The sequence below is a fragment of the Streptomyces lincolnensis genome, assembly GCF_021173675.1.
GTDB classification, from domain to species: Bacteria; Actinomycetota; Actinomycetes; order Streptomycetales; family Streptomycetaceae; genus Streptomyces; species Streptomyces lincolnensis_B.
The window spans coordinates 1-55,665 of record NZ_JAIHON010000014.1 but is presented as its reverse complement, the minus strand read 5'-3'; the positions used below and the strand labels follow the sequence as shown (position 1 = coordinate 55,665).

Annotated in this window: 53 protein-coding genes and 4 pseudogenes (1 of these 57 only partly in view); 27 read left to right on the top strand and 30 right to left on the bottom strand. The window is 71.2% G+C overall.

The annotated features are described in order from the left end of the window. Positions 1 to 139 carry the 5' portion of a CHAT domain-containing tetratricopeptide repeat protein gene (locus K4B79_RS35850; protein ID WP_232031605.1) on the bottom strand. Its footprint begins 3,713 nt before the window's first position, so the window shows 139 of its 3,852 coding nt (coding positions 1-139); its start codon is at positions 137 to 139; the stop codon falls past the left edge of the window. Between the two features lie 43 nt (positions 140 to 182). Here K4B79_RS35850 and K4B79_RS35845 point away from each other — a divergent pair, with 43 nt between their 5' ends. Both K4B79_RS35845 and K4B79_RS35840 read left to right on the top strand, forming a co-directional pair. Further along, the gene (locus tag K4B79_RS35845) at positions 183 to 527 is read left to right on the top strand and encodes a hypothetical protein (protein ID WP_232031604.1); all 345 of its coding nucleotides are present in this window, start codon (positions 183 to 185) and stop codon (positions 525 to 527) included. Positions 528 to 532: 5 nt separating this feature from the next. Next, on the top strand, positions 533 to 1,444 hold the full coding sequence (locus K4B79_RS35840) for a hypothetical protein (protein ID WP_232031603.1): 912 nt from the start codon (positions 533 to 535) through the stop codon (positions 1,442 to 1,444). A 33-nt stretch (positions 1,445 to 1,477) separates the two neighbouring features. Here the strand turns inward: K4B79_RS35840 and K4B79_RS35835 are convergent, their stop codons facing one another. Next, positions 1,478 to 1,966, bottom strand: coding sequence for a GbsR/MarR family transcriptional regulator (locus K4B79_RS35835; RefSeq protein ID WP_232031602.1), 489 nt, complete (start codon positions 1,964 to 1,966; stop codon positions 1,478 to 1,480). A 74-nt stretch (positions 1,967 to 2,040) separates the two neighbouring features. Between K4B79_RS35835 and K4B79_RS35830 the strand changes: the two genes are divergently transcribed. The 3 genes from K4B79_RS35830 to K4B79_RS35820 all read left to right on the top strand — a co-directional run bounded on the left by K4B79_RS35830 (position 2,041) and on the right by K4B79_RS35820 (position 4,871). Further along, entirely contained in the window at positions 2,041 to 2,946 is a 906-nt protein-coding gene (locus K4B79_RS35830; RefSeq protein WP_232031601.1) for an ABC transporter ATP-binding protein, read from the top strand. Next, entirely contained in the window at positions 2,943 to 4,526 is a 1,584-nt protein-coding gene (locus K4B79_RS35825) for an ABC transporter permease (protein ID WP_232031600.1), read from the top strand. The genes K4B79_RS35830 and K4B79_RS35825 overlap by 4 nt, the downstream gene beginning before the upstream one ends. Before the next feature lie 81 nt (positions 4,527 to 4,607). Then, positions 4,608 to 4,871, top strand: coding sequence for a hypothetical protein (locus K4B79_RS35820; protein WP_232031599.1), 264 nt, complete (start codon positions 4,608 to 4,610; stop codon positions 4,869 to 4,871). Here K4B79_RS35820 and K4B79_RS35815 read toward each other — a convergent pair. The 8 genes from K4B79_RS35815 to K4B79_RS35780 form a co-directional block, all read right to left on the bottom strand. Next, positions 4,854 to 6,071, bottom strand: coding sequence for a cytochrome P450 (locus K4B79_RS35815; protein WP_232031598.1), 1,218 nt, complete (start codon positions 6,069 to 6,071; stop codon positions 4,854 to 4,856). The genes K4B79_RS35820 and K4B79_RS35815 overlap by 18 nt on opposite strands. Positions 6,072 to 6,134: 63 nt before the next feature. Further along, positions 6,135 to 6,800, bottom strand: a complete 666-nt coding sequence (locus K4B79_RS35810) for a response regulator (protein WP_067437093.1) — start codon at positions 6,798 to 6,800, stop codon at positions 6,135 to 6,137. Beyond that, positions 6,797 to 8,131 (bottom strand): sensor histidine kinase, encoded by a 1,335-nt coding sequence (locus K4B79_RS35805; RefSeq protein WP_232031597.1) that lies wholly within the window; start codon positions 8,129 to 8,131, stop codon positions 6,797 to 6,799. The genes K4B79_RS35810 and K4B79_RS35805 overlap by 4 nt, the downstream gene beginning before the upstream one ends. A 122-nt stretch (positions 8,132 to 8,253) precedes the next feature. Continuing rightward, positions 8,254 to 8,964: a response regulator gene (locus K4B79_RS35800; protein ID WP_232031596.1), complete on the bottom strand. Its 711-nt coding sequence runs from the start codon at positions 8,962 to 8,964 to the stop codon at positions 8,254 to 8,256. Further along, entirely contained in the window at positions 8,961 to 10,376 is a 1,416-nt protein-coding gene (locus K4B79_RS35795; RefSeq protein ID WP_232031595.1) for a sensor histidine kinase, read from the bottom strand. The genes K4B79_RS35800 and K4B79_RS35795 overlap by 4 nt, the downstream gene beginning before the upstream one ends. A 10-nt stretch (positions 10,377 to 10,386) precedes the next feature. After that, entirely contained in the window at positions 10,387 to 11,694 is a 1,308-nt protein-coding gene (locus K4B79_RS35790) for an acyltransferase family protein (RefSeq protein WP_269464366.1), read from the bottom strand. Between the two features lie 28 nt (positions 11,695 to 11,722). Continuing rightward, the gene (locus tag K4B79_RS35785; RefSeq protein WP_232031594.1) at positions 11,723 to 12,748 is read right to left on the bottom strand and encodes an alpha/beta hydrolase; all 1,026 of its coding nucleotides are present in this window, start codon (positions 12,746 to 12,748) and stop codon (positions 11,723 to 11,725) included. 208 nt (positions 12,749 to 12,956) lie between these two features. Next, the gene (locus K4B79_RS35780) at positions 12,957 to 13,892 is read right to left on the bottom strand and encodes an alpha/beta hydrolase (protein WP_232031593.1); all 936 of its coding nucleotides are present in this window, start codon (positions 13,890 to 13,892) and stop codon (positions 12,957 to 12,959) included. Between the two features lie 202 nt (positions 13,893 to 14,094). On the opposite strand from K4B79_RS35780, the gene K4B79_RS35775 reads away from it, so the two are divergent. After that, positions 14,095 to 14,703 carry a TetR/AcrR family transcriptional regulator gene (locus K4B79_RS35775; RefSeq protein ID WP_232031592.1) on the top strand — a complete coding sequence of 203 codons (609 nt, stop codon included), beginning with the start codon at positions 14,095 to 14,097 and terminating at the stop codon, positions 14,701 to 14,703. Positions 14,704 to 14,729: 26 nt separating this feature from the next. On the opposite strand, the gene kynU is transcribed toward K4B79_RS35775, so the two are convergent. The 4 genes and pseudogenes from kynU to K4B79_RS35755 form a co-directional block, all read right to left on the bottom strand. Further along, entirely contained in the window at positions 14,730 to 15,944 is a 1,215-nt protein-coding gene (gene kynU / locus K4B79_RS35770; protein ID WP_232031591.1) for a kynureninase, read from the bottom strand. Continuing rightward, the gene (locus K4B79_RS35765) at positions 15,937 to 16,779 is read right to left on the bottom strand and encodes a tryptophan 2,3-dioxygenase family protein (protein ID WP_232031590.1); all 843 of its coding nucleotides are present in this window, start codon (positions 16,777 to 16,779) and stop codon (positions 15,937 to 15,939) included. Before K4B79_RS35765 ends, kynU begins: the two co-directional genes overlap by 8 nt. Positions 16,780 to 16,938: 159 nt before the next feature. Next, positions 16,939 to 17,352: a DUF3151 domain-containing protein gene (locus K4B79_RS35760; protein WP_232031589.1), complete on the bottom strand. Its 414-nt coding sequence runs from the start codon at positions 17,350 to 17,352 to the stop codon at positions 16,939 to 16,941. 434 nt (positions 17,353 to 17,786) lie between these two features. Next, a pseudogene (locus K4B79_RS35755) lies at positions 17,787 to 18,173 on the bottom strand (alpha/beta fold hydrolase); the annotation flags it as partial. 292 nt (positions 18,174 to 18,465) lie between these two features. Here K4B79_RS35755 and K4B79_RS35750 point away from each other — a divergent pair. Continuing rightward, positions 18,466 to 19,908 carry an aldehyde dehydrogenase gene (locus K4B79_RS35750; RefSeq protein WP_232031588.1) on the top strand — a complete coding sequence of 481 codons (1,443 nt, stop codon included), beginning with the start codon at positions 18,466 to 18,468 and terminating at the stop codon, positions 19,906 to 19,908. 441 nt (positions 19,909 to 20,349) lie between these two features. Here K4B79_RS35750 and K4B79_RS48725 read toward each other — a convergent pair. Beyond that, a pseudogene (locus tag K4B79_RS48725) lies at positions 20,350 to 20,424 on the bottom strand (SDR family NAD(P)-dependent oxidoreductase); the annotation flags it as partial. Between the two features lie 259 nt (positions 20,425 to 20,683). On the opposite strand from K4B79_RS48725, the gene K4B79_RS35740 reads away from it, so the two are divergent. The 3 genes from K4B79_RS35740 to K4B79_RS35730 are packed head-to-tail and all read left to right on the top strand — an operon-like array spanning position 20,684 to position 22,393. Further along, the gene (locus tag K4B79_RS35740) at positions 20,684 to 21,712 is read left to right on the top strand and encodes an alpha/beta fold hydrolase (RefSeq protein WP_232031587.1); all 1,029 of its coding nucleotides are present in this window, start codon (positions 20,684 to 20,686) and stop codon (positions 21,710 to 21,712) included. A gap of 55 nt (positions 21,713 to 21,767) precedes the next feature. Beyond that, positions 21,768 to 22,016, top strand: coding sequence for a hypothetical protein (locus K4B79_RS35735; protein ID WP_232031586.1), 249 nt, complete (start codon positions 21,768 to 21,770; stop codon positions 22,014 to 22,016). Beyond that, positions 22,016 to 22,393, top strand: coding sequence for a fic family toxin-antitoxin system, toxin component (locus K4B79_RS35730; RefSeq protein ID WP_232031585.1), 378 nt, complete (start codon positions 22,016 to 22,018; stop codon positions 22,391 to 22,393). Before K4B79_RS35735 ends, K4B79_RS35730 begins: the two co-directional genes overlap by 1 nt. A gap of 135 nt (positions 22,394 to 22,528) precedes the next feature. Here the strand turns inward: K4B79_RS35730 and K4B79_RS35725 are convergent, their stop codons facing one another. Then, positions 22,529 to 23,131: a TIGR03086 family metal-binding protein gene (locus K4B79_RS35725; protein WP_232031584.1), complete on the bottom strand. Its 603-nt coding sequence runs from the start codon at positions 23,129 to 23,131 to the stop codon at positions 22,529 to 22,531. Positions 23,132 to 23,415: 284 nt separating this feature from the next. Here K4B79_RS35725 and K4B79_RS35720 point away from each other — a divergent pair, with 284 nt between their 5' ends. Beyond that, complete coding sequence (locus K4B79_RS35720) at positions 23,416 to 24,285, top strand: alpha/beta fold hydrolase (protein WP_232031583.1); 870 nt, start codon at positions 23,416 to 23,418, stop codon at positions 24,283 to 24,285. Here the strand turns inward: K4B79_RS35720 and K4B79_RS35715 are convergent. Next, complete coding sequence (locus tag K4B79_RS35715; RefSeq protein WP_232031582.1) at positions 24,192 to 25,376, bottom strand: sensor histidine kinase; 1,185 nt, start codon at positions 25,374 to 25,376, stop codon at positions 24,192 to 24,194. The two genes, K4B79_RS35720 and K4B79_RS35715, sit on opposite strands and share 94 nt — an antisense overlap. A 255-nt stretch (positions 25,377 to 25,631) precedes the next feature. Between K4B79_RS35715 and K4B79_RS35710 the strand changes: the two genes are divergently transcribed. Further along, positions 25,632 to 26,795, top strand: a complete 1,164-nt coding sequence (locus K4B79_RS35710) for a lipid II:glycine glycyltransferase FemX (RefSeq protein ID WP_232031581.1) — start codon at positions 25,632 to 25,634, stop codon at positions 26,793 to 26,795. Between the two features lie 72 nt (positions 26,796 to 26,867). Here the strand turns inward: K4B79_RS35710 and K4B79_RS35705 are convergent, their stop codons facing one another. Further along, entirely contained in the window at positions 26,868 to 27,221 is a 354-nt protein-coding gene (locus K4B79_RS35705) for an ArsR/SmtB family transcription factor (protein ID WP_374208546.1), read from the bottom strand. A gap of 54 nt (positions 27,222 to 27,275) precedes the next feature. Here K4B79_RS35705 and K4B79_RS35700 point away from each other — a divergent pair, with 54 nt between their 5' ends. Continuing rightward, on the top strand, positions 27,276 to 28,040 hold the full coding sequence (locus K4B79_RS35700) for an SDR family NAD(P)-dependent oxidoreductase (protein WP_232031579.1): 765 nt from the start codon (positions 27,276 to 27,278) through the stop codon (positions 28,038 to 28,040). Between the two features lie 196 nt (positions 28,041 to 28,236). Here the strand turns inward: K4B79_RS35700 and K4B79_RS35695 are convergent, their stop codons facing one another. Beyond that, on the bottom strand, positions 28,237 to 29,580 hold the full coding sequence (locus tag K4B79_RS35695; protein ID WP_232031578.1) for a UDP-N-acetylmuramoyl-tripeptide--D-alanyl-D-alanine ligase: 1,344 nt from the start codon (positions 29,578 to 29,580) through the stop codon (positions 28,237 to 28,239). A gap of 168 nt (positions 29,581 to 29,748) precedes the next feature. Here K4B79_RS35695 and vanH point away from each other — a divergent pair, with 168 nt between their 5' ends. Genes vanH through vanX form a run of 3 tightly spaced genes read left to right on the top strand, consistent with a single transcriptional unit; the run spans position 29,749 to position 32,427 of the window. Continuing rightward, positions 29,749 to 30,789 (top strand): D-lactate dehydrogenase VanH, encoded by a 1,041-nt coding sequence (gene vanH, locus K4B79_RS35690; RefSeq protein ID WP_232031577.1) that lies wholly within the window; start codon positions 29,749 to 29,751, stop codon positions 30,787 to 30,789. After that, positions 30,782 to 31,822 carry a D-alanine--(R)-lactate ligase VanA-Sc gene (gene vanA-Sc / locus K4B79_RS35685; protein ID WP_232031576.1) on the top strand — a complete coding sequence of 347 codons (1,041 nt, stop codon included), beginning with the start codon at positions 30,782 to 30,784 and terminating at the stop codon, positions 31,820 to 31,822. The genes vanH and vanA-Sc overlap by 8 nt, the downstream gene beginning before the upstream one ends. Beyond that, positions 31,819 to 32,427 carry a D-Ala-D-Ala dipeptidase VanX gene (gene vanX / locus K4B79_RS35680; RefSeq protein ID WP_232031574.1) on the top strand — a complete coding sequence of 203 codons (609 nt, stop codon included), beginning with the start codon at positions 31,819 to 31,821 and terminating at the stop codon, positions 32,425 to 32,427. The genes vanA-Sc and vanX overlap by 4 nt, the downstream gene beginning before the upstream one ends. Before the next feature lie 298 nt (positions 32,428 to 32,725). Here vanX and K4B79_RS35675 read toward each other — a convergent pair whose 3' ends face one another. The 4 genes and pseudogenes from K4B79_RS35675 to K4B79_RS35660 all read right to left on the bottom strand — a co-directional run bounded on the left by K4B79_RS35675 (position 32,726) and on the right by K4B79_RS35660 (position 35,127). Beyond that, positions 32,726 to 33,892, bottom strand: a complete 1,167-nt coding sequence (locus K4B79_RS35675) for an NAD(P)/FAD-dependent oxidoreductase (RefSeq protein ID WP_232031572.1) — start codon at positions 33,890 to 33,892, stop codon at positions 32,726 to 32,728. A 37-nt stretch (positions 33,893 to 33,929) separates the two neighbouring features. Continuing rightward, complete coding sequence (locus tag K4B79_RS35670; protein WP_232031570.1) at positions 33,930 to 34,643, bottom strand: GntR family transcriptional regulator; 714 nt, start codon at positions 34,641 to 34,643, stop codon at positions 33,930 to 33,932. Between the two features lie 58 nt (positions 34,644 to 34,701). Continuing rightward, positions 34,702 to 34,917, bottom strand: a pseudogene (locus K4B79_RS35665) (hypothetical protein); the annotation flags it as partial. 9 nt (positions 34,918 to 34,926) lie between these two features. After that, positions 34,927 to 35,127: a type II toxin-antitoxin system VapB family antitoxin gene (locus K4B79_RS35660; RefSeq protein WP_232031568.1), complete on the bottom strand. Its 201-nt coding sequence runs from the start codon at positions 35,125 to 35,127 to the stop codon at positions 34,927 to 34,929. Positions 35,128 to 35,446: 319 nt separating this feature from the next. On the opposite strand from K4B79_RS35660, the gene K4B79_RS35655 reads away from it, so the two are divergent. After that, on the top strand, positions 35,447 to 36,454 hold the full coding sequence (locus tag K4B79_RS35655; protein ID WP_232031567.1) for a TolB family protein: 1,008 nt from the start codon (positions 35,447 to 35,449) through the stop codon (positions 36,452 to 36,454). A gap of 179 nt (positions 36,455 to 36,633) precedes the next feature. On the opposite strand, the pseudogene K4B79_RS35650 reads toward K4B79_RS35655, so the two are convergent. Next, positions 36,634 to 37,163: pseudogene (locus K4B79_RS35650) on the bottom strand (TetR/AcrR family transcriptional regulator). Here K4B79_RS35650 and K4B79_RS35645 point away from each other — a divergent pair. The 3 genes from K4B79_RS35645 to K4B79_RS35635 all read left to right on the top strand — a co-directional run bounded on the left by K4B79_RS35645 (position 37,081) and on the right by K4B79_RS35635 (position 41,090). Then, entirely contained in the window at positions 37,081 to 38,286 is a 1,206-nt protein-coding gene (locus K4B79_RS35645) for an FAD-dependent monooxygenase (protein WP_232031566.1), read from the top strand. The pseudogene K4B79_RS35650 and the gene K4B79_RS35645 sit on opposite strands and share 83 nt — an antisense overlap. Before the next feature lie 285 nt (positions 38,287 to 38,571). Continuing rightward, the gene (locus K4B79_RS35640) at positions 38,572 to 40,008 is read left to right on the top strand and encodes a carboxylesterase family protein (protein WP_232031565.1); all 1,437 of its coding nucleotides are present in this window, start codon (positions 38,572 to 38,574) and stop codon (positions 40,006 to 40,008) included. A 59-nt stretch (positions 40,009 to 40,067) separates the two neighbouring features. Further along, positions 40,068 to 41,090, top strand: a complete 1,023-nt coding sequence (locus K4B79_RS35635; protein WP_232031564.1) for an alcohol dehydrogenase catalytic domain-containing protein — start codon at positions 40,068 to 40,070, stop codon at positions 41,088 to 41,090. Here K4B79_RS35635 and K4B79_RS48720 read toward each other — a convergent pair. Beyond that, a complete protein-coding gene (locus K4B79_RS48720) occupies positions 40,978 to 41,346 on the bottom strand; it encodes a hypothetical protein (RefSeq protein ID WP_374208545.1) in 369 nt (122 codons plus the stop codon). The two genes, K4B79_RS35635 and K4B79_RS48720, sit on opposite strands and share 113 nt — an antisense overlap. On the opposite strand from K4B79_RS48720, the gene K4B79_RS48020 reads away from it, so the two are divergent. Then, complete coding sequence (locus K4B79_RS48020) at positions 41,329 to 41,457, top strand: hypothetical protein (RefSeq protein ID WP_269464364.1); 129 nt, start codon at positions 41,329 to 41,331, stop codon at positions 41,455 to 41,457. The genes K4B79_RS48720 and K4B79_RS48020 overlap by 18 nt on opposite strands. 267 nt (positions 41,458 to 41,724) lie before the next feature. On the opposite strand, the gene gntD is transcribed toward K4B79_RS48020, so the two are convergent. The 5 genes from gntD to K4B79_RS35610 are packed head-to-tail and all read right to left on the bottom strand — an operon-like array spanning position 41,725 to position 47,740. After that, complete coding sequence (gene gntD, locus K4B79_RS35630) at positions 41,725 to 42,753, bottom strand: guanitoxin biosynthesis L-enduracididine beta-hydroxylase GntD (RefSeq protein ID WP_232031563.1); 1,029 nt, start codon at positions 42,751 to 42,753, stop codon at positions 41,725 to 41,727. Further along, on the bottom strand, positions 42,683 to 43,504 hold the full coding sequence (locus K4B79_RS35625) for an HAD family hydrolase (RefSeq protein ID WP_232031562.1): 822 nt from the start codon (positions 43,502 to 43,504) through the stop codon (positions 42,683 to 42,685). The genes gntD and K4B79_RS35625 overlap by 71 nt, the downstream gene beginning before the upstream one ends. Positions 43,505 to 43,521: 17 nt before the next feature. Next, positions 43,522 to 44,163 carry a DUF402 domain-containing protein gene (locus K4B79_RS35620; RefSeq protein WP_232031561.1) on the bottom strand — a complete coding sequence of 214 codons (642 nt, stop codon included), beginning with the start codon at positions 44,161 to 44,163 and terminating at the stop codon, positions 43,522 to 43,524. Then, positions 44,160 to 45,356, bottom strand: coding sequence for an MFS transporter (locus K4B79_RS35615; protein WP_232031560.1), 1,197 nt, complete (start codon positions 45,354 to 45,356; stop codon positions 44,160 to 44,162). The genes K4B79_RS35620 and K4B79_RS35615 overlap by 4 nt, the downstream gene beginning before the upstream one ends. Beyond that, the gene (locus K4B79_RS35610) at positions 45,353 to 47,740 is read right to left on the bottom strand and encodes a TIM-barrel domain-containing protein (RefSeq protein WP_232031559.1); all 2,388 of its coding nucleotides are present in this window, start codon (positions 47,738 to 47,740) and stop codon (positions 45,353 to 45,355) included. The genes K4B79_RS35615 and K4B79_RS35610 overlap by 4 nt, the downstream gene beginning before the upstream one ends. 222 nt (positions 47,741 to 47,962) lie before the next feature. On the opposite strand from K4B79_RS35610, the gene K4B79_RS35605 reads away from it, so the two are divergent. The 6 genes from K4B79_RS35605 to K4B79_RS35580 form a co-directional block, all read left to right on the top strand. Continuing rightward, on the top strand, positions 47,963 to 49,078 hold the full coding sequence (locus K4B79_RS35605; protein WP_269464379.1) for an alcohol dehydrogenase catalytic domain-containing protein: 1,116 nt from the start codon (positions 47,963 to 47,965) through the stop codon (positions 49,076 to 49,078). Continuing rightward, positions 49,075 to 50,943, top strand: coding sequence for a 3-dehydroquinate synthase family protein (locus K4B79_RS35600; protein ID WP_232031557.1), 1,869 nt, complete (start codon positions 49,075 to 49,077; stop codon positions 50,941 to 50,943). Before K4B79_RS35605 ends, K4B79_RS35600 begins: the two co-directional genes overlap by 4 nt. Then, entirely contained in the window at positions 50,940 to 53,180 is a 2,241-nt protein-coding gene (locus tag K4B79_RS35595) for an ROK family protein (RefSeq protein ID WP_232031556.1), read from the top strand. The genes K4B79_RS35600 and K4B79_RS35595 overlap by 4 nt, the downstream gene beginning before the upstream one ends. Beyond that, positions 53,168 to 54,562 (top strand): hypothetical protein, encoded by a 1,395-nt coding sequence (locus K4B79_RS35590; RefSeq protein ID WP_232031555.1) that lies wholly within the window; start codon positions 53,168 to 53,170, stop codon positions 54,560 to 54,562. The genes K4B79_RS35595 and K4B79_RS35590 overlap by 13 nt, the downstream gene beginning before the upstream one ends. Next, positions 54,559 to 55,089, top strand: coding sequence for an adenylyltransferase/cytidyltransferase family protein (locus K4B79_RS35585; RefSeq protein WP_232031554.1), 531 nt, complete (start codon positions 54,559 to 54,561; stop codon positions 55,087 to 55,089). Before K4B79_RS35590 ends, K4B79_RS35585 begins: the two co-directional genes overlap by 4 nt. Beyond that, a partial coding sequence (locus tag K4B79_RS35580; RefSeq protein WP_232031552.1) for an NAD-dependent epimerase/dehydratase family protein occupies positions 55,089 to 55,665 on the top strand: 577 nt, incomplete at its 3' end. The genes K4B79_RS35585 and K4B79_RS35580, both read left to right, overlap by 1 nt.

Genomic DNA, 55,665 nt, shown 5'->3' with positions numbered 1-55,665 from the left:
GAGTCAGGGCGAGGACGCCCTGGAACAAGGAGACACAGGTGCGCAGTTGGGCCGTGTCGCCGGACCGGGTGGCCCGGTCGAGAAGGTCGACCGCCTGCTGGTTCAGCAGCTCGGGATCGGGCCGGTGGTCGTAGGACATCGCCCGTGAGACTATCGGCCAACTGACGGAAAAGGGAGGCCTGGTGGACGCCGAACGATCGGCCCTGACCACGTTGTGCCAGGAGTTCGAGGCGCTGATCGGCGAGACCAGGCTCCACTCCGCGGCACGTCAGGAACTGCTGGAGCGGATCGCGGCCGAGGCGCGGGCCCGGCGCCCGGTGCTCGCCCTGCTGGGCCAGTTGCTGAACGCCGACCGTGACACCACCCTGCGCACGCTCGCGACGGCACTGCCGGGGGCCGGGCCGGGTACCGCCCGCCGGGAGACCTTCCGCTGCCCGGACGGTGCCTGTGACCGGACGGCGGTTCCGCCCCCGGCGGGCGCGCTCCCGCACTGCGCCGTCCTGGGCCGGCTCATGGAACGGGGGTAGCGCGGGTGGGTGGTTTCTTCCAGCAGTTGGCCAAGGCGCTGGCCGACCGGTGGATCAGCCTGCTCGTGCTGCCCGGCGCGTTCTTCCTCGGCGCGGTGTGGCTGTCCGTCACCCTCGGCCATGCCGACGCGTGGAACCTCGCGCTGCTGACCCGGCGGGCCGACACCACCGCCACCTCGATCGCCGGCCTGTCGAGCGGGGCGCAGGCGCTCCTCGCCGTGGCCGTCCTGGCGGGCGCCTCCGGCGTCGGCTTCGTCGTGCAGACGCTGGCCGGGGCCACCCGGCGCGTCTGGCTGGGGCCGTGGCCCCGCCCCTTCGCCCCGCTCGCGGCGGCGCGTACGGCCCGCCGGCGTGCGCGGTGGCACCGGCTCGTGGAGGAACGCCGGGCGCTGGAGGATGCGAGCCCGGCCCGCCGCACCCGCGAGCAGCAGGACCGGATCGACACCGCGGCCCACCGCGTCACCCGGCTGGCCATGGCCGAACCGGGCAGGCCGACCTGGATGGGCGACCGGGTCCACGCCGTGGAGTCGATCGCGCACCACCGCTACGGACTCGACCTGGCCTACGGCTGGTCCCGGCTGTGGCTGGTCCTGCCCGACGCCGCGCGGGCCGAACTCACCGCCGCGCACACGGCGTTCGCCGCCGCGGTCGCCACCGGGACCTGGGCCGTGCCCTACCTCCTGCTCACCGCGGTGTGGTGGCCCGCGCTGCTGGTCGCCGCGGGCATCGGCCTGACCGGCTGGGCCCGCGCCCGCGCCGCCGTCGCCGACCTCACCACCCTGACCGAGGCCACCCTCGACCTGCACGGCCGCACGCTGGCCGCCGCACTGGGAATCGGCGACCCCACGGAGGCGACCGGCCCGCTCACGATCGGCGAGGGCGAACGCGTCACCGACCTCGTCCGCAAGGGCCGTTAGCCGCCACGGCCTCCGCCTCCGTCCCTGGTGGCCCTAGTCGCCGAAGAGCTTCTGCCGGTGTGTTCGCCAGCGTTCCATCATCTCCGCGACCTCGCCCTGGATGAACTCGAAGAAGGCCAGCGTCTCGGCCATGCGGCGCCCCGCCGGGGTGTCGGCCCCGAGGCTGCTGACGCCTTCGCGCAGGGCGACCTCCCACCGTTTGATGATCGCCTCACGGTTGGTGAGCGCCTCGTACCACTGATCGCCGTGCACCCGGTACCGCTCACGCCGTGAGCCGGGTTCCCGCTCGCGCGAGACCATGTGCACCTGGGACAGATAGCGCACCGCGCCGGAGACGGCGGCGGGGCTGATCTTCAGCTGCTCGCCCAGCTCGGCGGAGGTCATCACGCCCTCGTCGGAGGAGAGCAGGGCGGCGAAGACCCGTGCGGACATGCGCTGCATCCCGGCCTCGACGAGCTGTGCGGCGAAGCTCTCCACGAACTTCGCGACCGCCTCCTGATCACGCCCCATCGCATCCGCCATGGTCACCACCCTAACCGGGCTTTTAGCACTTCCTTAACTTCACAAATTTCTGAAAGAAGCGTACGTTCTGAAACATGACGAAGGCAATCACCGTCTCCGGACTCCACAAGACGTTCGGCAGCACCCACGCCCTGGACGGCCTCGACCTGGAGGTGGAGACCGGCGAGGTGCACGGCTTCCTCGGCCCGAACGGCGCCGGCAAGTCCACCGCCATCCGCGTCCTGCTCGGCCTGCTGCGCGCGGACTCGGGCGCGGCCCAGGTGCTCGGCCGCGACCCGTGGACGGACGCGGTGGAGGTGCACCGCCGGATCGCGTACGTCCCCGGCGACGTCACGCTGTGGCGCAACCTCTCCGGCGGCGAGGTCATCGACCTCTACGGCCGGCTGCGCGGCGGGCTCGACACCGGGCGCCGCGCCGAACTGATCGAGCGGTTCGAACTGGACCCGACGAAGAAGGGCCGCACGTACTCGAAGGGCAACCGGCAGAAGGTCGCCCTGGTCGCCGCGTTCGCCTCCGACGTCGACCTGCTGATCCTGGACGAGCCGACCTCCGGCCTGGACCCGTTGATGGAGGAGGTCTTCCAGCGCTGCGTGGAGGAGGAGCGCGACCGCGGCCGGACGGTCCTGCTCTCGTCCCACATCCTCAGCGAGGTCGAGGAGCTCTGCGACCGCGTCAGCATCATCCGCAAGGGGCACACCGTCGAGACCGGCTCGCTCGCCGACCTGCGCCACCTCACCCGCACCAGCGTCACCGCCGAACTCGCGGGCCCGCCCAACGGGTTGACGCACCTGCCCGGCGTGCACGACCTCGACGTCCAGGGCCACCGGGTGCGGCTCCAGGTCGACACCGACAAACTCGACGCCGTACTGCGGTCGTTGACCGACTCGGGCGTGCGGTCGCTGACCTCGACGCCCCCCACGCTGGAGGAGCTCTTCCTGCGGCACTACCAGGAGGACGTGACGCCGGAGGCGGCCCGATGACCACCCTCGCCGCACCCCAGCTCACCGGCACCGGAACCCTGTTGAGGTTCGCCCTGCGCCGCGACCGGCTGATGGTCCCGGTGTGGGTCGCGGTCAACGCGCTCATGGTGCTCTCCATGCCGAACAGCCTGAAGAGCCTGTACGACACCCCGGCCGACCGCGCCGACCTGCTGCGCCAGATGGAGACCAACTCCTCCCTGCGCGCCCTGATCGGCCCGGTCTTCGACGACTCCCTCGGCGCCCTGACCGCCTGGCGCGTCGGCGTGTACGCGGGCGCGCTGGCGGCCGTGATGAGCCTGATCGTCGTCGTACGGCACACCCGCGACGAGGAGGAGAGCGGCCGGCAGGAGCTGGTGGCCTCGGGGATGGTGGGCCGCCGGGCGTCCCTGACGGCGGCACTGCTGACGGCGCTGGTCGCGAACGCGGCCCTGGCCCTGCTGGTGACGGCCGGCCTGGCCGGACAGGGCGCCACGGGCGCGCTGGCGCTCGGACTGGGCATCGGCGGCGTCGGGCTCGTCTTCGCCACGATGGCCGCGATCGTCGCCCAGCTCACCGAGAGCGCCCGCCTCGCCCGCGGTCTGACGGCCGCCGTGCTGGGCGCAGCCTTCGTGCTGCGCGCGGCCGGCGACTCGGCGACCGACGACGGCTCCTCGGTGCTGACCTGGCTCTCGCCGCTCGGCTGGCTGGAGAACCTGCGGTCGTTCGCGGACGAACGCTGGTGGGTCCTGCTGCTGTTCCTCACGGCGGCGGCCCTCCAGGGCACGGCGGCCTACGTGCTCGCCGGGCGCCGGGACGTGGGCATGAGCTTCCTGCCGACCCGGCCGGGCCCCGCCGCCGGCCGCCTGGCGTCGGCGAGCGCACTGGCCTGGCGGCTCCAGCGCGGCAGCGTGCTGGGCTGGTCCATCGGCTTCCTCCTCGCCGGACTCGTGTACGGCGGGATGACCGACGGCGTGGCCGACTTCGTCGGTGACAACGACAACGCCCGCGAGATCTTCGAGCGGATGGGCGGCCAGTCCGGCATCACCGACGCCTTCCTCGCCTCGATGGTCGGCATGCTCGGCCTGATCGCCGCCCTCTACATCGTCTCCTCGGTGCTCCGCCTGCACGGCGAGGAGACCTCGGGCCGGGCCGAACCGGTGCTGGCCAACGCCGTGGGACGGCTGCGCTGGGCCGCGGGCCATCTGGTGATCGCCTTCGGCGGCGCCGCGCTGATCATGCTGCTCGCCGGTCTGGGCTTCGCCGTCGGCCACGGCAAGCAGGCCGGGCCGATCCTGGGCGCCTGTCTCGTGCAGGTGGCCGCGGTCTGGGTGGTCGGCGGTCTGACGGTCCTGCTGCACGGCCTCGCCCCACGCGCGGCCGTGGCGGCCTGGGGAGTCGCCGGGGCGATCCTGCTGATCGGCTGGGTCGGCCCCGCGCTGGACGCCCCGCAGGTGCTCCTCGACCTCTCCCCCTTCGGCCACCTCCCGAAGCTGCCCGGCGGCCAGATGGAGTGGGGGCCGGTCCTGACCCTGCTCCTGCTGGCGGCCGCGATGACCGCGGCTGGGCTGGCGGGACTGCGGCGGCGGGACCTGTCGACCTGACCGGTGCCTTGCCCCTCCCGGGCGGCCGGGTGGCGGACTCCTGTGCGAACCGGGGAGGGGCGGGGCGCGTCCCTTGAGGGCATGAGACGGAACGCGGTGACATTCGGGGGCTGCGCCCTGTCGCTCGTCGGGGCGCTGACCGCCCCGCTCCTGTGGCTCGACACCGACCGCACCCGGATCCACCTCGGCCGCGGCTTCGAGGGCGAGGGCACCGACTACATCGTCCTGCTCACCGAGCTGCCCCTCGTCGTGCTCACCGGGGCCGCCCTGCCGCTCCTGGCCTGCGCGCTGCTCAACCGGCTGCTGGACGGCCGCCGCGACCGCGCCTCAGACCGTCACCGGTAGCCCCTCCAGCCCTCGGATCACGAAGTTCGGCTTGCGCACCGGCTCCGCCGCCGGGCTCAGCGTCGGGGCCTTCTCCAGCAACGCCGTCATGGAGGCCACGAGTTCGAGACGGGCCAGCGGGGCGCCGATGCAGTAGTGGATGCCCGCGCTGAAGGAAATGTGGGGGTTGTCCGCACGGGTCAGATCGAGACGGCCGGGGTTCCGGAAGACCTCGGGGTCGTGGTTGGCGGAGCCGAAGAGCAGGGCGATCTCCGCGCCCCTCGGGATCGTGGTGCCGGCGACCTCGATGTCGTCCAGGACCCAGCGCTCGAAGAGCTGGAGCGGGGTGTCGTAGCGCATCAGCTCCTCCACGGCGGAGGGGACGAGCGTGTGGTCCGCGCGCAGGGCCGCCAGCTGGTCCGGGTCGCGGAACAGGGCCCACCAGCCGTTGACCGTGGCGTTCACGGTGGCCTCGTGGCCCGCGTTCAGCAGCAGCACACAGGTCGAGATCATCTCCTGCTCGGTGAGACGGTCGCCCTCGTCGTGGGCGGCGATCAGGCCCGAGACCAGGTCGTCGCCGGGCTCCTTGCGGCGCTCGGCGATCAACTCACGGAGGTAGTCGGAGAACTCGACCGAGGCACGGACCGCCCTCGCGGCCACCTCCTCGGGCGGGTTCAGCTCGTACATCCCGCAGATGTCCGCCGACCAGGGCCGCAGCGGCGCCCGGTCCGCCTCGGGGATACCGAGCATCTCGGCGATGACGGCCACCGGCAGCGGCTCGGCGACATCCGTCAGCAGATCACCGCCGCCCCGGGCGACCAGCGCCGCCACCAGCTCGTCCGCCAGACCGCGCACATACGGCCGAAGCCCCTCCACCGTGCGCGGCGTGAACGCCTTCGACACCAGCCGCCTGATCCGCGTGTGGTCCGGCGGCTCCAGGTCGAGCATCCCGTGGTCGTTGAGCACATGGAACGGCTCCTGCTCCGGCGGCGGGGCCGTCCGTCCGAAGTCCTCGTGCGTGAAGCGGTGCTGGTACGTCCGCCCCAGCCGCCGGTCGCGCAGCAGCGCCGAGACGTCCGCGTGGTGCGGGACCAGCCACTGGTTCGTCGGCTCGTAGTAGTGCACCCGGCCGCGCGCACGCAGCTCGGCGTAGGCGGGATACGGGTCGGCGACGAACGCCGGGTCCCACGGGTCGAAGGCGAGGTCGGGAGCAGCTGCCATGCAGGGACGTTAACCGGCGGATCCGTCCCTGACCAGGGGTGTCCCGCCGCCGCCCGGCCGGTCTCAGCCCGGTGTGACGAGCCGCGCCTCGTAGGCGAACACCGCCGCCTGCGTACGGTCCCGCAGACCCAGCTTCACCAGGATCCGGCTCACATGGGTCTTGATCGTCGACTCGGCGACCACCAGCCGCTCCGCGATCTCCGAGTTCGACAGCCCCTGCGCGATCAGCACCAGCACCTCCGTCTCGCGGTCCGTCAGATCGCCGTACGCCGCCTGCGCCGAGGGCGCGAGACGCGGGGCCTGGGACAGTTTGGAGAACTCGGTGATCAGCCGCCTGGTGACGGAGGGGGCGAGCAGCGCCTCCCCGGAGGCCACCACCCTGACCCCGTCGGCGAGTTGACGCGCCGAGGCGTCCTTCAGCAGGAACCCGGAGGCCCCCGCCCGCAGCGCCTGGTACACGTACTCGTCGAGGTCGAACGTGGTCAGCACCAGCACCTTGGCCGCGCCGTCCGCGGCGACGATCTCCCGGGTCGCCTCGATGCCGTTCAGCTCGGGCATACGGATGTCCATCAGCACGACGTCCGGGGCGAGTTCACGGACCCGGTCCACCGCCTCCCGGCCGTTGACGGCCTCGCCGACCACCTCGATGTCCGGCATCGCGTTCAGCAGGACCGAGAAGCCCTCGCGCACCATCATCTGGTCGTCCGCGACCAGGACACGGATGGTCATGCCCCGTCCTCGCTCGCCGCGGGCACGGGCAGGAACACCGTCACCTCGTAGCCTCCCTCGTCCGTCGCGCCCGCCGTCATCTCGCCGTTCAGCATGGAGACGCGCTCCCGCATCCCGGTGATGCCGTGCCCGGCACCGGGCGAGGGCTTCACCAGCGACAGCTCGGGCGGCGCGCCGTTGACTATGCGCAGGCCCAGGCCGCCGAGGACGTACCCGATCTCCACGCGGGCGCTCGCCCCGGGCGCGTGCCGCAGGGTGTTGCTCAGCGCCTCCTGCACGATCCGGTACGCCGACAGCTCCACGCCCTGCGGCAGCTCACGCACCGCCCCGGTGACCGTCTTGTCCACGCTCAGTCCCGCGTCCCGCACATTGGCGAGCAGCCCGTCGAGGTCGGCGAGGGTGGGCTGCGGGGCGTCCGGCGCCTCGTAGTCCTCGGCGCGGACCACGCCCAGGACCCGGCGCAGCTCAGTCAGGGCCGCGACCGCGTTCTCCCGGATGGTGACGAAGGCGCGCTCCAGCTCCGGCGGCGGGTTCTCCACCCGGTAGGGGGCGGCCTCCGCCTGGATCGCGACGACCGACATGTGGTGCGCGACCACGTCGTGCAGCTCCCGGGCGATCGTGGTGCGCTCCTCCAGGAGCGTGCGGCGCGAGCGCTCGTACGCCGTCACCGTCTCCTGGGCGGTCACCTTCTGCTCGGCCTCGCGGCGGATGTGCCAGACGGAGACGCCGAGCAGCACCAGCGCGGAGACGACCAGCATGGGACCGGTGTTGGTGCTGTAGTGCTGCGAGCCGAACAAGGTGTCCGCCACGATGCCGAAGGCGGCCGTCACCACCCACATCCACGCGGCCGTGCGCCGCCGGGTGCGCAGGGCGACGACGGTCAGCACCGTCAGATGGCAGGCGAAGCTGCCGGGCAGCCACGGCCACTCGCCCCACTGGTCGCCGAACGGGAGGGCGAACGGGGTGGCCGCCATGGACAGCCAGAACGCTCCGACCGGCCGGACCATGGTCACCAGGATCGGGATCACGGTGAGCGGCCCGAGCACCAGGGCCAGCCCTTGGTCGACGGTGCCTATGGCCAGCGCTATCAGGGCGGCCAGGACGATCATCGCGTGCGGAGTCCAGGCCGCGTACTCCCGCAGCCGGCCGGGCAGCCGTCGGGAGAGGGGGCCGTCGGTGCGCATGTGCGACAGCGGGCGGTAGGCGAAGGCGTCGTGGATCAGGTCCTGCCGCAGCCCGCGCAGGGCGTCCGCGGCCAGCCGGAACTCCGGGCTGCGCTGCTTGGCCCCGTCCCCCGGGGGTGTCAGATGCGTCTGGGTCGTCTCGGTCACATACAGAACGGTAGGCGTAGGCCGGGGTCGCGGTCGTCCCCAGTGAGAGGGGTTCGTCGGCGTCCCTCTCAGGTACTACGGGTCATGCCCGCGGGTCCGCGCCCCGCCGTCAGTACCCCCGTTCAGTACCCCGAGGGCCGCACCAGCCCCGATTCGTAGGCGAACACCGCCGCCTGCGTACGGTCCCGCAGACCCAGCTTGACCAGGATGCGGCCCACATGGGTCTTCACCGTCTGCTCGGCGACCACCAGCCGCTCCGCGATCTCCGCGTTGGACAGGCCCTGGGCGATCAGCGCGAGCACCTCCGTCTCGCGCTCGGTCAGGCCGCCGACGCGCTCCTTGAGCGGGGCGCGGGGCCGGTCGCCGAGCCGGGAGAACTCGGCGATCAGCCGGCGGGTGATACCGGGCGCGAGGAGCGCGTCCCCGGCCGCCACCACCCGCACCGCCTCGGCGAGCTGGTCCGCGGAGGCGTCCTTCAGCAGGAACCCGGACGCCCCGGCCCGCAGCGCCTCGTACACGTACTCGTCCAGGTCGAAGGTGGTCAGTACCAGCACCCTGATGTCCGGGCGTTCACCGGTGATGCGGCGGGTGGCCTCGATGCCGCCCAGCTCGGGCATGCGGATGTCCATGAGGACGACGTCCGGCACGAGTTCGTCGACCTTGGCGATGGCGTCGAGTCCGTCCACCGCCTGCCCGACCACGTCGATGTCGGGCTGGGTGTTGAGCAGCACGGTGAAGCCCTGCCGGACCATCTGCTGGTCGTCGGCGATGAGAACCCGGATGGATCCGCCGGTTCCGCCGGTGTCATGGGTGCCGTGGGTGCCGCTCGTCATGCGGTGTCGTCCTTCGGATCGGTGGGAGGGCGGGTGGTCGGGCCGACGGCCGGTGCGGAGGCCGGATCCGGTGTGCGGAGCGCGCCGTCGCCGTCCGGGAGGTCGGCGGGCGTGGGGACCGGTATGTACGCGACCACCTCGTAACCGCCGCCGGACCGCGGCCCCGCGGCCAGGGAGCCACCGAGCATCATCGCCCGCTCCCGCATGCCGAGCAGCCCGTGCCCCGCACCCGGGGAGGGCGGCACCCGCCGTCTGGGCCGCGAGTTGCTGACCTTCACGTCCAGCCCGAACCGGTGATGGACGAGGACGACGGTGACGGTCGCCCCGGGCGCGTGCCGCAGGACGTTGCTCAGCGCCTCCTGCACGATCCGGTACGCCGACAGCTCCACGCCGGGCGGCAGCGGCCGCCGCTCGCCCTTGACCTGCACGTTCACCGTGAGGCCCGCGGCCCGGGTGTTCTCCACCAGCGTGTCGATCCGGTCGAGGGTGGGCTGCGGGGCGTGCAGGGCGCCACCGTCCGGCGCGTCGGGGTCGTCCGGACCGTCGGGGTGCTCGGCGCGCAGCACACCCAGGACCCGGCGCAGTTCACCCAGTGCCTCCAGGGCGTTCTGCCGGATGCCGGCGAGGTTCTCCTTCAGCTCCTCCGGGGGGTCCTTGACGAGGTGCGGGGCGACCTGGGCCTGGATCGAGATGACCGACATGTGGTGGGCCACCACGTCGTGCAGCTCGCGCGCGATGCGGCTGCGCTCCTCCAGCAGGGTGCGCCGGGCGCGCTCCTCGGCGGTGAGGGTGGTCTGCCGGCCCAGTTCCGCACGGGCCTCGCGGCGGCCGCGCAGGGCCATGCCCAGCACCACGACGATGGCGGAGAGACAGACCGTGAGGACGCTGCTGGACCCGTAGTGGGAGTTTCCCCACACCCCCTCGACGAGCCAGGTGGCCAGCCCGGTCAGCACCAGTGCCTCGGCGGAGACCCGGGTGGGCACCCGGAGCGCGAGCAACAGCAGCACCAACAGGTGGGCGATGATCCCGGCCGCGGTCCAGGGCCAGACGAACCGGCCCGCCACGTCCGGACCCAGCTCGGCGCGCAGCAAGAGGGCCCCGACCACGCTGCCCGCCATCGACAGCCACCACGCCGGGACGGGCCGCCACAGGGCGAGCACCGTCGCGCCGCCCTGGGCGACGGCGATCGTGAAGGCGGCCCCGAAACCCAGGTGGCCGTTGTCCTGGAGCTGGGGCAGACCGCCGAGCATGATTCCCAGCGCGGCCAGACACACCACCCCGTGCGGCAGCCAGCGCAGCCATACCGAGGGCGGCAGCGGGTCCACCCGGAGCGTGCACAGGTCGTCCCGCAGCACCCGCAACCCCGCCCGCACGCGCCGCACGATCACGCGTCGGCTCCCCGTCTCCGTCACGCCGCCAACCCTAGGCACCACGCACCGCTTTCGCTTCCCCGGTGCGCGGGCCGCGGTGGACGCGGACCACCCGGGACGGCCGCTTCCCGCTCCGCCGGGGACCGTGCTCGTAAGACCTGAAGGCCGCCCAGCAGACGGCCAGGGCGAAAGTGAGGACCGGCAGCCAGGCCAGGCGGGCCGCCACCCAGTCCAGCCCGTCGGGCCGCGTGTGCAGCCCCGGCAGGCGGCCGGCGAGGAGACCGGTGGCCGTGGTCGCCATCAGGGCCGTCTGGTGCCACAGGAAGATCGTCATCGCGGAGAGGTTGACCAGCGCCACCGCCGCCCACGCCAGGGGCCGCCGCATCGCACCGCGCAGCCGATCGCGCAGCAGCAGCGCGAGACCGCACTGGGCCAGTCCGAAGGTGACGGCGGCCAGCGTCGGCGGGTTCAGGTTGGAGACCCCCGCCCCGGGGACGCCGACCATCGACGCCGGATATCCGGCGAAGGCGACCAGCACCGCCGTGGCCACCGTCCCGCCGACGAGCAGCACCCGGCCCGCATGCCGGCTCTCCAGCTCGCCCCGGGTCCAGGCGGCACCCAGGGTGTACGGCACCAGCCAGCCGGCCGCCAGGTTCACCCAGCCGAGCCAGGACGGACCGCCCAGACCGAAGCGGAACAGGTCCACGTACAGCACGACGGCCAGCGGCCAGAGCGGGTGGAGGCGGAGCAGGAGCGGGGTCGCCGCGGTCAGGGCGGCGAAGACCAGCAGGAACCACAGCGGGGACAGGGCCAGCTTGACCAGCGTGTGCACCGTCGCCATCTCGGCGCCCGTGAGGAGCAGGGCCCCGGCGGCCACCGTCCACAGGACCAGCAGGGCGGCCACGGGTCTGAACAGCCGGGACAGCCGGGCGGTCAGCCACTGTCCGTACGTCGTGCCGCGAGCACGCGCCGAGGCGTAGCCGCGCGTCGCCACATGGCCGCCGACGAGGAAGAACACCGCCAGCGTCTGGAAGACCCAGGAGATCGGGGCCAGCCAGGGCATGTGCTGGAGCGGGCTCGCGGTGCGCAGCGCGCCGCCGTCGGCGACCAGCGCGGTCACCAGCCAGTGCCCGAGCACCACCCCGAGGATCGCGACGGCCCGCAGCGCGTCGACCGCGCGGTCCCGCTCGGCCGGGGTGGCGGCATCGACCCGGCCGGCACGCCGCCGTATCTCCTGCCACGCACCCCGGCGTATGCCGTGCCGAGCCGAGCGCGGAGCCGCCGTGTCACGCACCGGCGCTGTCGTCCCGCCTGTGGCCACGGGCGATGCTGCCTTGCCCTTGGCTGCGGGCGAGGCCATCTCACCTCTGGCTGCGGGCGCTGTCGTCTCACGCACGGGTGACCTCCGAGGTCTCGCCGAGGACGATCCGGGCCAGGTTGGTCAGGGAGACCGAGCCCGGTGTGAAGTAGTCGCTGTGGCCGCCGTCACCGGCGGCGAAGACATCGGCGCCGAAGGCCGGGGAGACGGGGTCGGTGCCGAAGCCGACGGTCGTGCCGAACAGGTCGGCCTCGACATGCGGCACCTCCCCCACCCAGTCGTCGGAGCCGCGCGCCGCCCAGACGCGGGCCCGGGTGTGCAGGCCGGCGACGGTGTCGGCGCCGGTGCCGGGGCTGCCCACCAGGGCGAGGTCGTCCACGTCCAGGCCGCCGGCGGCACGGGCGCAGACGACCGTGCCGTAGGAGTGGCAGACCAAAGACAGCCGGGCCTCGCCGCCGACCAGGGCGTGCAGTTGCCGGACGAACTCCCGCAGTCGCGGGGCGGCCTGCTCGGCCCGGTCCGGGGTGAGGACGGTCGTGCTGACGGTGCCCGGTGTCTCGTAGCCGAGCCAGGCCACGACCGCCGTACGCGGACCGGAGCCGGTGTCGCCGCTCGCGAGGGTCTGCCGTCTCAGCTCGTCCCGCAGATGGGCCGCCGTGGCGCGGAAGCGGTCGTAGGTGTCGAGGGAGGTGTCCGAACCGGGGACCAGGACGGCGACGCGGTCGGCGTGGGCCAGGTCGCCGAAGACCTCGGCGGCCCGGCCGGAGCCCCGGCCGTCGAAGGTGAGGAAACGACGCGCGGGATCCGCCATGGCCCGGTCCGCCGCGGCACGCCCACGGTCGCCGTGGGCGTCGGCCATCCGGGCCGCCTCGGCCGCGTTGGCCCGGTTGGCCGCGTACGTCTCGTCGAGCGTGGCCACGGTGACGTGACCGGAGACGGCGGGCGCCGGGGCGGGAATCTCAGGCCGCGCGGCGGCGGAGAGAGGCACCACGACGGCGGCGGCGACGACGGCCGCGAGCACGCCCCGACGCCATCTGCGGACACGGCGCGGTCCTGCTCCGCCGTGCTCCTCCCGTACCCGCTCGCCAAGCCCCACGGTCGTCTCCCCTTCCAGTCCGCCCGGCCATCGGGCTTGTCTGGATGGGAAGTTACGGATCCGCGCACGTCGTCCGCGTCCCACCGGGGAGCTCACCTGCGCCGTAGCTCTCAGGTACTACGGGTACGACCGGGACCGTCCCGGCAGAGGCCTCACCCCGCCGATCTCAGGACGCCGATCTCACGACGCCGGTCTCATCCCGCCGGTCTCACCACGCCAGTTGGGCGATCTCCTCCGCCACCACCGCACACGCGTCCGCCGCCGGATCGATCAGCGGGAAGTGGCCGACGTCCTCCAGCAGGGTCAGCCCCACGACCTCGCCCGCCTTGGCCGCCGCGTCCGCGTACGACTCGGCGACCGCCTGCGGGACGACCAGGTCGGAACGGCCCTGGACGAGGGTCGTGGCGATACCGGTGGGGAGCAGCAGGACCGGATCGGCGTACGGCCGACGCTCGGCGAAGTGGTCGTCCCCGCCCAGGAGTTGGCGACTGGCACCCCCGCACACGTCGAGTTTCTCGGCGACCGCGAAGTCGGCGATCGGGGCGAGCGCGACCACGCCGCGCAGCGGGGCCGGACGGTCGAGGTACCAGGGGGCGTCGGCGGGCAGCAGATGCCGGGCGGCGGCCCACAGGGCGAGATGCCCGCCGGCCGAGTGCCCGGTGACGACCATGCGGCGGGGGTCGGCCTGCGGAACGGCCTCACGCACGAGCGCGGGCAGCGCGTCCAGCGCGGCGGCCACGTCGTCGAAGGTCTCCGGCCACCGCCCGGCCACCGGACTCGCACCCGTATCCGCCGAATCACCACCGACGGCACCAGCACCCCCGCCGCCGACCCCGTCCCCACCCCGCCGATACTCCACACTCGCCACCGCGAACCCCCGCCGCGCCAGCCACCCCGCGAACGGCGACACATACCCCCGGTCGTACGGCGCCCGCCACGCACCCCCGTGCAGGACGACGACCAGCGGAGCGAGACCGCCCGGCCCGGCCTCGCCGTGCGGGGCGTAGAAGTCGATCACCTGATCGGGATGATCGCCGTACGCCACGCTGGCGTCGGGGTCGACCGCGGGATGCGAGAAGGCCGACTCCTCTTCGGCGGCGGCACGGGCGGATACGGCCTCGCGCACTACGGCGTCGTCCGGCATGTCCAACCTCTCAACCTCTCAGCGTCGAAACGGATTTGGCAGGCCGGGAAGGGTCCCCCGGAGGATTTCGGCCGCTGGCGGGGACGGTACCAGGCCCATGACGTGCACGGACACGGGGATGTCACGCTCGGTGAGGAGTAAACGGTTCTTCAGTTTCGTTACGCTGGCCGCCGCCCGACCCGACAGCCCCAAGGAGGCCGATATGTCCGCAGAACCCGGCACCGTGCGTCCCGGAGGGCGTACGGCCCGTGTCCGCGCGGCCGTGCTGCGGGCGGCGGGAGACGTCCTCGCGGAGCGGGGCTTCGCGCATCTCGACCTGGCGGACGTGGCCCGCCGGGCGGAGGTCGGCAAGACGACCGTGTACCGGCGCTGGGGGACGGTGACCGCCCTGGTCGCCGACCTGCTCGTGGACATGGCGGAGCAGTCCCCGCCGTACGAGGAGACGGGCTCCGTCCTCGGCGACCTGACGGCCCACGCCCACCTGGTACGACGCACTCTCGCCGACCCCCGCCGGAGCGCGCTGCTCCGCGCGGTCATCGCGGCGGCGGCCTGCGACGAGCGCACCGCCGAGGCCCTGCGGCGCTGCCACGACATCCGGGACGCCGAGTGGGCACCCTGTGTGCAACAAGGCGTAAAACGAGGGGAGTTACCCCTCGGAACGGACCCGCAGGAGGTAGTGCGGGCGGTCTCGGCGCCCCTGTACCACGCCCTGCTCACCACCGGCACGCCCCCGACCCCCGCCGCAGCGGACCGGGCGGCCCGCGCCGCCTTCGCCGCCGCGACAGCGGGGGTCTACGTCCGCGTCCGCTAGCGCTCAGCCGGCCCCTCCCCCAGCACCTACCTCAGCACCTCCCCCAACACCCGCGCCGCCCGCTCCACATCGCCGAACCCGACGTACAACGGCGTGAAGCCGAAGCGCAGGACGTCCGGGTGCCGGAAATCGCCCACCACACCGCGCTCGATCAGCTTCTTCATGACATCCCCGGCGTCGTCGCAGCGCAGCGCGATCTGGCTGCCGCGCTCCCGGTGGGCCACCGGGGTCACCAACTCCACGCGCCCCTCGGGCACATGGGCCGCCACGCACTCCACGAAGAAATCCGTCAGGGCGAGGGACTTGGCCCGTACGGACTCGATCGACACCCCGTCCCACACGTCGAGGGCCGCCTCCAGGGCCAGCATGGAGAGGATGTCGGGCGTACCGACCCGCCCCCGGAGCGCGCCCGCCGCGGGTTCGTAGTCGGGCCGCATGCCGAAGGGCTCGGCATGCGAGTTCCACCCGGGCAACGGGGAGTCGAACCGGTCCTGCAGCTCGCGCCGCACATACAGGTAGGCCGGTGACCCCGGCCCGCCGTTGAGGTACTTGTAGGTGCAGCCGACGGCCAGATCGACGCCGTGCGCGTCGAGCCCGACCGGCAGGGCGCCCGCACTGTGGCACAGGTCCCAGACCACGACCGCGCCCGCCGCGTGCACGGCGTCCGTCAGCGCGGGCAGGTCGTGCAGCCGCCCGGAGCGGTAGTCGACGTGGTTCAGCAGCACGGCGGCGGTCCGCGCGCCCAGCACCTCCGGCACCCGCTCCGGAGTGACCGGCCGCAGCGTGCAGCCGGTCAGCCGGGCGGCGGACTCGGCGATGTAACCGTCCGTGGGAAAGGTAGTGGCATCAACTACAAGCTCGTCCCGCACAGAACCAGAACCAGAACCGGAACCGGAACCCAGCCGGGCCAACCGCACAGCCCCCACAAGCGCCTTGAAGACATTGACACTCGTCGAGTCCCCGACCACGACCTGCCCGACCCCGGCCCCCACCAGCGGAGCGATCCGGTCACCGATCCGCTCGGGCGCGGTCCACCACCCACTCTCCTCCCAGGACCGGATCCTCAGCTCACCCCACTGCCGCCGTACGACATCGTCGACGCGCCCCGGGACGGAAGCCGGCAGCGCGCCCAGCGAGTTCCCGTCCAGGTACACGACGTCATCGAGGACGAACCGCGAACGCACGCCCGCTAGCCCGTCCCCCGCATCCAACTCCCCCGCTTTGAAAGCAAGTTCAGACATGGGACCGCGCCGTCCACAGCTCGGGGAAGACGTTCTTGCCGGCCCGCTTCTCCAGCCAGGCCACCCCGGCGGAGCCGCCCGTGCCGGCCTTGGCGCCCATGGCCCGACGGGTGGCGACCAGGTGGTCGTTGCGCCAGCGCCACACCAGCTCGGCCACGTCGGTCAACGCCTCGCCGAGCCGGGCGAGTTCGTCGCTCTCGTCACCGGAGTAGAGAGCCGTCCAGACGGCCTCCACCTCCTCGGAGGGCTCGTAGCGCCGCGAGACGTCACGCCCCACCACGGCGTCCGGGATCGCGTGTCCGCGCCGGGCCAGCAGCCGCAGCACCTCGTCGTACAGGCTCGGCTCGTGCAGCGCCTTCTCCAGCTCGGCGTGGACGCGGGGCGCGCCCCGGTGCGGGACCAGCATGGACGCGGACTTGTCGCCGAGCAGGAACTCCATGCGGCGGTACATCGCCGACTGAAAACCCGAGCCTTCCCCGAGCGCACTCCGGTACGAGTTGAACTGGGCCGGGGTGAGCTGCCCGAGCGGCTTCCAGGAGGCGTTGAGCGCCTCCAGCTCCCGCACGGACCGCTTCAGGGCGGCGACCGCGACCGGCACGTCGTCCTCCCGCAGCGCCCGCGCCGCGGTCTCCCACTCGTGGACGATGACGGTGAACCACAGCTCCATCACCTGGGTGGTGACCAGGAAGACCATCTCTCCGGGGTCGTCGGAGAGGGTGTGCTGGAGGTGGGTGAGCACGTCCGCCTTGACGTAGTCCTCGTACGGCGTCGTGCCTTGGAAGTCGAGATGCGGGGTCTCCGGCTCGTGCGCTTCGTGAGCCTCATGGGACGACATCGCTGTCTCCTGATGTGTACTCCGGGTAGCGGTCCGCCCCTGCCGTTACCGACACGGGGGCCCCGGTCCCCGCCGGGCATCTTCTTCGATGGTCCGCCGAAAAGGCAAGGCCCGCCTGATCACACAGACGGGCCACACCGAGGAACCGGAGAAACGCGATCAGCCCAGCGTCTGGGCCGCCGTCGGCGACGAATCCTTCAGGAACTGCGAGCAGCGCTCGTACTCCTCCTGCTCCCCGATCGACTGCGCGGCCCGCGCCAGCCCGTGCAGGGCCCGCAGGAAGCCGCGGTTCGGCTCGTGCTCCCAGGGCACCGGGCCGTGCCCCTTCCAGCCGCTCCTACGCAGAGCGTCCAGGCCGCGGTGGTATCCCGTACGGGCATAGGCGTACGACTCCACCACACTGCCCCGCTCGAACGCCTCGTCGGCCAGGCGGGCCCAGGCCAGCGAGGACGTCGGGTACTTCGCCGCCACGTCCGCCGGCGAGGTGCCGTTCGCCAGCAGCTCCCGCGGCTCCGGATCGTCGGGCAGGTGGGTCGGGGGCGGGCCCCCGAGAAGGTTCTCGTGAATGGACATGCCCCAAGTCTCCTCCATCCCGACGGCGGGGGCGCCATGCGTGGGGGCCGGGGGTCGTAGAGCGGCTGCGGGTGGGTGGGGGCTGGTCGCGCCCACGCGGCGGAGCCGCACATCGATACAGCCCCGCGCCCCTGAGCAAGCTGCGGTCGCCCGGCGACATGAGGCACCCCAGCCGTGGGCGTCGTGGCCGCCCACGGCGGTGAGGGGACGGGGCGGGGGGTGTCCGCCCGCAGCGGCCGGCGTCCGACACGCAGCACAGCTAAAAGCCACAGTTCCGCCGGACCGAGGACGGACACCCCCCGACCCGGGGCCCCCCCCCCCCCCCCCCCCCCCCCAGGGGCCCGCAGCCCCCCCCCCCCCCCCCCCCCCCCCCCCCCCCCCCCCCCCCCCCCCCCCCCCCCCCCCCCCCCCCCCCCCCCCCCCCCCCCCCACTGGAAGCGGGTGCTGCCGTGGCCGCGCAGATAGGGGACGAGGACGCGGTAGCCCTGGTCGGCGAGGAGCGGGGCGACGTCGACGTAGCTGTGGATGTCGTACGGCCAGCCATGTAGGCAGATCACGACCGGGCCGTGGGCGGGGCCGAGTTCGGCGTACCCGACATTCAGCAGGCCGGCCCTGACCTGCTTGACCGTGGCGAAGCCGGTGTGGGTGCCGGGGGTGACGGCGGGCACGGTGGGAGCGGACGGGCCGCGCTGTGTGGACGAGGCGCCCGGTGTGGACGAGGCGGTCGCCGCGGTCTCGCCGGCCGGCAGGCCGGCCGGCGAGACCGCGGCCGCACCGGTGCCCAGACCGACGGCCTTGCCGAAAGTACGCCTGTTGAACATGTGAGACCTTCCGTCATGTGTTTCGGTGACCGGTGCGGGAGCGGGGCCGGCGGCACATACTCTCGTCCGCAACGAACCCGGATACAGCAGTCATATGACGGTGAGCCGCGGGCGAGCCATTCGACCGAGGCCGTGCAGATAGGTGTCGACCTCGACTCTGCCACCTGCGTCGGCTCTCATCTCATAAGAGTATCTCGCATGTGCTCTTAAATCATCAAAGTGCTACATTGAAGTGGCGGATAATAGACGAGCTGATCGGAAGCACCGACAGTGCACGGGAAGAGAGAAGCGCATGATCACCTATGACCGGCTTTTCATCGGCGGTTCCTGGGTCGAGCCGAGCAGTACGGAGTTGCTGGACATCGCCTCCCCGCACGACCGGTCGGTGGTCGGCCGCGCCGCGCAGGCGCAGCCGGCGGACATCGACCGTGCGGTCGCCGTGGCGCGGGCGTCCTTCGAGACGGGGGAGTGGCGGCTGACCCCGCCGGCGGAGCGGATCGCGGTCCTGCGCCGCTTCAACGCCCTGCGCGAGGAGCACGCGGAGAAGATCGCGCACCTGATCTCGCTGGAGAACGGCTCCGCGGGCTGGTTCACCCGCGCCGGCCAACCCGGCCTGACCCGCCAGGCCAACGCCTACCTGAAGGCGGCCGAGGAGTTCGCCTGGGAGGAGACCCTGACGCCCTCCGACCCCGCCTCCCCGGTGCGCAGTGTGGTGCGCCGCGAGGCGGTCGGTGTCGTCGCCGCGGTGATCCCGTGGAACTCGCCCTTCTCCTCGGCCACTTCGAAGATCATCCCCTCCCTGCTCGCCGGCAACTCCGTGGTCCTCAAGGTGTCCCCGGAGAACTCGCTGAGCATGGGATTCCTGGCCGAGCTGCTGGAGCAAGTGGGCCTGCCCGAGGGTGTGATCAGCGTCCTGCCCGCGGACCGGGAGACCAGCGAGTACCTGGTGAAGCACGAGGAGATCGACAAGATCGCCTTCACCGGCTCGACCCGGGCCGGCCGTCGTATCGCCGCGCTCGCCGGCGAGCAGCTCAAGCGGGTCAGCCTGGAGCTGGGCGGCAAGTCCGCCGCGATCATCCTGTCCGACGCCGACATCGACAAGGCCGTCGCGGGCGTGAAGTTCGCCTCCCTGCTCAACAACGGCGAGTCCTGCATCGCCCAGACCCGCATCCTGGCCCCGCGCAGCCGCTACGAGGAGGTCGTGAGCGCGCTGAAGGAACTGGTGGAGTCGCTGAAGGTCGGCGACCCGGACGACCCGGACACCTTCATCGGCCCGATGATCCGCCCTGACCAGCAGGAACGGGTGCGCAACTACATCCAGCTCGGCATCGATGAGGGTGCCCGCCTGGTCACCGGCGGCCCGCACATCCCCGAAGGCCTGGAGAAGGGCAACTACGTCACCCCCACCGTCTTCGCCGACGTGGACAACTCCATGCGCATCGCCCAGGAGGAGATCTTCGGCCCGGTCCTGGTGGTCATCGCCTACGACGACGAGGACGAGGCCGTCCGTATCGCCAACGACTCCGAGTACGGCCTCTCCGGCGGCGTCTGGTCCACCGACGAGGCCCACGCCCTGGCGGTCGCCCGCCGCGTCCGCACCGGCACCATCACTGTCAACGGGGCCTCCATCGCCTTCGACGGCCCCTTCGGCGGCTTCAAGGCCAGCGGCATCGGCCGCGAGTACGGCGCGGTCGGCCTCGGCACCTACACCGAGTACAAGACCATCACCGTCTGACCTGGCGGACCGCACGCACACCCCCGGACGACCGCCGACGGTGGCAGGTGCCCAACCTCCTGCCACCGGCGCGGACTTCCGTGGAACTCGGAACATCGTGTTGTCGGCTTCCCCCGGAAAGTCCGCGGCGCCTCTGACCTCGGCCACCGCCCTGGTCTCCACGGCGCGCGCCTCGCCCGCCTCCAAGCCTATGGCCACGGCCTGGGCGCCCCGCAGGATCCGGCGCGGCGGGTCGTCGTGGTGGGCGATGTCGACGAGGACCCTGGCCGCGCGGATTGGGTCACCCGGCTGTGAACCGTTGTTCTCCGCCCGGTACTTGTTCATGAGGTCGACGGTCTCCTCATAGTCGGCATGGTCGGCGCCCACCGCGCGCAGTTCCATCGACGAGCCCTGCCGGTCGGTCCGGAAGGTGCCCGGCTCGGCGATGACGACCCTGATCCCGATGGGATCGACCTCGCCCGCCAGGACCTCGGAGAACCCCTCCACGGCGAACTTCGCGCTCTGGTAGGCACCCATGCCCGGCGTGCCACCCATCCGTCCGCCGAGCGGCGGACGACCGTCGTTTGACTGCCATGGAACCCATGCGTCACCGATTGAGAGAGCCTGCGCTCGACACACACGTATGCACCGAAGCAACCCACAGGACCGCACCGCGCCGCCGATCCTTGACAGACACACCTGACACGACAATTCTAGTCACCTGTTAGAGCGGTGATGGATGCAGGTGTGTGTGCGAGCTGCTCCGAACGCTCCGGATCGAACACGAGGAAGTGACATGATCAGCAGGCGGAGACTGACCCAGGCCATGACGGCGGCCGCGGCGACCGGAGCTGCCGGCGTCACCGGAGTGGGGCGGGCGTCGGCACACACGAACGGGGCGCCGACCGGACGGATCGCTCCTGACCTGGGCCCCGTACGTCATACCCGCACCGACGTCCTCGACATCGCCTACCACGACGTGGGCCCGTCCCACGGCACCCCCGTGATCCTCCTGCACGGCTGGCCCTTCAGCCCTGTCGGCTCCTACGCGGAGGTGGCGCCCGCGCTCGCCCGGCGCGGATACCGCTGCTACATCCCCTACCTGCGCGGCCATGGAGAAACCCGGTTCCTGCGCGCGAACACGTTCCGTTCCGGTCAGCAGGCGGCACTCGGCGCGGACCTGATCGCCTTCATGGACGCACTGCGCATCCCGCGGGCGCTCTTCGCCGGATACGACTGGGGCGGGCGGGCCGGCGACGTGGCCGCCGCGCTGTGGCCGGAGCGCTGCACGGGCGTGGTCTGCGTGAACGGCTACCTCATCCAGAACCTCGCCGTCGCCCAGGAGCCGCTGCGGCCCGCGATCGAGGAGGGCACCTGGTACTTCTTCTACTTCCTCACCGAACGCGGCCGCAAGGGACTCCAGCGCAACCGGGAGAACCTGGCCCGCGTCGTCTGGCACCGCAACTCTCCCGAATGGCGGTTCACGGAAGCCGAGTTCGCCCAGGCGGCGAGGCTGTGGACCAACCCGGACTACGTCGACGTGGTGATCCACAGCTACCGGCACCGCCTGGCCGCAGCCCCCGGCGACCCCCGGTACGCCGGACTGGAACGAAGGCTCCTCGACCAGCCGAAGATCACCGTCCCCGCCGTCACCCTGGACGGCCAGGCCGACGGCGTCATCCCGCCGACCGACGGCAGTGGCTACGCCCCGCACTTCTCCGGCCCCTGGAGCCACCACGTCGTCCCGAACGCCGGCCACAACCTCCCCCAGGAGCAGCCCGAAGCGTTCGCCGCCGCGATCCTGGAAGTCGACGCCATGGGATGACCGTGCACCTCGCCGTCCTGCGGTCCCGGGCGGTAACACCTGTTACCATACGGGCATGGCAAAGACCCAACTCGGCGCCCGCGTCGACGACGAAGTGGCCGAACTCGCCAAGGCCCGGGCCAAGGACCGCGGCCTGAGCGTCGGCGACTACATCGCGCACCTGGTCAGGGAGGACGTGGACGGCCTGCGCGCCCGGGGGCTGGACGCCGCGCGCCGCTTCCTCGACGAACACCAGGCACTCTTCGACGAGGCCGAGAGCGACGACGCGGGCCGGGAGGCCACCCCGGGCGCCCACGCCGCGTAATGGACCTGCACATCGACGTTCCCTGGATCCTGCAGGTGGCCGAGATCGCCGGCGCCCGCGACCCCGCCCCCGACGACTACGGCATCCCGGTCGCCGCCGTCGCCGCCCACACGGCGGAACTCCTCGACCAGCCCGTCTACGACGGCCCCTACGCCCGAGCCGCCGCCCTCGTCCACGTCCTCGGTCGCTGCCGGTGGCTGGAACGCTCCAACATGGCCGTGGCCGCCGCCACCGGCGTCATGTACCTGGAGGCCTCCGGCATCCCTCTCAAACCCACCCGCGACGACGCGATCGCCCTGCGCGACCTGCTCCGCGACCCTGCCTGCACGACCTCGACCATCGCGACCCTGCTGCGCTCGTGGCCGACCACCACCTGACCAGGCACGGGGCGACACACTCAAGGCGAACCTGCTGTTCGCGTCAACCACCAGCACACCCTGCAGCCGGGCGCCGTCCAGCAAGCAGCGGTCAAGTCCGTCGGTGAAGCGGGAACGTGATCGACCGGACGGCTCCTACGAGGCGCTCCAGCGGGGGTCGCGGCCGAGGTAACGCAGGAGAACCGCCACGTCGTCGTCGCCCTGCTCGGGGGCCAGGGCGGCGGAGTACGCGTGGGGGCGCAGCGGCTCGGCGATCTCTCCGGCGATCTTGAGGAGGGGGCGGGCCAGTTCGGACGTGAGCGGCGACGGCCGGCCCGTCGCCACGGCGATGTCCCAGGCGTGGACCGCCGCGTCCAGCCCGCACGCCGCCGAGCCGGACCACGGGGACAACTTGTGCGGCGGCACCGGCACGGGCACCTCGACGGCGCCCCGGTCGACCCCCGCCCAAGCCCTCGCCGCGCGTGCCAGGGCGTCCTCCAGGAAGGCCGCCGGGTCCACCCCCTCCAGATCGCCCGACGGAGCGAACGGGTTGAAGCCGGGGCCGGGTTCGCCGGTCAGCGCGGCGGCGTAACCGATCTGGTCGCCGACAGCGTGCTGGAATACCTGGGTGACGGTCCATGCCGCACAGGGCGTCGGCAGATGCCAGCCGTCGGCGGGGACGGCGCCGACCGCCGCGCGCAGTGCTTCGTGGGAGGCCTCCAGGACGTCCCAACCGCTGGAGATCGCGCCATCGCTCATCGAAGAGTTCCCTTTCGTGGTGCCGTCACAGTGATGAATGGTGATGTCATGCGTCCACTCTCGGCCCGTGACGCCGGCAGAACCAGTGCCCTCTGCGACGGCAGGACTCCCCGTACCAGACGTGACGGCTCTACGGCGACGAGTCCGGCCCCGGCCAAACCCGAGCGTTCGCTTGCTGCGCTGGTCCCGCGGTCAGGACTGGGGCCGTCGGCAGGTACTGGCCCGGCGCGGAGTGACGCCCGCCGCACCGATGAGTTTCAGGGGCGGGGCCGGTCTGCACGGGTATGGAGACTCACACACTCACGACAGCGGACGCCGACCTCGTCTATGACGTTCGCGGGCCGCTGCCGACCACAGATGGACGCCCGCCCCTGTTCATGATCGGGCAGCCCATGGATGCCACTGGCTTCGTCGCGCTCGCGGCGCGCTTCCCCGACCGGACGGTGGTCACCTACGACCCGCGCGGGCTCGGTCGGAGCACTCGAAAGGACGGTTGGGTCGACCACACGCCGCAGACGCAGGCCGACGACGTGCACGCCGTCATCGAGGCGCTCGGGGCCGGGCCGGTGGAGATGTTCGCGAGCAGTGGTGGCGCGGTCACCGCGCTCGCGCTCGTGGCGAAGTATCCGGCGGACGTGACCACCCTGGTCGCGCACGAGCCGCCGCTCATCACCCTCACGCCGGACGGCCCGGCGGCCGTGCGGGCGCGGGCCGGCGTCCGGGAGGCGTACGAGAAGAGGGGGTGGGGGGCCGGGATGGCCGCATTCGTGGTCATGACCTCGTGGGAGGGAGAGTTCACCGACGCGTACTTCGAACAGCCGGAGGCGGATCCGGCGGCTTTCGGGATGCCCGCGGAGGATGACGGCTCGCGCGACGATCCGCTGCTGTCCGACCGGTCATGGGCGGTAAGCAGCTATCGGCCGGATGCCGACGCTCTCGCCGCTGCGCCGACTCGCATCGTGATCGCCGTGGGCGAGGAGTCCGAGAACGTGCAGACCGGACGCACCTCCGACGCGACCGCCGAGCTGCTCGGCCAGCAGGTGACCGTCTTCCCGAGCCATCACGGCGGTTTCCTGGACGGCGAGTTCGGATATCCGGGGAAGCCGGACGAGTTCGCGCATCGACTGCGGGAGGTTCTTGGCGGCGCCTCGTAAGCCAACCGCCGGAGGTGCGGGGACGCTGTGGGCAGTTCTACGGTGATGCGGAGCCCGCCGGCGGGGCGCGGGGTGAGGGTGAGCGTTCCGTCGTGTGCCTGCGTGATGGTCTTGACGATGGCCAGGCCGAGGCCGACGCCCGCGTGGTCGGTGTGTACGCGCTCGGTGCCGCGCCGGAACGGCTCGGTCAGCGTCGAGACCAGCTCCGGGGCGACCTGCTCACCGGTGTTCTCGACAGTGAGCACCACTGTCCTGGAGCGGAGTTCGGTGGTGACCCACACGCTGCCCTGTGCGGGCAGGTTGTGGACGATCGCGTTGTGGACGAGGTTGGTGGTCAGTTGCAGCAGGAGCGCCGGCGATCCGGTCGTGGGAGCGATGTCACCTTCGGTCTCAAGGGCGACGCCGTTCTTCTCGGCGAGGGGGAGGAGTGTTTCGGTGGCTTCCTCCGCCATGAGGGACAGGTCGACGTGTTCTCGCGTGAAGGACCGCCGGTCGGCGCGGCTGAGCAGGAGCAGTGCCTCGGTGAGGTCGATGGCCCGGGTGTTCACGGCGTGGAGGCGGTCGACGAGTGGGTCGGCGGCACGGTTGGGATCGGCGCGGGCCACATCGAGCAGTGACTTCGAGACCGCCAGCGGAGTGCGCAACTCGTGGGAGGCGTTGGCCGCGAATCTCTGCTGTTCGGCGACGTGTGCCTCGAGCCGGGCGAGCATCGCGTCGAAGGCGTCGGCGAGTTCGCGGAACTCGTCCGTGGGGCCCGGCAGTCGGATCCGGTGGGAGAGCGACCCGGTCGAGGCCAGGCGGGTGGCGTGGGTGATACGGGTCAGAGGGGCGAGCATGCGGCCGGCGAGGATCCACCCTCCCACGAGACCGAAGACCAGCAGGAAGAGCAGCACGCTCCCCGCGGCCGTCGCGAAGTCGCGCAGGAGAAAGGAGCGGATCAGCACCCCGCCGGAGACCGGCGTATAGGCAGGCAGGTGGCGCAGGACGAACACCCACATCGCCGCGAGCAGCAGGAAGCCCGCGACCATGAGGAATCCGGCGTAGCTGAGGGTGAGTCTGACGCGTACGCTCAGCCCGGCCTGCCTATCCACGGTTCCCGCTCTCGACGATCCGCACACGCATGCCTTCGACGCTACGAGTGGGCGCATATCGTCGGCGTATCGAAAACCGCATACGGGCCGGCAACACCACCCTGCCTTGACTGCGGGCATGTCCTACAGCGAACCAGCGCGAACAGCGGCCCAGACCCGGTGGTACCCCAGGTGTATCGGCGCCCCGTCCGGCAACGCCGACGTGTGGGCGGCGGACCGGTGAGCCGCAACGCGCTCCGCCGAGGGGCCGGAGCCGTGGGCGGGGGGCTGACCGTCAGGCCGATCAGCGTCGCCGAGCACTTGGCGTTCGTACGGGCCCAACGGTCGGTCAGCTTCCTGCAGACCCCGGCATGGGGCCGGGTCAAGACCGAGTGGCGCAGCGAATCACTCGGCTGGTACGACGACCGGCAGCTGGTCGGTGCCGGACTCGTCCTGCACCGCCCGGTACCGCGCCTCGAACGCTTCACGCTGGCCTATCTGCCCGACGGCCCGGTCATCGACTGGACCGGCGAGATCGACGCGTGGCTCGACCCGCTGGCGGCCCACCTCAAGGCACACGGCGCGTTCGCGATCAGGCTCGGTCCGCCGGTGCGCACGAACGCCTGGAGTGCCGCCCAGGTCAAGGAGGGCATCGCCGACCTGGGTGTCAAGCGGCTCACCGAGATACCCGGGCAGTGGGCCGACCCGGTCGGCGCCCGCGTGACCAGCCGGCTCAGGGACGCCGGCTGGCTGCCGCAGAGCCCGGAGGACGGCTTCGGGGTCGGGCATCCGCAGTTCCGGTACGAGATTCCGTTGACCGGCAGAACCGAGGACGACCTCCTCAAGGGCATGAACCAGCTCTGGCGCCGCAACATCAAGAAGGCCGCCAGAGAGGGCGTCGAGGTCACGGTCGGTGAGGACCTGAAGGCGTTCCACGACCTCTACGTCCACACCGCCGAACGCGACCGCTTCACGCCCCGGCCGCTGCCCTACTTCGAGACCATGTTCGCGGCGCTGCGCGCCGAGGCCCCCGAGCGGATCAGGCTCTACCTGGCCCACCACCAGGGCGACCTCGTCGCCGCCACCGTCCTGATCCGCGTCGGCGCCCACGCGTGGTACGCCTACGGCGCCTCCTCCACCGAGAAGCGCGAGGTGCGCGGCTCCAACGCCTGCCAGTGGGCGATGATCCGCGACTCACTGGCGGCCGGCTGCGACGTCTACGACCTGCGCGGCATCACCCCCACCCTCGACGCGGACGACCCGCACGTCGGACTGATCCAGTTCAAGGTCGGCACCGGCGGCCAGGCCGTGAGACACGTCGGAGAGTGGGACCTGCCGCTGCGGCCGATGGTCTACCGGGCCTTCGACCTCTACATGAGAGAGCGCGGACACATGATGCGGCGCGGGCGCCGAGAAGCTGTGACGAAACCCCAGGCGTGAAGGGGCCCGCTCACGCCTGCCGTTACATTCCGCAGGTACCACGACCATGTCCGCAGATAGCTCTGGTGTCCCTCAGGCGGACGGTGAGTCGTCGGCGAGGCCGACGTGGGCGCCGACGTCGTCGCGGTGGGCGGCGCCGAGGACGGCGTTCAGCAGCCCTGGGAAGCGGGCGTCGAGATCGTCCCGGCGTAGTTCGACGAAGCAGCGGGTGCCTTCCTGCCGGGTGCGGGTGACGCCGGCGTCGCGGAGTACGCGCAGGTGATGGCTGAGGGTTGACTTGGCTACCGGGGCGCGCAGTTCGCCCCATCCGTGTTCACGGTCGTCGGCGAGGACGCGCACCAGGCCGACCCGGATGGGGTCGTTGAGCGCCCCCATCACGTCGATGAGGGTGATCTCGTTCGGAGCGGGATGTCGCGCTTGCTTCATGGCGACCATGCTACGTTATTCGATGTTTCACGAACATCGAACATTGAGGTGACCATGAGTGCCAAGTCTCCCGCAGACCTCGCCGAACGCGTCGTCATCGTCACCGGTGCCGGATCCGGGATCGGCCGTGCCGCAGCGCGCGCCTTCGCCGACGTCGGCGCCCGAGTGCTGGGAGTCGGCCGCCGCATCGATGCCCTGAAGGAGACCGCCGCCGGGTATCCGGCCATCGCCCTCCATTCGGCCGATCTGAGCGACCCAGGGGCACCTGAGCAGGTGGTCGACGCCGTAATTGACCGCTGGGGACAACTGGACGTACTGGTCAACAACGCCGGAGCCGCCAAGGTGATGCCACTGGCCGACACGACCGCCTCGGGCATCACCGCCCTGTTCGACCTCAACGTCGTCGCGCCCAGCCTCCTGGCGCGTGCCGCGCTGCCGCATCTGTGCCGGAGCCGGGGCACGATCGTCAACGTCTCCAGCACCTTCGGCCATCGGCCACTGCCGGGCGGCGCCCACTATGCGGCCTCCAAGGCCGCCCTCGAACAGCTCACCCGCAGTTGGGCGGTGGAGCTCGCCGCTGACGGCATCCGCGTCAACGCCCTCGCCCCAGGCCCGACCGAAAGCCAGGCCCTGGCCGCCGCCGGACTCCCCGAGACGGTCATCGAACAGATCAAGCGGGAGGAGGTTGCCCGTATCCCCCTCGGCCGCCGCGGTGATCCCGACGAGGTCGCCACCTGGCTCCTGCGCCTGGCCGATCCAGCCACCACCTGGCTCACCGGGCAGATCCTCACCATCGACGGCGGCTTGGAACTGACCTGACAGCCCTCCGTTCTTACGGAGTGTGAACGCGCAGATCCAGTAGCCGTGATCACCGGCAGTTGACCCGACGAGGTTTCAGTACAGTTTCTGAGCTTGCTGAGCTCGGATCCGTCACCGGCCGTTCGGCACCCTGTGGTCTTCGGGCGGCGGCCTCGAACAACTCGGCGTCGCGGATCTTCCGGCTCGCCCCGGCGAACTACGCGAGCGCGGCGGCGACCTCGTCGAGGCGCGCCCCGCGGGAGGCCTTGACGAGCACCACGTCGCCGGCGGCGAGGTGGCCGCGCAGCCAGTCGACGGCCGCGTAGTTGTCGGCCAGCACCACCGCCCGCTCTCCCATGCCGTCGGCAATCGGCCGGGCGGCCTCGCCGACCGCGGCCACCACATCGGCCCGGGAGGCGGCGTACCGTCCGACGGCACGGTGCTCGGCCTCACTGTCGTCGCCGAGTTCGAGCATCTCGCCAAGAACGGCGATGCGGCGCCCGCCCTCGATCGCCGCCAGCGCGTCCAGGGCGGCACGGGTCGAATCGGGGTTGGCGTTGTAGGAGTCGTTGAGCAGTGTGGCGCCGCCGGAGAGTCCGCGCGGTTGCATGCGCCACTTCGACAGCGAAGCGGTGGCCAGCCCCGCCGCGGCCACGTCGAGGGATACGCCGGCCGCCAGCCCCGCCGCCGCGGCAGCCGACGCGTTGATCGCCTGGTGGGCGCCCACGTGCGGCAACGCGACGGGAACGGACGCGGCGGCGGTCCGCAGCGTGAAGGACGGTCGGCCGAGCCGGTCCAGCGCCAGGCCGAGCGCACGCACCTGGGCGTGCTCCGCCCGGCCGAAGGTCAGCACCGGACCGTCGGTCAGCGAGCGCATCGCGGCCACCCGGGGATCGTCGGCGTTGAGGACGGCGGTGCCGCCGCGCGCCAGCCCTCGCACCAACTCGCCCTTGGCCCTGGCGATGGCCGCGCGCGATCCGAACTCGCCGAGGTGGGCCTTGCCGACGTTGAGGACGACGGCGATGTCGGGCGCGACCAGGCCGGTGAGCTCGGCGATGTCGCCGACGTGACGGGCTCCCATCTCAAGGACGAGGAACCGGGTGGCCGCGTCGGCGCGCAGCATGGTGAGCGGCACGCCGAGTTCGTTGTTGAGCGAGCCGATCGTGGCGATCGTCGGCGCGGCGCTCGAAAGTACGGCCGCCAGCAGGTCCTTGGTGCTGGTCTTGCCCTGCGAACCGGTCACCCCGACAACGGTCAGTCCGTCGCGCAGCCGGCCCACGACGTGGGCGGCGAGCGTCTGCAGCGCGGCCCGGGGATCGCCAACGACGACGGTGGGCAGCGGCGTGGGCCGGGAGCCGAGCACGGCCACGGCACCGGACCGGCCTGCCCGCTCGGCGTAGTCGTGGCCGTCGACGTGCTCACCGGCGAAGGCGACGAAGAGGCTGCCCTGTTCGGCCTGCCGGCTGTCGAGGACGGCCGGCGCGGTCACCGTCACGGACCGGTCGCCCGAGACCGTCCCGCCGACGAGCGCGGCGATCTCACCGAGACTGAGCGGGATCATGCCGAGGCCTCGGGGGTCTCGCGGGTCTCGGGAAACGGGTGCGGGAAAAGCGGTATCGGATGGACGGCCAACGTAACCATGTGCTCGACGCTACCGGCCTGTTGTATATCGTCGGCGTATCGAAAACCGCATACACTCCGGCAACGCCCCGCCATCTTGACTGTCGGCATGACCTACAGCGAACCAGCCCGAAAAGCGGCCGGCCGCCTCCGATCGCCGGCGATCCCGCCCTCCTCGGCCGTCCCGGCAACGGGTATCACTGTCTACGGATGCGGTCCGGACGAGGCTGCTCTGTTCCGGGAGATGGCGCCCCGCTTCGGTGTCACCATCACCATCACGGACGAGGCGGTATCCGAAGCCAATACCGAACTCGCCTCCGGGAACCGGTGCATCAGCGTAGGTCACAAGACCCGGATCACCAATCCCACATTGCTCGCCCTCAGTCGAGCCGGCGTGAGGTACATCTCCACACGGAGTATCGGACGTAACCACATCGATGTGGAATACGCGGCAAGCGTCGGCATCTCCATCGGGAATGTCGCCTACTCGCCCGACAGTGTGGCCGACTACACGCTGATGCTGATGTTGATGGCCGTACGGAACGCGAAATCCACCGTCCGGCGCTCGGACCGCCACGATTACCGGTTGAACGAGATGCGCGGGAAGGAACTGCGCGACCTGACCATCGGGGTTGTCGGAACAGGACGCATCGGCACGGCGGTCGTGGAAAGGCTGCGAGGCTTCGGCAGTCGCACACTTGCCCATGACCGTCGGCCCAAGGCGGGGGCCGACCACGTTCCCCTCGATGAGTTGCTGCGGCTCAGCGACATCGTGACGCTCCACGCGCCGCTTACCGCGGATACGCATCATCTCCTCGGCCGTCGACGGATCGAGCGGATGAGACACGGCGCTTTCGTCATCAACACCGGACGCGGTCCCCTCATCGACACCGAAGCCCTCGTTTCGGCACTGGAAAGCGGCCGATTGGGCGGGGCGGCGCTGGATGTCGTCGAAGGGGAAGAAGGAATCTTCTACGCCGACTGCCGCGACAAGGACATCGAAAACAAAGCGTTGCTGCGGCTGCAGGAGATGCCGAACGTGCTCATCACTCCGCACACCGCGTACTACACGGATCACGCCCTGAGTGACACGGTCGAGAACTCCATCACCAACTGCCTGAAATTCGAAAGAAGGAATCGGCATGGCTAGGTTGAAGGTCGGCATCATATTCGGTGGCTGCTCCGAGGAGCACCCTGTCTCCGTCAAGTCCGCGCAGGACGTCGCGCGGAATCTTGACGTCGTGAAGTACGAGCCGTTCTACATCGGGATCACGCAGAGCGGTGACTGGAGGCTCTGCGACGGGCCCGGCTCGGGCTGGGAGGAGGGCAACTGCCGCCCGGCCGTACTGTCACCGGACCGCAGGGTCCGCGGACTGCTCGTCCTGGACCAGGGGCGGTACGAGGCGATCGCCCTGGATGTCGTGCTGCCGGTACTGCACGGCAAGCTCGGCGAGGACGGCGCGATACAGGGTCTCCTCGAACTGTCCGGCATCCCCTACATCGGCTGCGACATCCAGAGTTCCGCGCTGTGCATGGACAAGTCCCTCGCCTATCTCGTCGCCGGAAGCGCGGGAATCGCCACGCCGAATTTCTGGACCGTCATGGCGGATGAGGAGATCGACCCCGACCGGATCACCTATCCCGTCTTCGTGAAGCCGGCCCGCTCGGGGTCGTCCTTCGGCGTCAGCAAGGTATCCCGGAAGGAGGAACTGCTCAGTGCGGTGGAAACCGCCCGGCGGTACGACTCGAAGGTGCTGATCGAGGAGGCCGTCGCCGGCAGCGAGATCGGCTGCGCCATCCTCGGGAACGAACTGGATCTGATCGCGGGGGAGGTGGACCACATCGCACTCTCCCACGGCTTCTTCAGGATCCACCAGGAGGACCGGCCCGAGACCGGATCCGACAACTCCGTGGCCATCGTTCCCGCCGACATTCCGGAAGAGTCGCGAGTGCTCGTGCAGGAGAAGGCGAAGGCCGTCTACCGTGCTCTGGGATGCCGGGGGCTGTCGCGGGTGGACATGTTCCTCAAGGAGGATGGCGAAGTAGTCCTCAACGAGGTCAATACTTTTCCCGGCATGACCTCGTACAGCCGCTATCCGAGGATGATGGCGGCCGCAGATCTTCCGCTCGCCGAGGTGATCGACCGGCTGGTCTCGCTGGCACTGACGGGGAAGCTCCGATGAACGATGACTTCGTCTTCGTGGACGAACTCGTCCCCGGAATACGCTGGGACGCCAAGTACGCCACCTGGGACAACTTCACCGGGAAACCGGTGGACGGTTACTTGGCGAATCGCATCGTCGGCACGAAGGCCCTGTGCGCGGCTCTGGAGAACGCACAGGAGAAGGCCGGATCCCTCGGCTTCGGCCTGCTGCTCTGGGACGGCTACCGCCCGCAACGTGCCGTGGACTGCTTCGTCCGCTGGTCGCAACAGCCGGAGGACGGCCGGACGAAGTCACGGCACTATCCGAACATCGACAGAACCGACATGTTCGAGATGGGATACGTGGCCACCAAGTCGGGCCACAGCCGGGGCGGCACCGTGGATGTGACGCTGTATCACCTGGACACCGGTGAACTTGCCACCATGGGCGGTGGTCACGACCTGATGGATTCCCTCTCCCATCATGGAGCAACGGGGATCGAGCAAGCCGCAGCGCGAAACCGTGAAAACCTGCGGTCCATCATGGAGGACTGCGGCTTCAGCGCGTACGAGTGCGAGTGGTGGCATTACACGCTGAAAGACGAACCTTATCCAGACACCTACTTCGACTTCCCCATCACGTAGTCGGGAACGCCGGCCGCCGTGGGAACTCCGCCGTCGAACCGGTGGAGGCGGATCGGCGCCTTACCGGGGTCTCGTCTGTCAGTCGCCGTTCCAGAAGTTGGGCGCCGACCGATCACGTCATCCACGCCGACAGCCTGTCCAAGAGCCTCGCCCCGGGCTGCGGCTCGGCTGGTCGGCGGTCCCCCGGCGCTGCGCGACAAGCTCGTCTCCCAGACCCTCGACGTGGCGTCGGCCAGTGCGAGCTGTCAGATCGGGGTCCTGCGCGGGGCGGGAGTTCGCCGTGGGGGAGGGGCGCCGGCTATTGGTCGCCGAGGTGGGTGGCGTGTTGGTCGGTCTCGGTGTCCGGGCGTTGTGGGCCGGTGAAGCGTGTGGGCCGGAAGGCGGTGAGGAGGTCCTGGGCCTGGTCGGTCGTGAGCTCGGCGGCGACGAGGCGTCCCAGGATCGGGGCCAGGGTGATGCCGCTGTGGGTGACGAGGCAGTAGATACGGGACGTGGGGGAGGCGTAGCCGGCGATGGTGTGGCCGTCGGCGGGCAGTGACCGGATGCCGATGCGCAGGTCGATCGCCGGTGTGCGGTGGTTGTCGGTCAGCAGCGCGCGGAAGCGGCGGGCGAGGGTGGTGGCGATGTCCCCGTCGGGGGTCGGCGGGTGTGCCGGATCGACAGCTGCGTTCAGGTCGAGTGCCTGCAGGACGGTGTGGCCGTTGCCTGCGGGGCGGAGATTGAGACCGGGGCTGTGGACCACGCAGCGCAGGTCGATTTCGGGGGAGCGCGCGTGGCCGATGAGGCCGACGGGCGGTGCCCCGCGTCCGGTGTCCGTCACCATCGGAATGTCGATCCCGGCCCGTGCGGCCAGCCGTTGTGTCCAGCGGCCGGTCGCCAGGACGGCCCGGTCGCCGCTGTGGGTCTCGCCTCCGGCCAGGGTGACGGTCACCCGGTCCGGCCCGTCGTCGATGGCCGTGACCTCGCCGATCGCGTATGTGGCCCCGTGCTGTCGGGCATCTGTCAGCAGGTTGCGCACGAAGCGGTCCGGCAGAACGTATCCCTCGCCGGGGAAGTGCGCGATGGAGGTGATGGTGGCCGGGACGCGGAGGTCGCCCGCGAGCCGTGATGCCTCGTCACGTGTGACCCAGCGAGCGGGGTAGCCGAGTGACTGCAGACGTTCGACGTTGTCGGCGAGCCGCTGTTCCTGTGCGGCGTCCGCCCACTGCAGCGCTCCGCTGGGGAAGTACGACGGTGCTCCGGGCAGTTGCTCGGCGAGCCTGGCGTGCTCCTGCATGCCCGCGAGGTTCAGCCGGTGGTACCGCGGATCGAGCTTCCGGCTGGAGTTGGTCCAGGCGAAGGTGGTCGCGGTGGTACCGGTGCCGGCTCCCTGCTGATCGAGGAGGAGCACGTCCTCGCCGGCGACGGCGAGCTGCCTGGCGACCGCCACACCCAGTGCGCCGGCTCCGATGACGATGACCTTCATGGTGTGCACTGGTCCTTTCCGAACAGCGGTGTGCTGCTCAGCCGGTGGGGACCGGAAGCTCCAGAAAGAACTCGGCGGTTCCCGGACGGACGAGAGTGGTGACCACCTCGATGGCGTGGTCCTCGCCTGCCAGCAGTTCCCGGCGCCGCATCAGCGCGGGCGTCCCGATCCGACTGTTCAGCAAGGCGGCCTCGGTCTCGCCGAGGGTGACCGGGTCGAGGTAGAGGCGGATCGCGTCGAGCGCCACGCCACGGCGTTGCAGATACGGCAGGGTGACGAGCTCTTCGAGGTCCTCGTCGAGCAGGTCGGGGGCGGCGGCGAAGAGGACGACGTGCCGCTCCAGTGACTGAGGCTCCTCGCGTACGTCGAGCTTGCGGCGGATCAGTTCCACCACGGCGGTGTCGGCGGAGGCGCCCGGGAGGGGCAGGACGGCGTCGGCGGCTCTGACGATCCGTGCGGAGATGACTTCGTGCCGGCCGGGTACGCCCTTCGCGGCTGTCGCGGGAGTGACGAAGTTGAGCAGATTGATCTGCCGCGTCACGTCTGCGACGAACGTTCCGTGGCGGCGCCGACGGATGGCCAGCCCCGCCTCGGCCAGGTCGTTCAGGACGCGCTGTGCTGTGGCGCGGCTGACGCCGTGCTGGGTGGAGAGGTCCTTCTCGGTCGGCAGCCGGGCGCCGGGAGGCAGGTCTCCGGCCCGGATCCTGGCCTCGATCTCCCGCCTGATCTGCACGTAGAGCGGCACGGTCACTTGGGGACCGTACATTTAACCAATTGACCGGTCAATAGAGGCGGTGAGGTGTGGGACTACTTCTGCCGCGGTCGCCGATGAAGGCCGAGCCGTCGAGGGCCAGCACCGGGATGTCCGACGTCCTTTGTGCCGCTTGCCGGTTCTGCTCGGCGTCGACGAGTATCGCCCGGTAGATGGACAGCATCGCGCGGATGCCACCGGGCAGGGAGTAGGGGAGTAGGGGAGTAGGGGAGTAGCAGCGTACGTATTCTTCGATCGCGTCACCGGCGGCCGCTGCGAGTGATCATCCCTGTGACTCCTGCGGTTTGATCTCGACCTCGCGCAGCTTCTGGTCCTTCAGTTCCGTGCGCGCCTCGGTGCGATGACCACGGGCGATGTAGTCGCGCACGACGAGTTCGACGGCGTCCTGGGGCGATCCGACGCCGGCGAGGACCATCACTTCCACCACCAACTCGGCATCGAGACTGATGCTGACCTTGGCCACGGCTCTCCCCTTCGTCGCTGTCGAGTCCGGACTCCAACCGCATGGGACCTTCGCCGGTTGCGAATCCGGCCGCTCACACCTGTCCGGAACTGCGCCTCTCATTAGTCATGCGACACATTGACCCCACAGCGCCATCACGGTTGCATGCTTGTGGCCCTCCGGTGGGGACCGGGGGAGAAGGACCACGTCCTGCATTTGGGGGGAAACGATGGGGAACACGAATCAGAGCTTCACCAGACGTATGAGGGCCGCGTTAGGCGCCACATTCGTGGTCTGCGCGGTTACGACGATGCTGCCGGGAGTCGCTTCGGCCGGGCCCATGACCGCGGCGGGTGTCACGAGCGGCAGCGGAGCCGGAGTCGAGCGGATCAGCGTCGCGTCCGACGGCACCCAGGGGGACGGCGACTCCGCCGGCGCCACGATCACGACCGACGGCCGGCGCATCGCCTTCTCCTCGTCGGCGACAAACCTCATCCCCGACAACCGGGGGACAGGGGACGAGGTGTACGTTCGCGACCAGCGGACGAGCCAGACCACGCAGATGAGCAGCATCACCTCCACGATCCAGCGCCCGGTGATCAGCGGCGACGGGCAATACGTCGCCTTCTGGGGGCAGTTGATGAGAAACACGAAGGTCTTCCTGTCTCAGGTGAGCTCGGGAAGCACGATCGGCATCAACTGCCCGGGCCTCAGCTGCAGTCAGCCGTCTCTGAGCGCGAACGGCCGCTACCTGGCCCAGGTCGCCACCTTCACTCGACCGCCGTCCTGGCAGCGCATCGAGGTACGGGACTGGCAGGCGGACACCGCGCAGACCGTCGCCGAGTTCGGCCACCCCGTCTCGGCCCGGCCGTCCATCAGCGGCGACGGCCGTTTCGTCGCCTACCAGGACGGCCAGACGGAGGACGTCTTCGTGTGGGACCGGACCGACGACACCTCCTCCGGCCCGATCGAGGGCCCGTCCAAGGCGGCGACACTCGTCCAGCTCAGCAGGGACGGCAGCAAGGTCGTCTATCTCTCGGGCTCCGACACCTACGTCCACGACGAGAGCTCGGGCGCCGAACAACTGGTGCCGAACGTACGGGGCGTGGCCATCGATCCCACCGGACGCTATCTCTTGTACGCCCCCAACGACACGAGCGGACCGTCGCTGATGCTGCGCGACCTGGAGACGGGCACCGAGGAGGTCGTCTCGAACCAGCCCGCCTCGGCCGGGACCGACGCGGTCAGCTCCGGTGGGCGTGACGTGGTCTTCCATTCCGCGGCCGACGACATCGTGCCCGGCGACACCAACGGCAAGTCGGACGTCTTCGTCCGCCGCTTCTACTGATCGCCCCGACCGCCCCCTCTCCTGTCGGCTCATCTGCTCGCGCGGCCCGCGTCGGCTGCGGCGCCACCGTGAACCAACTCCGCATCACAGGGGGGGGCAGCAACCGGAAATGGGGGCGTGGGCGGCGGAGACAGATGAGGCCGCAGGCCGGTTCGAAGGAGACCGTGGATGCCCAAGGCCTAACGCAGGGCGGCGGCGACCAGGCCTTCGAAGGCCTCGCGCGGTACTTCGCCGCCGCTCACCAGCCGGTCGAAGACCAGTCCGTCGATGCAGGTCAGCAGGGTGTGACTGCGATTCTCGACGTCCGTCACGCCCTGCGCGGCGAGGAACAGGCGGACAGCATCGCGGCCGGCGTTCTCGCGGGGTACGAGGATCTCGCGCAGCTCATGGTCACGCACGCTCTCGACGGCGCAGGCGTAGCGGGCGAGCGGCGGCGGCCCTCGCCGGTGAGTCGCTGTCGGGTGAGCAGCGCCATGCCGTCCACCAGTTCCTCGACGGTGCGCAGAGGTGGAAGCTCTTCGGCCATGGCCTGCAGTTCCGCCTGGTCGAGCTGGACCAGGCGTGTGACCAGTCCGGTGAGCAGCGCGGCTCGGGTGCGGAAGTAGGCCGAGGTGGTGCCGGCCGGCATGGCCGCTTTGCGGTCGACCGCACGGTGGGTCAGGCCGCGGATCCCTTCGTCGGCCAGTAGTACGTCGAGAGCCGCGGGCATCGGCGGCCTGGCCGCCGCGATCGGACTGCGCCGCATCGGATGGGACGTGACGGTGGTCGAGCGTGCCTCCTCGCTCGAGGACGCGGGGCGGGCATCTCACTGGCCGCCAACGGCCTGCGGACACTGGATGAACTCGGCGTCGGCGACGCGGTACGGGATGCCTCGCGAGGCCAGTACAACGGCGGCACTCGCACACCGCAGGGGCAGTTGGCTGGCCCGGATGGACGGCTCGGCGCTGGAGAAGGCGGTGGGCGCACCGATCACGGGCATCCCCCGCTCCACCTTGCACCGACTGCTCCGCGACTCCCTGCCCGACGAAGCACTGCTGATCGGCTCCGAGACGGACTCGGTCGAGCAGATCGCCCCCGGGAGGGTTCGAGTCGGCTGCGGCGAGACCGTCCTGGACGCCGATCTGGTGGTGGCGGCCGACGGCGTCGGCAGCGCAGTGCGCAGCCGTCTCTTCCCAGCCCACCCCGGTCCGGTCTACAGCGGCTCGACGGTGCTGCGCACCATCACCGAGCAGGCGGTCGACCTGTCCACCGACTTCGAACTCACCTGGGGGCACGGCGCCGAATTCGGGCACATCGCCTTCCATGACGGGCGGGCCGAGTGGCACGCCGTCCTCAACCTCCCCGCCGGGACGCGGTTCGCCGACCCAGTGGACGAACTGCGCAGACGATTCCATACCTGGCACGCCCCGATCCCCGCCCTGCTCGACGCGACCCGGCCCGCCGCCGTGCTGCACCACGACGTCAACGAACTCCGCACGCCGCTCCCCTCGTACACGGTCGGCCGGACCGCGCTGCTCGGCGACGCGGCACACGCGATGACTCCCAACCTCGGACAGGGCGCCTGCCGGGCACTGGAGGACGCGGTCGCGCTGGCCGCCGCACTGGCCACCGAGCCCACCATGCCGGCCGCGCTCGCACGCTACGACGCCGAGCGCCGACCGCGCAGCCAGGCCGTCGCGCGCGCCGCCCGCCAGGCCGGCCGGATGGGGCAGCGGCTCTCCCACCCCCTGGCCGTCACTCTGCGGAACACAGCGATGCGGCTGACACCCTCCCGCGCCGCAACGCGCATGATCCTTCGGCACCACGCCTGGGCCCCACCACAACTGAGCTGATCAGATCCGCGCCCCGTCAACTCACCATCGGACACCCTCCGAGACTTCCCCTGGCCGGGGTCCACCGGGCCCGCTGACGGCAGATCTCGGACCGCTGAGGTCTCCCCTCGGCGGCCTGGGCCACGCGAAGAGGAGAGGTAAGGAAGTGTCACCTGTTGACCATCAGGTGACCGCCTCTCGCCAGGCGCTTTGTCGGATCCCGGGAAACGATGGCAGACGTCACCACGGGCAAACCAGCAGCCGAAGCACCGCGCGTACACCCGTACCGCGCTGGAAGGACATGTCATGACCGCCTCCGTTCCCAAGGCTCCGACTGAACCAGGGGTGCGGTCCTGGTGGGGAATCCCGTACGCCACCGCCGAGCGGTACCGCCGGCCCGTGGTCGTGGATTTCGCTCCGGACCGCCCCTATGACCGCAAGGGGGTCGTCTCCGTCCAGCCCGACAGCGGTGACTGGCTGGAGGCGGAGAGCGGGATGGGTGAGGACTGCCTGAACCTGAACGTGTGGGCCCCCGAGCGGTCGGCCGGCAAGGCGCTCCCGGTGGCTGTGTACATCCACGGCGGTGGATTCGAGTACGGCGCGAACACACAGATCACCTCGAACGCCTCAGGTCTCGCCGCGACGGGGCGCGTGGTGAGCGTGTCGGTGAACTACCGGCTCGGCGCCCTGGGCGCGGTCTCGCTCTCGCAGTACGGCGGGCCGCTTGCCGAGGCCAGCAACCTCTGTCTGCAGGACGTCATCGCCGCGCTGACCTGGATCCAGCGGAACATCGCCCAGTTCGGCGGTGACCCGGACAACGTCACCGTCTATGGCCACAGCGGCGGCGCCTATGCCACCTTCGGGCTGCTCGGTGCCGCCTCCGGCAACGGCCTGTACCGTCGGCTGGCCGGGTTCTCCGCCGGACCCTCGCGTCTCCAGCCGGCCTGGTGGGCCGAGGAACTCGCGCACCGGTTCGTCACCGAACTCGGCGTCGCGGACAACCCCGGGAAGCTGCTCGACCTCGACACGGACTCCCTGGTGGCTGCCCTGCACAAGGTCACCCCGACGGACCTCGGAGTCCGTGGCGGGATGGACAGCAAGAGCCTCGGTGTCGTCCTGGACACCGGACAGCCCGGCGCGGTGCTGCACTCGCATCCCATGGACGAACTCGCCTCGGGCGCACACCGTGATGTCGACGTGCTGCTGAGCATGGCCAGTGACGACATGGGCTGGTGGGTGGCCAACGACCTCGACCGGTTCGACCCGCACTCCGTCGACCGCATCGTCGACGAGGTCGCCGGGTGGCGCATCCCCCGCTCCCGCGCCAAGAAGATCGTCGATGCCTACGACCAGGGCGGCCGCACCCCGGCCGAGGTCCGCGCCGCACTGCTGTCGGACTACATCTTCGGCCTCCCCGCCGCCCGCGGTGCTCTGGCCCACGCCGCGGCAGGCGGTACCGCCCGTCTGCTGATGATCGGGCCCGCCGAGGGCGCGCCCGCCGTGCACGGCACCGAGATGTACGCCCTGGTCGGCCAGGAGAAGCCGGGTCGCAGCCCTGAGCAGGCCGAACGTGACACACGTATCCGCGACATCGTGCTCGACTTCGCCACCGGCGAGCAGACCCGCCTGTGGCCCGATGTCGGGGACCGGCCCACTTCGGGGAGCGTCGGCAGCCCGCCCTTCGAGGCCGGCGCCCACTACCAGGCCGCCCTCGACCTGTGGGAGGGCATCGACCGTCCCTGACGGCCGGCGGGTGACACGGACCAGCACACCACGGGCGCGAACAGAAGAAGGAGCTCGGCATGAGCCGACCGACAGCAGCCGATGGCGCCGCACCCGCGACGATGCGGGCCGTCGTCGTCACCCGGCCCGGCGGCCTCGACGCACTGGAGATCAAGGATGTTCCGGTGCCCGTACGCAAGCCCGGCTGGGTTCGGATCAGAGTGAAGGCGTTCGGCGTCAACGAGTCCGAGGTCACCACACGCAAGGGCGAGTCCGACGCGGAGGTCACCTACCCGCGGATCCCCGGCATCGAGGGCGTCGGTGTGGTCGATGAGGCCGACGAGGACAGCGGGCTGCGGCCGGGGCAGCAGGTGGCGACCATGATGGGCGGCATGGGTCGCTCCTACGACGGCGCGTACGCGCAGTACGTGAGCGTCCCCGCGAACCAGGTCATCCCGTTCGAGACCGGCCTGCCGTGGGAGGTCGTCGGTGCGCTGCCGGAGATGTTCCAGACCGCCTACGGATCGCTGACCCGTGGCCTGGACCTCAAGGCCGGGCAGACGCTGCTGATCCGCGGCGGCACCTCCACGGTCGGACTGAGCGCGGCCACGATCGCCAAGGACCTCGGAGCCACCGTGCTGTCCACCACCCGCACCCCGGAAAGGGCCGGGGAACTGCGGGCCGCGGGTGTCGACCATCCCCTCGTCGACAACGGCACCATCGCCGACCAGGTGCGCGAACTGATGCCGGACGGCGTCGACGCCGCACTGGAGCTGGTGGGCTGCTCGGTCCTCGCCGACACCCTCGACGCCGTCCGCCGCCACGGCACGGTCTGCTTCACCGGAGCCCTGGCGGGTCAGTGGACGATCCCCGACTTCAGCCCGTTCATGATCCCGGGCGGGGTGCGGCTGACGTCCTACGGCGGTCAGGCCGCCGACCTCTCGGCCGAGGTCTTCGCCCGCCAGCTCCAGGCCATCACCGCAGGGCGTCTCAAAGTCCCGGTCGCGAAGGCCCACCACGGCCTGGAACAGGTCCGCGATGCCCAGGCCGACGTCGAGTTCGGCACCACGCCGGGCAAGCACGTCGTCGTCCTGGACGACTGAGAACTGACCGCGGGACGCGGCAAGGTGAGGAGAGAACGTTCGTGGTCGCGGGAAACAGGCGCTCCACGGCCGAGATGACGGCGGCTCGGCGCTTCGCCAGGAACCTGGCGCGACCCTCGTCGTCGGGGGGCAGCAGGTCGGGCTGTGCAGCCCAGGCGGTGGCGATCTGGTGGACGGAGACCAGGATGTCGACCGGTTCCCAGTGGGCGTCCAGCCGGCTACCCGAAGCGCCGCCCGCATGGAGGAAGACGCCCACGCGACCGACGTCACCCTCACCGAGGCCGATCTTGCCGCGATCCACGAGATCCTCCCCGCAGGTGGATTCGGCGCCCGCTATGCCGAGGAGCACATCCCCGACTGGGTCTGACCGGACCTACGAAACGACCACCCGTCCTGCCGCATGGCCTTCGGAGGCCGGCCTGTCTCGGCGCTGCCGCATGCCTAGTGAGCGCCGGTCCGGCGCCGTCGAGGGTGACGTGGTGAACCGCCAGGCCTGCCGTGACGCCCCGTCCGCCCCGCATCACCGCCACCGCGACCGCGACGCGCAGGGGGAATTCGGTGACCAGGAGCACCGGTTCGGCGTCCTTCGCCCCCGCCGCTGCCGCGCGCGGCATTGAACAGGGAGCCTGATGTGTCAGTAGATGACCCTGCTGTCCGCCGTGAGCCGCGTCCTGCTGGACTTCCTCAGGTCCCGGGCGATGTTGAGGCGTTTGAGCCAGCGGTCGGTGCCGTCGAACCTGGCCTTGAAGGGCCTGCGGCCGTGCACCGAGCGGAAGTTGTCGATGAAGACGATGTCGCCGGGCGAGAGGGCGAGGGGCTGGATGTTGCGCTCGATCTCGGCGCACAGGTTCTTGAAGGCGGTCTTGGCGTCGTCGTCCTGCGGCTCGTCCATGGAGTACGGGTCGATGCACAGGTACGGCCGACGCCGGTTCCCGAAGAGCAGAGGGCCGGGGACGGGGTTCTCGTCCATGGCGCGCACCCACTGGTAGCTTTCCTCGATCAACGCGGACAGCTCCTCCGGCGCGCGGTTGACGCTGGAGCGACCGGGGTCGAGGTGGATCTCGTCGGGACGGATGACGAAGCGGTCCTCGAAGAGGATCCGCAGATCGGCCTCCGGGATGTCGAGGTCGTCGAGATCGGCGAACGTGGTCTCGACCGCGTCGGGGTTGCGCAGACACATCAGGGCCACGTAGTCCGCCCGGAACGGATGGAAGGCGACCTCGGTGTGCCAGGTCAGCAGGACCTCGGACCCGGAGTCGATGTGTTCCTGCTCGTGGCCCCGGACGGGCAGGATGTCGTGCATGACGAACCCGTTCTGCTCGGTGGCCCAGGCGACGGGGTCGCCCAGCAGCTGGGCGCACAGGTAGAAGAACACTTCCTCGCGCAACGCGGGCGACACCGCCGGCCGTTCGCTCCAGTGCTCCGGTGTCGGACCGATCCGTTCGGCGGCGACCGGAAAGCCCCGTATCACGCAGGCGCCGGATGCCTCGGTCAACCGGAAGTGGTTGAGCCGACGGCGCAGGTTCTCCGGCAGCCGGTGTGCGTGGACGGCGGCCGCTCGCTGGAAGTCGGTGTCCTCCACGGAACCCAGATCACCGGTAAGCGCGTCGAGCACTTCGTCCACCTGCGTCAGGTCCGCGGCACTGAGCTGGATCTCGAACACGGTTGTCTCCTTCTTCCTCGGGGTTCGGGGACGGCAGTTCCGGTTCTTCCTCGGAGTTCAGGGGACGGCTGCCGCGGTGGGGAGCGGGCGCCGGTTCGGCGGAGGCGTCTCGCGGGCGGCGCCGCACCTCCGTGAGCGCTCGTGCCGTTCGGCACCCCGCTTCGCCCCGGGCCCGCGGTCCGATGCCGATCACGCGCAGCCCCGCGGTCCGGGCGGCCGCGATGCCGGAAGGCGAGTCCTCGAACGCGTAGGACAGGGGCGCGGCGGCGTTCAACTCGGCGCATGCGGCCAGATACACATCGGGAGCGGGCTTGGGCCGCAAGGGCGCCTCGGCGCCTACCACGGTGTCGAAGGCGTCGCGGAGGGCGGTACGGGTGAGCATGCGCCGCAGCAGGCCCGGGGGAGAGTTGGACGCGACACCCAGCGGGACCCGGCCGTGCAGATCGCGCACCAGCGCCTCGGCGCCCGGGAGCAGGGGCACTCCGTGGATGGCCACGTCGTCCTCGAACGCGCGCAGCAGACGATCGGCGACCCGCGCCGCTGCCTCGGGGTGGCCCGTCCCACGGGCCAGGGCCGCCGCCGCGTCCGCCAGGCTCGCGCCGTAGGTCGCCTCGCGGACATCGGCGGTCCACCTGCCGCCCAAGGATTCCCAGACGTGGCGCTCGGCGCGTTCCCATGACGGTTCGGTGTCCGCCAGCAGCCCGTCGAAGTCGAAGACGACCGCCTGTGCGGTGGCGAGGTCGATGTCCATCGGTACCGCCCCGGTGGTCAGAATGCCCGTGGACGGTCCCAGCCCACGGGCAGCGAAGCGGGAACGGGCCAGGCGGGGTCGGGGCGGAAGTCGCACCAACTGCCGTCGAAGGGGAAGCTGCCGCTGTCGACCAGGGAGACGGCTTTCGCGCCGGCGGCCCGGACCGCCGCCTCGTCCTCCACCCAGTAGTGGTCGTGGCGGATGAACTCGGCGAAGAGCTCCTCGTCCTTCCATTCCCGGCGCCGGTCCGGTGTCACGACGACGTCGATGTCGTGATCCACCGTGTCCAGGCCGGCGAGTGCTCCGTCGGACCATCGGACGGCCGGCCGTTCGAGGTTGACGTACCACATCCGGAATCGGTGCTCCGCGGTGAAGAACCACCAGACGGAGAAGCCCTCACCCACCGGGTGGAACATCAGGGCGTCCCCGCGCCAGGGGCTCTCGTCGAAGGCTTTGGGCGTGCGTCCCCACTCGGTGAACGGCACCTCGTCGAAGCGGCGCCCGTCCGCGGCGATGACGTCTCGGGAAGGGCTGCCGTCCGCGATCCACATGAGCAGCCCGCGCTCGTCGTCGCTCACGACATGCCCGACCCACACGCGGGTGAGTTGTTTGTGCTCGAAGTGCCTGCGCAGCACGGGAGTTCCGTGGGCGAGGGTCATGACGGGCTCCGTTGCATCGGTTCGTGACGAAGGCGCGGCTGTCGCCAGTCGGGCCGTACCCTGGCCCCCACCGCCGCACCGAGCAGTGGGAGTGCCATGACGGCCAGGCAGGCCAGGGCGCCGGGCAGCGACATCCAGTTGGTGAGGGAGCCCACGAGCAGCGGGCTGATCAGGAAGGCGCCGTACGAGACCGCCGAGACCACCGAGACCGTGTAGCCGCTCGCGTCCTGCTGCCCCGCATGACTGAGCAGCGCCGGCATCAAGGGGCCGAAGGCGAGACCCGAGACGGCGAACCCGGCGAGGGAGGCCTCGGCCGTGGGAGCGAGGGCGGCCCAGGCGAAGCCCCCGCAGCCGCCCACCGCGGCGAGCACGCTGAGGTCGCGGGTGCGCAGCCGCGGCAGTCGTTGCACCACCAGCCGCGAGACCGTCAGTGCCGCCATGTACACGGCCGGTGCGGCGCTCGCCAGGACGACGGAAGCGGCCTTGTCCTGCTCCAGCAGGAGCACCGACCATTGCTCTACGGCGTTCTCCACGACGAGCAGGCACCCGCCCAGCACACCGACCGCGGCGCCCCAGAGCCAGGCCGACCGCCAGTGCGGCGCCGCCGGGGCCGCGGGATCGGTGTGGCGCCGCGCGTGGTCCTTGGCCGCCTGTCCCAGGAGGGGCAGGGCGGAACCGAGCAGGGCGGCGGCGCACAGCAGGAGCACGGTGGCGATGCTCACGCCCGACTGCCGGGCCAGCCCGGTCAGCGGGGCCGCCGTGATCACGGCCACCGGGAAGGCGGCGTGCACGGCCTGGAACAGGGGGCGGCCGCTGACCCGTTCGGCGCGTGCTGTGGCGGCGTTGAGGCATACGTCCAGCGCTCCGCTGGTGGCACCCACCAGGAAGAGCGCGACGCCGAGGCCGCCGAGACCGCTGACCGAGCTCAGCGCGACGATGCCGAGGGCCAGGGCGCCGGTGGTGAGCAGCAGCACCCGGTGCTCGCGGCCGACGGCGATCCTGCCGACCAGCGCCATCGCCGGGATGGCGCCCAGCGGGACCGCGGTGAGGACGAGACCGAGCTCGCCCGGCGTGGCGTCGGCGCGCTCCAGAACGGCCGGGAGCAGCGCCGACCAGGTGCCCCAGAAGGCCCCCCAGGTGCCGCTGAGCACCACGAGGGCGGAGCGGGGGCTGCTCGACACGTGCTGGGTCACGCGGTTCGCCCGACGGCCGTCGGTACCCCGTCGACGGTGGTGAGCGTGAACCGCTCGCCGTCGACCACCACCTCGTCGGGCGGTGAGGTGTCGGCGACGGGCGGGAACGCCACGCTGCGCACCGGAGCCGGGCCGACCGTCTCGATGTCGACGCGCCGTCCCTGGCGAACCGCCCGGACCTCGGTGACGTGCTCGTGGTCGCGCAGACGGCAGCGCCCTGTTCCCGGGCCCCATTGCACGAGGTGGAGGTCGTCCGTCAACGTGTCGCCCACGGTGGCGCCGGGCACGGCGACGGGAATCACCGAGCCCGCCCTGGCGAACAGGGGAATGCGCTCCAGGGGGGTGCCCACCGTGATGTAACGGCCGCCGGTGTGGGTCTCGCCCGTCCAGAAGTCGATCCAGTCACCGCCGGGCAGATAGACGGGGTGGGTGGCGTCCACGGGATTGACCACCGGTGCCACCAGAAGGTCCGGTCCCAGCAGGTAGGCCAGGTCGGCCGACCAGGTGGCGGGGTCGTCGAATGCGTCCACCAGCAGGGGCCGCATCACGGGGTGTCCGGTGTCACCGGCGTCCAGAGCGGCGGTGAGGAGATAGGGCATGAGCCGGTAGCGCAGCTTCAGCGCGTCCCGTACGGCGGCCTCCGCCTCCTCACCGAAGTCCCAGGGAAGCCGGCTCGTCGTTCCGTGGAAGCGGGTGAGCGGACACAGCGCGCCGAACTGCGCCGACCGCACATAGAGTTCCGCCGTCGGCCGACCGGTGAACCCACCGATGTCATGGGTCCAGAAGGGGACGCCGCTCAGCGCGTACGACAGCCCACCGCGCAGCACACTGGCCGTCGAGGTGAAGGTGGCGTTGGTGTCGCCGCTCCACTGACCGCAATGCCGCTGGCCCCCGGTGAACGACGAGCGCGCCCAGAGCACGCGGTGGCCGTGCACCTCCTGAGTGACGTCGGCGACCACGTCGTTGAACAACAGCGTGTAGACGTTGTGCAGTTCCTCGCCCGTCATCCCGTTGGCCGCGTGCGCGTCGACCGGCACGCCTTCGCCGAAGTCGCTCTTGAAGACGTGCACTCCGCTGCGGAGCAGGACACGCAGCTGGTCCTGGAACCAGCGGACCGCGCCGGGATGGGTGAAGTCGACGATGCCGCACGCGGGTTGGTCGCCGTGCCAGGAATCGGCGATGTACGTCGAGCCGTCCGCCCTCCGCATGAGGAAGCCGTGCGTTTCCGCTTCCTCGAAGACGGGACTGAGCCGGCTGATGTACGGGTTGATCCACAGGCAGACCCGGAAGCGCAGGTCGGCGAGCTCCTTGAGCATGGCCTCGGGGGCGGGGAACCTCTTGGTGTCCCACTGCTGGTCCGACCAGTGGTCGAACCGCTGCCACTGGGTGTCGATGTGCAGGACGTCGCACGGGATGTCGCGCTCCCGGATGGTCCGGGCGAGGTGGAGCACCCGCTCCTGGGACTCCGCCAGCTCGACGCCGCCACCGTCCTCGGCGGCGTAGCCGGTGGAGATCCAGGTGCCCAGGGCCCACGAGGGCGGCACCTCGGGCCGTCCGGTGAGCCGGTGGTATCCCCGGATGACCCGGGCCGGCTCGGGCCCGGCGATGACGTAGTAGTCGAGGAGCCGGTCGGGGACCGTGATCTGGACGCAGGAATGGGTGGAGTGGCAGACGTCGAACTCGGCCGGCATGCCGGTGTCGACGAGCACACCGTATCCGCGGGTGGAGAGATAGAAGGGAATGTTCTTGTAGGCGCGTTCGGATTCCGCGCTGAAAGCGTCGTAGTTCCAGCTCGTGATGCGCTGACCACGCTTGTCGAAAGCCGTGAACTTCTCGCCGAAGCCGTAGAAGTGTTCGTCCGCCTGTGCGGTGAAGGTTTCGTGATAGGCGACGATTTCACCGTCGACGGACGAGCGTCCGAACGGCAGGACGCGCAGCCGTTGACTTATGTCGGTCTCGATGCCGTTCTGCGCGGTGAGAAGCCGCCCCGACGAGTCGAGGAACCGCACCTGCCATGGGTCGAGCTCCAGCTCCACCACCAACTGCCCGGTCTCCAGGCGCAGTACGCCGTCCGACTCCCGCACCGTTGCGTCGAGGTCGGTGCGGGGGCGGACCAGGGTGGTGGCGGTCGTCGCCCTGCCCCTGGTCTCGCGGTCCGGAGCCAGCCGCACCCGCACCGCGCCCTCATCGGCGGCCGCCACCTCGACGAAGAGCGTCTCGCCGGTGCTCCCCGTCACCTCCAGCTCCCAGCCGTCCTCCCGGCGTAGGGTCACCCGGGCGTGCGTCACCTGGCACAGTCCGCCCTCGCCGTGGTCGCGCAGCGGAAGGTCGACGGGATCGGCCACATGCAGCACAGGCGGTACCAAAGGCTGTTGGAACGGCATGTTCCTCCTTCTGCGCGAAGGGGCGCGCGGCCGACGGTCGACCGGACCGAATGTGCGTGACCTGGATATTCGAAGTCAATAGGCGGAGGTGTCCTTTTTCGCCAGTCCCGCCGAAGTGGCCGGTTCTCGCGCGCATTCGAATCGATTCGACGAAGGGTGCCGTCGAATCGATTCGAATGTGAAAAAGGTGGCGGAGTCCTGCTTGATTCCTTGCTGTCACGGATGTGCCTGTGTTTTGGTTCTGCCGTGCTGGTGATGTCAGTTGTCCCTGGAGAGAGAACATCGGCGGCGATCGAATCCAGGCCTCGACCCGAGCCCGAGGAAGGTGAACTCCTGGTGCGCGGTATCGCGGTCGGGATCTGTGGTACGGATCGTGACGTCGTCCTCGGCCACAAGGGCCGGCCTCCGGAGCGTCGCCACCGACTCGTTCTCGGACACGAGTCCCTGGGACGCGTGGTGACGGCCCCCGCGAACTCGCCGTACGCGCCGGGTGACCTGGTCGTCGGCATGGTGCGCAGACCGGATCCGGTGCCCTGCGTCAGTTGTGCGGCAGGAGAGTGGGACGCGTGCCGCAACGGCCGCTACACCTCCTGCGGGATCACCGGACGTGACGGATACGGGGCCCAACTGTGGTGCGCCGCACCCGAGTTCACCGTGCCCGTCGACCCGGGCATCGCGGCCCGCGGTGTCCTGGCGGAGCCGGTGAGCGTGCTGGCCAAGGCGTGGGAGCGCATCAGCGCCATGCGTCCGCGTGAGCACCCGCATTGCGTCCTGGTGACCGGGGCGGGCCCCCTGGGGTTGCTGGCGGCTCTGCTGGCCGCACAGCGCGGGTACCGGACGTTCCTCTACACACGCACCTGGACCACTCGCCGGACCTCGCTGGCCGACCGGCTGGGAGTCACCCCGCTGGAGCGGCTCGACGGTGTGGAACCCGATGTCGTGCTGGAGACCACCGGCGCGCCGCACGTGCTGGCCGGGGCGCTCGACCTCATCGCCCGCAACGCCGTCGTCTGTCTGCTCGGCCTCACCGCGGGCGCGGAGGGGCCGTCGCCCGCACTGGCATCGGCCATGCGCCGGCTCGTCCCGTACAACGGCGTGCTCTTCGGCACGGTGAACGCCGCCCGCCGCCACTACGCCGACGCCGTCCAGGCCCTGGCCCGTGCGGACCGTGACTGGCTCGACGACCTGATCACACGTCAGGTGCCCCTCGACCGATGGCACGAGGCGCTGGAGCGACGGCCGGACGATCTGAAGGTCGTCGTCACACTCGAGACTCCCGCCGAGGACGCTCCCCACTCCGGCCCCGCGCAGGACCGCGCGGAGAAGGCACCGACATGAGCGCGTACGCGGCCGATGCGGCCAGGGCCCCGCGCCCCGCACCCCCCACTCCCCTCACCCCCCTCGGCCCGTTGGCCGTGGAGGAGCGCTCGGAGACACGGGTCGTTGCGGTACGCGGCCTCCTCGACCCCGCCGACACACACCTGTGGGAGAGCCTGAACGGAGCCCGCCGCCTCCTGGTGGTGGTCGTCGGCGACCGGGCCCCGCGGCGTCTGCACGCCTACCTCGACGCCCAGTGCGCGGCCGGACGCCTGGACGGATACCGGACCCTCACCCTCCCCGCGGCCTCCGGGCCGCCCACGCTCACGCAGGTCGAGCAGCTGGCGGAGGCCGCCCTGGCCGCCGGCGTGGGGCGCAAGGACGCGTTCCTGCTCAGCGGAGCGGGCGAGGCCGGCGACGCGCTGTTGGTGACGGCCGCGTTGCTGCGGCGACACAGCCACGCCGTCCAGATCGTGGCGGACCTGCCCTCGGCCGTCGCGGCCGTGCGCGCCGCCGGGCGGGCCCGGCTCGCCGGCGGTTCCAGCGTGCGACGACGACGGTCGAACGTACTGATCGACGTCGACGCACTGCTCACCCAGCCGCTTCACCCACCGGAGGTGGCACTGCTGCGGGAACTCGGCGCGGTCGCGCCCACCCCCGCCACTCCCGCCGCCTCCGCCATTCCTGCTGCCCCCGCCACTCCCGCCGTCCGCGCACGCGCCCGCGAGTCGGCCCTGGACACCCTGGTGGGAATGGCCAGGACACAGACCCGGCACCTGCGGACCCATGTCGGCTTCACCGAGGAGGTGTTCTCCACCGACGAGGTGTTCTCCCCCGAGGGGAGCCGACTGGACGACTGGTTGCCGGCGGGCGGCCGGCTGTTCGCCGTGGTGGACGACTTCTCCCCCCAGGTGCTGCGCGAGGTACGGGACTGGTGTGCCGCCCAGCGGTACCGCGGCCGCCTCGCCGAATTTCGTGTCCTGCCGCTGACCAGCGGGCCCGCCCTCAAGGGCCGTCAGCATCTGGAAGCCCTTCTGGGGATCGCCGAGGACATGCGCCTCGGTCCCGCGGACCTGATCCTCGGCGTCGGAGGCGGCACCGTACTCGACCTGGTCGGCACGGTCGCGCTGCTGCGGGGCGGGGCGACCCCGTACGTGCGTGTCCCCACCACCCTGGTCGGCATGATCGACGCCGGGATCGGGCTCAAGGTCGGCGTGGACGCCGTGGGGCGCAAGAATCTGCTCGGCGGCTACCACCCTCCCATGGCCTGCCTGTGCGACCCGGGTTTTCTCCGCACGCTGCCCCGAGCGGAACTGCGCTGCGGACTCAGCGAGGCGATCAAGATCGCCGCGGTCACGGACGCCCGGTTGTTCTCCCTGCTGGAGGCCCACCACGCGGAGGTGTCCGACGGGCGGGTGACACCGCGCACCCTGGGGATCATCAGCCGGTCGATCACCGCGATGCTCGACGAACTCAGGGCCAACCCCTACGAGGAGGAGGTCCGCCGACTCCCGGACTTCGGGCACGAGTTCGGCCACCTGCTGGAATCCGCCTCCAGCCACCGACTGCGGCACGGCGAGGCGGTGGCCGTCGGCATGGCGGTGTCGACCCGGCTGGCCGTCGAGGCCGGCCGACTTCCGGCGGCGGCGGGCGAACGGCTGCTCACCCTGCTGACCTCTGTCGGACTCCCCGTGTTCGACCCGCTGTGCGCACCGGAGAGGCTCTGGCGTTGGCTGTGCGAGGACATCAGCGCGCACAAGGGCGGAGCACCCCATCTCGTGGTGCCGACGAGGATCGGGTCCGGGGGGTTCATCCATCACGCAGAGGAGCTCAGCCCCGCCATGATGCGCGCTGTCTGCGCCGACCTGGCGGAGCGGGCCCGATGACCGGTCGCGGCCTGGTCGTCGATGTCGGAGGCACCACCACGCGACTGTCGGCCCATCGCGACGGCGTGCTCACCGGGACCACGCTGCGGTGTGCGACCCCGTCGCCGAGGACCGCCCCGGACACGGACGTGGCCCGGCTCCGCGACGCTCTCTTCGACCAGATCGCCGACCACGTCCTGCGCCTGGACCGGCAGCATCCCGGGTCGGCCGAGGACATCGGCGTGTCCTTCGGCGCGGTCGTCGGCCGGCACGGCATCGTGCGGGACGCCAGCGTCCTCTGGCTGGAGCCCAGTTACGGGTTCGACGTGGTGCGGGCCCTGACCGACCGCCTGCCGGGCGCCCGGATCCGCGTCCTCAACGACGTGGCCGCGGCCGCCTGGCACTACCGCCACCTCGGCAGATTCGTCCTCGCCACGGTCAGCACGGGCGTCGCCTTCAAGGTGTACGACGCCGGCCTGCCCGCCGAACACCGTGTGCTGGCGGGCCCGGAGCTGACGGGTGGTGAGTCCGGGCACACCGTCCTGGCCTCCGGGCCGGGGGAGAGGCTCCCGTCCGACCTGCTCCGCGCGGCCGCCGCCGCGGACCCGGAGGCGCGGGCCCACCTGGAACGGCTCGGTGTGCCGTGGTGCGAATGCGGGGCGGTCGGTGACCTCTGCGCGTACGCCAGTGGCCCCGGAATGATCAGAATCGCCGGCATGGAGGCGCGCCGTCACCCGAGCGCGTTCCGCGACTCCGCCCTCGGCCGGGAGACCCGCGGCGACCCGACCCGCATCGACGCCTCCGCCCTGGCCCGTGCCGCCGCCACCGAGGACGCCTTCACCGCGGGGATCCTGCACCGGGGCACCAGGCCGCTGGCGGCCCGCCTGCTCCAGCTGTGCGGCGACCTCGGACTGCGCCGGGCCGTGGTGGTGGGCGGCTTCGCGCACGGCGTGGGCGAGCCCTGGTTCACCGCACTGCGGCGCGACCTCGCCGAACTCGCCGTACCGGCGGGCTGGTTCAGGGACTGGACGGCGGCCGACTGGGACGACCTGCTGCACATACCCGACGACGCCGACGTCGCGCCGCTGGCCGGAATGGCGGCCTACACGCACGACCAGCGGCAGCAGAACCGGATGATCGTCAAACCGGTCAACGAGCACCGGCTGATCATGCGGACCACCGAGCGACCCGTCTGCGGCGCCGAACACGTTCTGCTGCGGACCCGCTACGCCGGCATCTGCGGCACCGACCTGCAGATACTGAGCGGCGAGCGCTCCTGCGAGCCCGGCGTCCTGGGCCACGAGTGCGTGGCGGAGGTCGTCGAGGTCGGCAGGGACGTGGAAGGTGTCAAGGAGGGCGACCTCGTCACGGTCAACCCCAACAACCCCCGTGACGACGACGACAAGCTGGGGCACAACCGGCCCGGCGTCTTCGGTGAACTGCTGAGTTTCGACGCCGGACTGGTCCGCCGCGGACAGGTCGTACCGCTCACCGGAGCCGCGGACCCGCGGGCGGTCCTGATCGAGCCGCTGGCCTCCGTCGTCAGGGCCCACGACCTGATCGCCTCCGTCCGCCCGCCCGACAGCCTGCTCGTCGTCGGTGCCGGTACCGCCGGTCTGCTGCACGCCATGCTGGCCCGGCGACGAGGCGTGCGGTCGGTCCTGCTGGCCACCCGGTCCGCCCGGACCCGCCGTCAGGCCGTCGCCCTGGGCATCTGCCCCGCCTCCCAGGTCATCGCCCTGGACGGACGGTCCGCGGACGCCGTACGCCGCTCGACCGGCGACGGGGGAGTGGACGCCATGGTGGTGGCGGTCGGCGGTGGAGTCGGGCCCGATGTGGTCGAGGCGCTCTGGCCCGCTCTCGCCGACGGCGGCGTCCTGCACATGTTCGGAGGCTTTCCGGCGGGCCGCACGCTAACGGTCCAGGGAGGCGACGGCGTGGACGTGAGCGCTGTCCGTGCGGCAGCGCGAGCACAGGAGGTCACCGCACCGACCGGACGGCGCGCGACCCTCACCGGCAACCGGGGCGGACGGGCGGACGACTTCCGTACCGCCGTGACCCTGTGCGAGGAGCGTGGCCCCTCCGCCATGGCTCTCGACCGGCTGATCACCCACACCGTCTCGCTGGAGGCGGTGCCGGACGCGGCGGCGGAACTCCTCGCCACCGGCACGCTGCACGCCACTCCCGCGCTGCGCGTGGTCATCGACTTCGCCCTCACCGGCCACGTCGTACGGAAGGAACCCCCGTGGAATCGTTGAGGGATTCCGGCCCGCGCACCGCCACCGGTCTGTGGGCAGCGGTGCGGGACGCGGCGGCCGGGGTGCGCCACGGGGCCGCCGGGCGGGTGGCCGCACTCGCCGCGGTCGAGGGCAGCCCCCGGCTCGGCTGGGTACTGCCACCGCCCTGGCCCCGCGTCGACGCGGTGTTGCGGGAGGTGTTGCGGGAGGTCCGCCCCCGGCCCGCCCGGCCAGGGACGCTGCTGCTGGTGGGTACCGGCGGCTGGGCGTTCGCGGCCCGTGCCGTGGCCGAATCGGCCGACGCCGGCCACCGTCTGCGGGTCCTGGACAGGCTCGACGCGCCCAGGGTGGCCGAACTGCCGCGGCCCGCGGCGCTCGTGGTGGCCTCCGAGTCCGGCCGGACCCTGGAGACCGTGCGCCTGGCCGCCGTACTGGGAGCGCGCACGCGCCTCACACCGGTACGGCTGGAGGGCGCGCGGATGAGCCTCCTGCCGGAAGCCCCGACCACCGCGCTGTTCGGGGCGCCGCTGAGCACACCCTTCCTCCTGGCCATGGCGACCGTCCACGGCGATGCCCTGGAGGACGCCTACGCACAGTTCACGACAGTGACCGAGCACCTGGGGAGGTGGGCCGCCGCGACGGCCTGCGATGTGGACGGCGAGCCGTACCCGCGGCTGCGCCTCACCGAGGCGGAACAGGACGCGCAGCAGAACAGGGAACAGGACGCGGAGCCGAGCGGTCTCGACCTCTTCGCACTCCAGGCGCTGCGGCAGGCGCTCGGCGGCAAGAGCGCTCCGAAGAGACCGGGACCGCACTGGCAGGTCGGCCCCGGAGCGGCACCGGACGAGACCGTGGTAGGGCCACCGCCCCTGCCCGAGGACCTGACCGAGCCGGCGAGGCTGATGGCACGGCTCTACGCGGTCTGCGCGCTCACCGCCTGCCTGGGCGTGCGGCTGGGGCTGAAGTTCGCCGAGCATCCGGCCGTCGACCGCTACAAGCGACTCGTCGGCACCATCCGGCCCAGGCCCGCATACGTCGACCCGCGTGGCTCGGCGGAACACGTGACCCCCTTACTGCGCGGGCTCGGAGGGGACGGCGTCCTGCACGTCGTCACCTACGAGAGCGCCTCGGACGCCACCCGGACGATGCGACGGACGAGGCAGGCGCTGCCCTGCCGGCTCGGCGTCCGCACGGAGTTCCACAGGGGCAGCGCCTGGAACCACCACAGCTATCAGGCCGTGGCCGGCGATCCGCGGGCCCGGGTCCTGGCCTGGCTGCCGGCCGAGGACGGCGATCCGCTCACCGCGCTGCAGCGCGACATCGCCGCCGCCACCTGTGCCTCACTGCCCGGCCGGGCCGTTCTGCTGCAGTCCCCCGCACCCCGACGGAGGAGCCCATCGTGAATCATCCCGCACCGCCCGGCCTCCCGGCCTCGGCGCGGACGGCCGCCACCCGCCCGGACAAGATCCGCGAGCCGCGCGACCTGGTACGCGTGCTGGCACCGGCCCGCGCCGCCGGACGACGCGTCGCCCTCAGCCAGGGCTGCTTCGACCTGGTCCACCTGGGGCACCTGCGCCATTTCAAGGAGGCCAGGACACTGGCCGACATCCTGGTGGTCGCCGTGACGGCGGACGCCCATGTGAACAAGGGACCGGGCCGTCCCCTGTTCACTCTCGCCGAGCGCATCGAATGGGTCGCCGAACTCGAATGCGTGGACTTCGTCGTACCCAGCCATGTCCCCACCGCCGTCGAACTGCTCGGCCTGCTCAAGCCGGACGTCTACATCAGAGGGGCCGAATACCGGGACACCAAGTCCGACGACGCCCGCTTCGTGGCCGAGCAGGCGGTGGTCGCCGGATACGGCGGGGCCGTGCGGTTCTCCGACGACCCGCTGGTGCGCTCCTCGACCCGGTTGCAGAGGGAACTGTGATGCGACGCGGCGACGGCCTCACCACCGTTGCCGTGAGCGGGGGCGCCGGCTACGTCGGCAGCGTGCTCGTGCCGATGCTCCTGGCCCGGGGCTACCGGACCCGCGTGCTGGACCTGCTGCTGTTCGGCGAGGACACCCTCGCGGCCCACCCGCTGCTGGAGGTCCACCGGGCCGACGTCCGGGACCGGGCCCCCGTAGAGCGGTGGGCCTCCGGCGCCGACGCCGTGATCCACCTCGCCGGTATCGCCAACGATCCCAGCTGCGCCCTGAACCCCTTGCTGTCCCAGGAGGTGAACGTGACGGGGACGCACAACGTCGTCACCGCCGCGCGCAGGGCAGGAGCCGAACGCTTCGTCCTCGTCTCGTCCGCCAGCGTCTACGGGATCGCGAACGACGGGCCGGTGCACGAGACGTCCACCCTGAAACCGATCACGGTGTACGGCGAGACTAAAGCGCGGGCCGAGGACATCGTGCGCGGCGAGGCCGCGGGGGCGATGACCGCCCTGGCCCTTCGGCCCGCGGCCCTGTACGGATACGCGCCGCGTCAGCGCCTGGACCTGACGGTCAACCTCCTGA

Coding starts and splice junctions, on each gene's coding strand:
- K4B79_RS35825 (WP_232031600.1), top strand. CDS start 2,943: ATGACCACCCTCGCCGCACCCCAGCTCACCGGCACCGGAACCCTGTTG.
- K4B79_RS35625 (WP_232031562.1), bottom strand. CDS start 43,504: ATGGACATCGACCTCGCCACCGCACAGGCGGTCGTCTTCGACTTCGAC.
- K4B79_RS35830 (WP_232031601.1), top strand. CDS start 2,041: ATGACGAAGGCAATCACCGTCTCCGGACTCCACAAGACGTTCGGCAGC.
- K4B79_RS35705 (WP_374208546.1), bottom strand. CDS start 27,221: ATGAAGCAAGCGCGACATCCCGCTCCGAACGAGATCACCCTCATCGAC.
- vanX (WP_232031574.1), top strand. CDS start 31,819: ATGAACGATGACTTCGTCTTCGTGGACGAACTCGTCCCCGGAATACGC.
- K4B79_RS35635 (WP_232031564.1), top strand. CDS start 40,068: ATGAGCCGACCGACAGCAGCCGATGGCGCCGCACCCGCGACGATGCGG.
- K4B79_RS35720 (WP_232031583.1), top strand. CDS start 23,416: ATGGAGACTCACACACTCACGACAGCGGACGCCGACCTCGTCTATGAC.
- K4B79_RS35675 (WP_232031572.1), bottom strand. CDS start 33,892: ATGAAGGTCATCGTCATCGGAGCCGGCGCACTGGGTGTGGCGGTCGCC.
- vanH (WP_232031577.1), top strand. CDS start 29,749: ATGACCTACAGCGAACCAGCCCGAAAAGCGGCCGGCCGCCTCCGATCG.
- K4B79_RS35695 (WP_232031578.1), bottom strand. CDS start 29,580: ATGATCCCGCTCAGTCTCGGTGAGATCGCCGCGCTCGTCGGCGGGACG.
- K4B79_RS35655 (WP_232031567.1), top strand. CDS start 35,447: ATGACCGCGGCGGGTGTCACGAGCGGCAGCGGAGCCGGAGTCGAGCGG.
- K4B79_RS35605 (WP_269464379.1), top strand. CDS start 47,963: ATGTGCCTGTGTTTTGGTTCTGCCGTGCTGGTGATGTCAGTTGTCCCT.
- K4B79_RS35810 (WP_067437093.1), bottom strand. CDS start 6,800: ATGACCATCCGTGTCCTGGTCGCGGACGACCAGATGATGGTGCGCGAG.
- K4B79_RS35835 (WP_232031602.1), bottom strand. CDS start 1,966: ATGGCGGATGCGATGGGGCGTGATCAGGAGGCGGTCGCGAAGTTCGTG.
- K4B79_RS35815 (WP_232031598.1), bottom strand. CDS start 6,071: ATGGCAGCTGCTCCCGACCTCGCCTTCGACCCGTGGGACCCGGCGTTC.
- K4B79_RS35730 (WP_232031585.1), top strand. CDS start 22,016: ATGGACCTGCACATCGACGTTCCCTGGATCCTGCAGGTGGCCGAGATC.
- K4B79_RS35600 (WP_232031557.1), top strand. CDS start 49,075: ATGAGCGCGTACGCGGCCGATGCGGCCAGGGCCCCGCGCCCCGCACCC.
- K4B79_RS35780 (WP_232031593.1), bottom strand. CDS start 13,892: ATGCCGGACGACGCCGTAGTGCGCGAGGCCGTATCCGCCCGTGCCGCC.
- K4B79_RS35735 (WP_232031586.1), top strand. CDS start 21,768: ATGGCAAAGACCCAACTCGGCGCCCGCGTCGACGACGAAGTGGCCGAA.
- K4B79_RS35750 (WP_232031588.1), top strand. CDS start 18,466: ATGATCACCTATGACCGGCTTTTCATCGGCGGTTCCTGGGTCGAGCCG.
- K4B79_RS48020 (WP_269464364.1), top strand. CDS start 41,329: ATGGAGGAAGACGCCCACGCGACCGACGTCACCCTCACCGAGGCCGAT.
- K4B79_RS35760 (WP_232031589.1), bottom strand. CDS start 17,352: ATGTCCATTCACGAGAACCTTCTCGGGGGCCCGCCCCCGACCCACCTG.
- K4B79_RS35640 (WP_232031565.1), top strand. CDS start 38,572: ATGACCGCCTCCGTTCCCAAGGCTCCGACTGAACCAGGGGTGCGGTCC.
- K4B79_RS35800 (WP_232031596.1), bottom strand. CDS start 8,964: ATGACGAGCGGCACCCACGGCACCCATGACACCGGCGGAACCGGCGGA.
- K4B79_RS35740 (WP_232031587.1), top strand. CDS start 20,684: ATGATCAGCAGGCGGAGACTGACCCAGGCCATGACGGCGGCCGCGGCG.
- K4B79_RS35595 (WP_232031556.1), top strand. CDS start 50,940: ATGACCGGTCGCGGCCTGGTCGTCGATGTCGGAGGCACCACCACGCGA.
- K4B79_RS35645 (WP_232031566.1), top strand. CDS start 37,081: ATGGCCGCTTTGCGGTCGACCGCACGGTGGGTCAGGCCGCGGATCCCT.
- K4B79_RS35820 (WP_232031599.1), top strand. CDS start 4,608: ATGAGACGGAACGCGGTGACATTCGGGGGCTGCGCCCTGTCGCTCGTC.
- K4B79_RS35620 (WP_232031561.1), bottom strand. CDS start 44,163: ATGACCCTCGCCCACGGAACTCCCGTGCTGCGCAGGCACTTCGAGCAC.
- K4B79_RS35700 (WP_232031579.1), top strand. CDS start 27,276: ATGAGTGCCAAGTCTCCCGCAGACCTCGCCGAACGCGTCGTCATCGTC.
- K4B79_RS35790 (WP_269464366.1), bottom strand. CDS start 11,694: ATGGCCTCGCCCGCAGCCAAGGGCAAGGCAGCATCGCCCGTGGCCACA.
- K4B79_RS35610 (WP_232031559.1), bottom strand. CDS start 47,740: ATGCCGTTCCAACAGCCTTTGGTACCGCCTGTGCTGCATGTGGCCGAT.
- K4B79_RS35725 (WP_232031584.1), bottom strand. CDS start 23,131: ATGAGCGATGGCGCGATCTCCAGCGGTTGGGACGTCCTGGAGGCCTCC.
- K4B79_RS35775 (WP_232031592.1), top strand. CDS start 14,095: ATGTCCGCAGAACCCGGCACCGTGCGTCCCGGAGGGCGTACGGCCCGT.
- K4B79_RS35765 (WP_232031590.1), bottom strand. CDS start 16,779: ATGTCGTCCCATGAGGCTCACGAAGCGCACGAGCCGGAGACCCCGCAT.
- kynU (WP_232031591.1), bottom strand. CDS start 15,944: ATGTCTGAACTTGCTTTCAAAGCGGGGGAGTTGGATGCGGGGGACGGG.
- vanA-Sc (WP_232031576.1), top strand. CDS start 30,782: ATGGCTAGGTTGAAGGTCGGCATCATATTCGGTGGCTGCTCCGAGGAG.